The organism is Hydrogenophaga flava NBRC 102514 (assembly GCF_001571145.1).
Taxonomy (GTDB): domain Bacteria; phylum Pseudomonadota; class Gammaproteobacteria; order Burkholderiales; family Burkholderiaceae_C; genus Hydrogenophaga; species Hydrogenophaga flava.
The window spans coordinates 111690-168185 of record NZ_BCTF01000006.1 but is presented as its reverse complement, the minus strand read 5'-3'; the positions used below and the strand labels follow the sequence as shown (position 1 = coordinate 168185).

The window sequence follows — 56496 nt, the reverse complement described above, 5'->3', positions numbered from 1 at the left end:
GCCTGCAGGTAGGCCGCCGGGTCTTCCGCTTCGTAGAGCAGCTGGGCGGTGCAGCTGAGCCGGTCCACGCGCCCGCCGGTGTCCGGCAGCTTGGTGATGACCGTGCCGCCGTCGGCGGCCACCTCGGCCAGCGGAAAGCCCACGCGGTGCAGCTCGGGCACGTCCACCCTCCCCGGGTCGGCCAGGTAACCGCCGCTGACCTGGGCCGCGCATTCGAGCAGGTGGCCCACGGCAAGGCCCTTGCCCAGCAGTGCCCAGTCGTCGGTCGCCCAGCCGAAGTGCTGCATGAGCGGCGCGAGAAACAGCGAGGGATCGGCCACGCGGCCAGTGATGACGAGGTCGGCCTTCGACTGCAACGCAGGCAGCAGCGCGTCGGCGCCCAGGTAGGCGTTGGCCGAGATCAGCCGCCCGTCCAGCGAGCGCACCGTGTCGGCGCTGTCGAGCAGCGGCGCGTCGTTCTGCTGGACCCAGGTGAGCACGTCGTCGCCCAGCACCACGGCCACGCGCAACCGCGGCAGCTGCAGTTCGCGCGCCACAGCCAGCGCGGCGTGTCCGGCAGCCAGCGGGTTGGCCGCGCCCATGTTTGTGATGATGGTGGTGCCCTGCTGCAGGCAGGCGGCCAGCACGGCCCGCAGGCGCGCCGCCAGCAGCGGGTCGTAGCCCTGCGCCGGGTCGGCACGGCGGCGCAGCTGCGCCAGGGCAATCGTGCGCTCGGCCAGGCATTCGAACACCAGCGCGTCAAGCTGCCCGCGCCGGGCCAGATCAACAGCCGGGTCGATGCGGTCCCCGGCGTAGCCTGCGCCTGCGCCGATCCGGTAGGGCCTCATGTGCTGAGTCTCCTGCTCGGACCGGCGGCGCGGGTTTTACAGGACTTCGAAGATGCCGGCCGCGCCCATGCCGCCGCCGATGCACATGGTCACGCAGACGCGCTTGGCGCCGCGGCGCTTGCCTTCGATCAGCGCGTGGCCGGTCAGGCGCTGGCCCGACACGCCATAGGGGTGGCCGACGGCAATGGCGCCGCCGTTGACGTTCAGGCGGTCGGCCGGGATGCCCAGCTTGTCGCGGCAGTACAGCACCTGCACGGCGAAGGCTTCGTTGAGTTCCCACAGGTCGATGTCGCTGATCTTCAGGCCCAGGCGCGCGAGCACCTTGGGGATGGCGAACACCGGGCCGATGCCCATTTCGTCGGGTTCACAACCGGCGACGGCAAAGCCCAGGAAGCGGCCCAGCGGCTGCAGGCCGCGCTTCTCGGCCAGCGTCTCGTCCATGAGCACGCAGGCCCCCGCACCGTCGCTGAACTGGCTGGCGTTGCCCGCCGAAACGAGGCCACCCGGCAGCGCCGAGCGCAGGCCGTGGATGCTGTCAAAGGTGGTGCCGGGGCGGATGCCCTCGTCGTTCTCGACCGTGACCTGCTTGGTCATCAGGCCCATGACCTTGTCGGCCACACCGGCGGTCACGGTGATGGGGGCAATCTCGGCCTTGAACAGGCCGGCTTCCAGCGCAGCGGCGGCCTTTTGCTGGCTGGCGGCGCCGTACTCGTCCATGGCGTCGCGGCCGATGCCGTAGCGCTTGGCCACCTGTTCGGCGGTCTGCAGCATGTTCCAGTAGATCTCGGGTTTCTGCTTCTCCAGCGCCAGGTCCTTAAGCATGTGCTGGTTCATTTCCTGCTGCACGCAGGAAATGCTTTCCACACCACCGGCGACGTAGACCGAGCCTTCGCCCGCGATGATGCGCTGCGCGGCCAGGGCGATGGTCTGCAGGCCCGAGGAGCAGAAGCGGTTCACGGTCATGCCCGATACCGTGATGGGCAGGCCGGCCTTGAGCGCGATCTGGCGCGCGATGTTGGCGCCGGTGGCACCTTCGGGGTTGGCGCAGCCCATGATCACGTCTTCGACTTCAGCGGCGTCGATGCCGGCGCGCTGCACGGCGTGCTGTACGGCGTGGCCACCGAGCGTGGCGCCGTGGGTCATGTTGAAGGCGCCCTTCCAGCTCTTGGTCAGGGGCGTGCGGGCGGTGGAAACGATGACGGCGTTGGTCATGATGGGTTCCTCAAATCTTGATTCGTGCGGTCATCAGAAGGTCTTGCCTTCGGCGGCGAGCTTCGCGAGCAAGGGAGCCGGCTCCCAGAACTTCGCGTCGTCCAGCGGGTTCTTCGCAAAGCGCTTCATGGCCTGGACCACGTTGAACAGGCCGACTTCGTTGGCGTAGTTCAGCGGGCCGCCGCGGTGCACTGGGAAGCCGTAGCCGAAGATGTAGACCACGTCGATGTCGCTGGCCTTGTTGGCGATGCCTTCTTCCAGGATGTGCGCAGCTTCGTTGACCAGGCTGAACACCAGGCGCTGCACGATCTCTTCGTCGGAGATATTGCGCGGCGTGATGCCCAGCGCCTTGCGGTGCTCTTCAATCATGGCCACCACCTCGGCGTTCGGGATGGCGTCGCGCTTGCCGGGCACGTAGTCGTACCAGCCGGCGCCGGTCTTCTGGCCGAAGCGGCCCTTCTCGCACAGCAGGTCGGCCGTCTTGCTGTACTTCATGTCCGGCTTTTCCTGGTAGCGGCGCTTGCGGATCGCCCAGCCGATGTCGTTGCCGGCCAGGTCGCCCATGCGGAACGGGCCCATGGCCATGCCGAACTTTTCCATCGCCTTGTCGACCTGTTCGGGCGTGCAGCCTTCGTCCAGCAGGAAGCCGCCCTGGCGGCCGTACTGCTCGATCATGCGGTTGCCGATGAAGCCATCGCAGACGCCGGAGACCACCGCCGTCTTTTTGATCTTCTTGGAGATCGCCATCACGGTGGCCAGCACGTCCTTGGCGGTCGCGTCACCACGCACCACTTCCAGCAGCTTCATCACGTTGGCCGGGCTGAAGAAGTGCATGCCCACCACGTCCTGCGGGCGCTTCGTGAAATTGGCGATCTTGTTGACGTCCAGCGTGGAGGTGTTGGAGGCCAGGATGGCGCCCGGCTTCATCACGCGGTCGAGTTCCTTGAACACTGCTTCCTTGACGCCGATTTCCTCGAACACGGCCTCGATCACCAAGTCGGCCGAGCCGATCTCGTCGTAGCTCAGCGTAGTGCTCAGCAGGGCCATGCGCTGCTCGTACTTGTCTTGCTTGAGCTTGCCCTTCTTGACCTGGGCTTCGTAGTTCTTGCGGATGGTGGCGATGCCGCGGTCCAGCGCCTCCTGCTTCATTTCCAGGATCTTCACCGGGATGCCGGCGTTGAGGAAGTTCATGGAGATGCCGCCGCCCATGGTGCCGGCGCCGATGACGGCCACCGAGGCGATCTCGCGCTTGGGCGTGTCTTCCGGCACGTCGGGGATCTTGCTGGCGGCGCGCTCGGCGGTGAACAGGTGGCGCAGCGACTTGCACTCGGGCGTCCACATCAGATTGATGAAGATCTCGCGCTCGAACACCATGCCGTCGTTGAACTTCTTCTTGGTCGCGGCTTCGACGGCGTCCACGCACTTGGCGGGCGCCGGGAAGTTCTTGGCCATGCCCTTGACCATGTTGCGCGCGAACTGGAAGTAGGCGTCGCCGTCCTTGTGCTTGCAGGGCAGGTTGCGCACCAGCGGGAAGGCCGAACCATCGGCGTGTTTGGCAGCCATCTCGCGGGCGAAGGCCAGCGCTTCTTCGGCCAGCGATTCGGGCGACGCGGCCAGCTTGTCGAACAGCTTCTGCCCAGGCAGTTGCGCCAGCATCTCGCTCTTGACCGGTTCGCCGCTGACGATCATGTTCAGCGCGGCTTCCACGCCCAGCACGCGCGGCAGGCGCTGCGTGCCGCCGGCGCCGGGGATCAGGCCCAGCTTCACTTCCGGCAGGGCCACGTTGCAGCCGGGGGCGGCGATGCGGTAGTGGGCGCCGAGTGCGAGTTCGAGGCCACCTCCCATGCACACGCTGTGCACGGCCGCGATCACCGGCTTGGTGGTGTTCTCGACGCGGATGATCACGGACAGCAGGTTGGGTTCCTGGATCGCCTTGGGCGAGCCGAACTCGCGGATGTCGGCACCGCCCGAGAAGGCCTTGCCCGCACCGGTCAGCACGATGGCCTTGACGGCCGCGTCGTTTTCGGCCTTCTCCAGACCGTCGACGATGGCCTGGCGGGTGGACAGACCCAGACCGTTGACCGGCGGGTTGTTGAGCGAAATGACGGCGACGTCGCCGTGGACCTGGTATTCAGCGGTCATGGAGTCTCCTCTGGGGTGAAGCGGGGAAACAGTTCAAAAACGAACGGTCGTGCGATTCTAGGAAATTTGTGCAGCGCGGCAAGCACCGGCTGTCGCAAGAGAGTCAGACCTCAAGCCACTCTTTTCGGGTGTACGGATCGGCGCGCAGACTGTCGGGCGTGCCCTCGAACACGATGCTGCCATGGCCCATCACCAGCGCCCGGTCCGAGATCGCCATCGCGATGGTCAGCTTCTGCTCGATCAGCAGCACCGAGATGCCGCGCGCCTTGAGCTTCTGCAGGTACTCGCCCACCAGCTCGACGATTTTGGGCGCCAGACCCTCGGTCGGCTCGTCGATGATGATCAGGTCGGGGGCGCCCATCAGCGTGCGGCACAGGGTCAGCATCTGCTGCTCGCCGCCCGAGAGCACGCCGGCTTCGGTGTGCTGGCGTTCCTTCAGGCGCGGGAACATGGCGTACATGTCGTCGAAGCCCCAGCGCGAGCCCTTGCCGCTGCCCTTCTGGCCCAGCAGCAGGTTCTGGTGCACCGTGAGCTTGGGGAAGATGTCGCGGTTCTCGGGCACGTAGCCGATGCCGCGGTGGGCGATCTCGAAGGGCTTGTGGCCGCGGATGGCCTGGCCCTTCCAGTCGATGGTGCCCTCGCAGTCGACCAGGCCCATGATGGCCTTGGCGGTGGTGGATCGGCCCGAGCCGTTGCGGCCCAGCAATGCGACGATCTCGCCCTTCCCCACCTCGAAGCCCACGCCGTGCAGCACGTGGCTCTTGCCGTAGTAGGCGTGCAGGTTCTGGATCTTCAGCATGGTGTTGCCTCCTTCAGTGACCGACCGAGGCGGCCTGTTCGTCGGCCAGCACCGATCCCAGGTAGGCCTCCTGCACCTTCGGGTTCGCGCGCACCGCCTCGGGCGTGTCGAAGGCGATCACCTCGCCATAGACCACCACCGCGATCTTGTCGGCCAGGCCGAAGACCACGCCCATGTCGTGCTCCACGGTCAGCAGGGTCTTGCCCACCGTCACCTCGCGGATCAGCTCGATGAAGCGGCTGGTCTCGCTCTTGCTCATGCCGGCCGTGGGTTCGTCCAGCAGGATCACGTTGGCGCCACCGGCGATGGTGATGCCGATCTCCAGCGCGCGCTGCTCGGCATAGGTCAGGTTCATGGCCAGCGTGTCGCGCTTCCTGTCGAGCCGGATCATCTTCATCAGCTCCTCGGCCCGGTCGTTCGCATCGGTGAGGTCGGCCAGGAAGCGGAACAGCGTGTAGCGGTAGCCCAGGCTCCAAAGCACGCTGCAGCGCAGGTTCTCGAACACGCTGAGCTTGGGGAAGATGTTGGTGATCTGGAAGCTGCGCGAGAGACCGAGCCGGTTGATCTCGAAAGGCTTCTTGCCGTCGATGCGGGTGCCGTTGAGGACCACCTCGCCGCTGCTGGGGGCAAAGCGGCCGGAGATCAGGTTGAACAGCGTGGACTTGCCCGCGCCGTTGGGGCCGATGATGGCCACACGCTCACCCGCGCGCACCGCCAGATCGACGCCGCGGATGATGTCGGTCTTGCCGAAGCTCTTGCGCAGGCCTTTCAGCTCCAACGCGTAGCCACCCGAATGCACATGGCTCATGGCCTGCTCGTGCGGCCGCACGGGGGTGTTGCTCGCGGTGTTCATTCCGTCTCCCGGCGCTTGATTTCTTTCTCGATGTCGGTCTGGATCGCCGACCACTGGGCGGCGAACTGGCGCCGCGCGATCTCGAACACGCCCAGGCAGGTCAGCGTGACGAACACCGCGCCGAACCAGGTGGTGCCGGCGCGCGTGTTGAGTTCCACGCCGAGGTACTTCACCGTGTCGCCCATGGCTGCGTTCAGCTGCAGGTGGTAGATCATCTCGACCATCGAGCCGGCACCCAGCAGCACCAGCACCGCCGTCACGCCCAGCACCAGGTAGGACACCCAGATCTCGCGCAGCCGGCCGAACGCGGCCACGCGCAGGTTCATCATGATCAGGCTGGCGATGCCGCCCGGCGCGTACATCACCATGAACAGGAAGATCAGGCCCAGGTAGAGCAGCCAGGCCTTGGTCAGCTCCGACAGCAGCACCGCGGCCAGCACCATCAGCACGCCGCCGATGATGGGGCCGAAGAAGAACGTTGCGCCGCCCAGGAAGGTGAACAGCAGGTAGCCGCCGGAGCGCGCCGCGCCCACCACCTCGGCCGTCACAATCTCGAAGTTGATCGCGCCCAGGCCACCCGCGATGCCGGCGAAGAAGCCGGCGATCATGAAGGCCAGGTAGCGCACCTTCTGCGTGTTGTAGCCGATGAACTCGACACGCTCGGGGTTGTCGCGCACCGCGTTCAGGATGCGACCCAGCGGCGTGCGGGTGAAGGCGAACATGAGCGCCACGCAGACAAAGGTGTAGACCGCGATCAGGTAGTACACCTGCACCGGCGGGCCGAAGCTGATGCCCATGAAGGGCTGGCCCACCACGCGGTTGCCCGAGACGCCGGCCTCGCCGCCGAAGAAGTCCGAGAACATCAGCGACATCGCGAACACCAGCTCGGCCATGCCCAGCGTGATCATGGCGAACGGCGTGCCGGCCTTCTTGGTCGTCACGTAGCCAAACAGGATGGCAAAGAACAGGCCCGCGAAGCCCCCGACCACCGGGATCAGGCTGACCGGGATCGGCCACTGCCCGTCCGACACCGCGTTGAGCGCGTGAATCGCCACGTAGCTGCCCAGGCCGGTGTAGACCGCATGGCCGAAGCTGAGCATGCCACCCTGCCCCAGCAGGATGTTGTAGGACAGGCAGGCGATGATGGCGATGCCCATCTGCGTCAACATGGTGACCGAGAGGTTGCTGGTGAACAGCATCGGTGCCACGGCCAGCACGATGGCGAACAGCGACCAGACAATCCAGCGGCCAACGTTCCAGGGTTTGAATTCGTAGTGCGTCTTGCTCATGTCGGATCAGCCTTCTCGCGTACCCAGAAGACCCTTGGGCCGGAAGATCAGGATCAGCACCAGGAACAGGTAGGGCAGGATCGGCGCCACCTGCGACAGCGTGAGCTTGAGCACCGAGTTGTTCAGCGCCGCATCGGACAGCTGCATGCCCAGCTGCTGCGCGACGCTGACGAAGGAATGGTCCATGCCGACCGCGAAGGTCTGGATCACACCGATCAGCAGCGAGGCCAGGAAGGCACCCGAGAGCGAGCCCATGCCGCCGACCACCACCACCACGAAGATCACCGAGCCCACCGTAGCGGCCATGGCCGGCTCGGTCACGAAGGTGCTGCCGCCGATCACGCCCGCCAGCCCGGCCAGCCCGGTGCCCGCGCCAAAGACCAGCATGAACACACGCGGCACGTTGTGGCCGAGGGACTCGACCATTTCGGGGTGTGTCAGCGCCGCCTGGATCACCAGACCGATGCGCGTGCGCGTGAGCAGCAGCCACAGCGACACCAGCATCAGCACCGCGATGCCCATCATGAAGGCGCGCGTGGCGGGGAATGGTGTGCAGATCACGCCCTCGGCGCTGCAGACCGCCTGACCGGCGGCGCCGAGCACCAGGCCCAGGCTGTCGTTGGCGTGGTGCACCAGGGTGAAGGCTGGACCTCGCAGCAGATCGGGCGGCGAGAACTCGACCGCCGTGCGTCCCCAGACCAGTTGCACCAGCTCCAGCACGATGTAGGACAGACCGAAGGTGACGAGCAGCTCGGGCACGTGGCCGAACTTGTGCACCTTGCGCAGCGACAGACGCTCGAACAGCGCCCCCAGGGCGCCCACCACCAGCGGCGCCACCACCAGCGCCGGCCAGAAACCGATCAGCCCCGACAGCGTGTAGCCCACATAGGCGCCGACCATGTAGAAGCTGGCGTGCGCGAAATTGAGCACGCCCATCATGCTGAAGATGAGCGTCAGCCCCGAGCTCAACATGAACAGCAGCAAGCCGTAGCTCACGCCGTTGAGCATGGAGATGATGAAGAACTCCATGAAGCAGGCCTTTCGAGGGCGAAGGAGTTGGGAGAAGAGAAATGAAGCGAGCCAAGTATGGCTCGCTCAGGCACACATGATCGCGTCAACAAACAAGCAGCCGGCGCGAGGTGTCTGCATCGAGAGCGCGGCGGAACCGGCTTTGCCGGGCCGCTCGCGCTGCCCCCTGGAGGGGGTGACGCGAAGCGGCGCGGGGGTGGTTCAAAGCTTGCGCGGGGGGTGCTTCCTCAGCCTGGCCGCTTCATCTCGCAGCTCGTCGGCGTGCTCGACACATAGGCCGGGAACTCCTTCACCGGTGCCAGCGTCATGCCGGTGTTCTCCGGGCTGTACGGATACTTGGCGTCGGCCTTCTGCCAGACCGTCAGGAACAGCGGCTGCTGCAACTGGTGGTCCAGCTTGCGGATCTCGACCTCGCCACTGAAGCTGTTGAACTTCAGGCCTTCCATGGCGGCCGCCACCTTCACCGGGTCGGTCGACTTGGCCTTGGCCATGGCCGTGCTCAGCGCGTTGTAGATGTGGATCACCGAGCCGGTGTAGAAGTCGTCCTTGAACTTGGCCTTGAATTCGTCGGACCACTTGCCCACCTGTCCGCCCATGTTGTAGTGGTTGTAGGCGATCTGGAACACGCGACCTTCGGCGCCGGTGCCCAGCGCGGTCGGCGTGCCGGTGACGCCGGTGTAGTAGGTGTAGAACTTGCCGGTGTAGCCGCCCTCGTTGGCCGCCTTGACCAGCAGCGCCAGGTCGGAACCCCAGTTGCCGGTGATCACGGTGTCGGCGCCCGAGGCCTTGATCTTGGCGATGTAGGGAGCGAAATCGCGCACCTGCGCCAGCGGGTGCAGGTCCTCGCCGACGATCTGCACGTCGGGGCGCTTGCGGGCCAGCGTTTCCTTGGCGAACTTCGCCACCTGGTGGCCGTGCGAGTAGTTCTGGTTGAGCAGGTACACCTTCTTGACGTCGGGCTTGTCCTTCATGAAGGTGGTCAGCGCCTCCATCTTCATCGAGGTGTCGGCGTCGAAGCGGAAGTGCCAGTAGCTGCACTTGCTGTTGGTGAAGTCGGGGTCCACGGCCGAGTGGTTCAGGAAGATGACCTCCTTGCCCGGGTTGCGCTCGTTGTGCTTGTTCACCGCGTCGATCAGCGCGCCGGCCACCGACGAGCCGTTGCCCTGGGTGATGTAGCGCACGCCCTGGTCGAGCGCGGCCTTGAAGGCGTTCAGGCTCTCGGCCGGGCTGAGCTTGTTGTCGATGCCGATGACCTCGAACTTCACGCCCGCCGGGTTGTTGGCACTGAACTTCTCGGCGAAGAACTGGAAGCTCTTGAGCTGGTTCGAACCGACCGGCGCCATCAGGCCCGAGAGCGGGTCGATCCAGGCGATCTTGACGGTCTCGCCCTTCTGGGCGTGGGCGGCGCCGAAGGCCAGGACAAGGGCTGCGGCGGCGACAGACTGGTGTGCGAACTTCACGTGGCATCTCCTGGAGAAAGTGAAGCCCCCAGCGTAGCGTCGGACCTCCGCACGGCGCTCAGGGAATGCCCTAAACGCTATCGCACAGGCGACTCTGCTTGCACTTCCGTAGCGCCGCAGGTCGCCTGCGCGACGGGTTCAGAGCCCCGGCAACTTGTAACCGGCGAGCTGCTGGCGCAGCGTCATCTTCTGCATCTTGCCGGTCGCGCCCAGCGGGATCGCATCGACGAACACCACATCGTCGGGCACCTGCCACTTGGCGATCTTGCCCTCGTAGAAGGCCAGCAGCTGCTCGCGCGTGACCTCGGTGCCAGGCTTCTTCACCACCACCACGATGGGGCGCTCGTCCCACTTCGGGTGCTTCATGCCGATGCAGGCCGCCATGGCCACGGCCGGGTGCGCCATCGCAATGTTCTCCACATCGATCGAGCTGATCCATTCACCGCCGGACTTGATCACGTCCTTGCTGCGGTCGGTGATCTGCATGAAACCGTCGGCGTCGATGGTGGCCACGTCGCCAGTGGGGAACCAGCCCCGGCCGGCCGCGTCGTACTGCAGCGGGTCACCGCCCTCGCCCTTGAAGTAGCTGGCGATGATCCAGGGGCCGCGCACCAGCAGGTCGCCGTAGGCCTTGCCGTCCCAGGGCTGCTCTTCGCCCAGCTCGTTGACGATCTTCAAGTCGACGCCGAAGACGCGGCGGCCCTGCTTGAGGCGCACCTTCATCTTCTCGTCTTCCGGCAGCGCGACCTGCGCGTTCTTGAGCGTGCAGACCGTGCCCAGCGGGCTCATCTCGGTCATGCCCCAGGCGTGCAGCACCTCGACGCCGTACTGGTCGTTGAAGGCCGCGATCATGGCCGGCGGGCAGGCCGAGCCACCGATGACGGTGCGCTTGAGCGTGCTGAACTTCAGGCCACCGGCCTGCATGTGGCCCAACAGCATCTGCCACACCGTGGGCACGCCCGCGGCCATGGTGACCTGCTCGCCCTCGATCAGTTCGTAGACCGACTTGCCGTCGAGCGCGGGGCCGGGGAAGACCAGCTTGCAACCCACGGCCGCGGCCGAATACGGCAGGCCCCAGGCGTTGACGTGGAACATCGGCACCACGGGCAGGATGGCATCGCGCGCCGAGCAGCCCAGCGCATCGGGCAGCGCGGCGCCGTAGGCGTGCAGCAGCGTGGAACGGTGCGAGTACACGGCGCCCTTGGGGTTGCCGGTGGTGCCGCTGGTGTAGCACATGCTGGAGGCGCAGTTCTCGTCGAACTCGGGCCAGGTGTAGGTGTCGGCGGCACCGCCGATCCAGGCCTCGTAGCTCAGCAGACCGGGGATGCCGGTGTCGGCCGGCAGCTTGTCGGCGTCGCAAAGCGCGATCCAGTGCTTGACGCCCGGGCACTTGGCGTGCACGGCCTGCACCAGGGGCAGGAAGCTCATGTCGAAGCACAGCGCGCGGTCGTCGGCGTGGTTGACGATCCAGACCAGCTGTTCGGGGTGCAGGCGCGGGTTGAGCGTGTGCAGCACGCGACCCGAGCCGCTGACGCCGAAGTACAGCTCCAGGTGCCGGTAGCCGTTCCAGGCCAGGGTGCCCACGCGGTCACCGAACGACAGGTGCAGGCTGTCCAGCGCGTTGGCCACGCGGCGTGCGCGGGCGGCGATCTGACCCCAGGTGGTGCGGTGGATGTCGCCCTCGACCCGGCGCGAGACGATCTCGGTGCTGTGGTGGTGGCGGTCCGCGTGAACGATGAGGTTGGAAATCAGCAGCGGTTGGCTTTGCATCTGGCCCAGCATGGGGTATCTCCTGTGTGTGCCGCTCAAAAAAGAACGGTCGTTCGTTTTGAAACCCCACATCATGCCCGAAACCGGGCGGGCTTCCCAGCATGGGCGGGCGGTCTGTGCGTCTTCCGCGGGACTCCGCGGGGGCGCTTCTGCGTACTTCCACGTAGGCCCCGCGCCGCGTCCTGTGCCAGAGTCGAAGGCTGTCACTTTCTCCCGCCGCGCATGCCCGACTCTCCTCCCGACACCTCGCCGGTGGCACCGCTGAAGCACCTGGACTTCCGCATGCTGTGGATCGCCTGGCTGTTTGCCAACGTCTGCATGTGGATGAACGATGTGGCGGCCGCCTGGATGATGACCTCCCTGACCAGCAAGCCCATCTGGGTGGCCCTGGTCCAGACCGCGTCGACCCTGCCGGTCTTCCTGCTGGGCCTGCCCAGCGGCGCGCTGGCCGACGGGCTGGACCGCAAGCGCTACTTCCTCGTCACGCAGCTCTGGGTTGCGGCCATCGCCTCGGTGCTGAGCGTGCTCGTGTTCCTCGACATGGTCACCCCCGTGGTGCTGCTGGCCCTGACCTTCGCCAACGGCGTCGGTCTGGCCATGCGCTGGCCGATGTTCGCCGCCATCGTTCCAGAGCTCGTGCCGCGCCAGCAGCTGCCGGCGGCCCTGGCCCTGAACGGGGTGTCGATGAACGCGTCCCGCATCCTCGGACCGCTGCTGGCCGGCGCCCTGATCGCCAGTGCGGGCAGCGCCTGGGTCTTCCTGCTGAACGCCGTGCTGTCCCTCGGGGCAGCGGTGATCATCAGCCGCTGGCAGCGTGAGCACGTGCCCAACCCGCTGGGCCGCGAGCGCCTGCTGTCTGCCATGCGGGTGGGGCTGCAACACGTGCTGCAGTCGGAGACGCTCAAGGGCGCGCTGCTGCGCATCGCCATCTTTTTCTTCCATTCCACCGCGCTGATGGCCCTGCTGCCCCTGCTGGCCAGGGGCATGGACGGCGGTGGCGCCGGCATGTTCACCCTGCTGCTGGCCTCGATGGGCGCCGGCGCCATCGCCTCCACAGCGTTTCTGCCGCGGCTGCGCAAGCGCTACACCCGCGACGGCCTTGTCGTCCGAGGCGCCGCGCTGCAGGCCGCCTCGATGGCGGTGATGGCGGTGGTCGCCTCGCCCTGGCTCGCGGTACCGGCCATGTTCCTGGGCGGCGCGGCCTGGATCACCACCGCCAACACCCTGAGCGTGTCCATGCAGATGAACCTGCCGGACTGGGTCCGGGCGCGGGGCATGTCCATCTACCAGATGGCCATCATGGGCGCCAGCGCCGGGGGCGCTGCGCTGTGGGGCCAGATCGCCACGGCCACCGACGTGCGCACCTGCCTGGGTATCGCCGCGGTGTCCGGCCTTCTGGTCATGTGGGGCGTCAACCGGTTCCGGCCGGACACCAGCCAGCCGTCGGACCTCACGCCCCGAAGGGTCTTTACGCTGCCGACCAACGATGCGCCGCCCTCGGACGGGCGGGTGCTGATCACCATCGAGTACCAGATCGACCCGGCCCGGATCGCCGAATTCCGGGAGCTGATGCTCACCGAGGGCCGCAGCGGCCGGCTGCGCCACGGCGCGCTCTCCTGGGAGCTGCTGCACGACCTCAACGAACCCGGGCGTTTCGTCGAAATGATCGTGGACGAATCCTGGACCGACCACCTGCGGCGCTTCGAACGCGTCACCGCCGCCGACGAAGCGCTGCGGCTGCGCAAGCTGGCCTTCCACATCGGCGAGGCACCGCCGCTGGTGCGCCGCTGCCTGATGGAAACCACGGTGGACCAGGGCTGACGCGCAGCACGTTCGCCGCCCTGCAGGCACAATGCCCGCTCCACCCCGACCCGGGTGTTCCGGAGCACCGCCATGAGCAATTTCCCTATCCAGAAAACCGAGGCCGAGTGGCGCGAGCTGCTCGCCGAGAAAGGCGCCGAGCCTGCGGCCTTCCAGGTCACGCGGCACGCCTACACCGAGCGCCCGTTCACGGGCAAGTACGAGCAGATCTGGGCCGACGGCAGTTACCACTGCGTCTGCTGCGGCAACCACCTGTTCGACTCGGGCACCAAGTTCGACGCCGGCTGCGGCTGGCCCAGCTTCTGGAAGGCCATCCCCGGCGCCATCACCGAGATCACCGACCGCAGCCACGGCATGGTGCGCACCGAAACCGTGTGCAGCCAGTGCGGCGCCCACCTCGGTCACGTGTTCGAGGACGGTCCCGCGCCCACCGGCCTGCGCTACTGCATGAACTCCGCCTCCATCGACCTGCAAACCAAGGACCCCGAATGAAAGCCCAGAACATCCTCCAGACCATCGGCGGCACACCGCACATCCGCATCAACCGCCTGTTCGCCGGTGCCAGCCAGAGCGTGTGGATCAAGTCCGAGCGCAGCAACCCGGGGGGTTCGATCAAGGACCGCATCGCCCTGTCCATGGTGGAAGACGCCGAGGCCTCGGGCGCACTCAAGCCGGGCGGCACCATCGTCGAACCGACTTCGGGCAACACCGGCATCGGCCTGGCCATGGTGGCCGCTGTCAAGGGCTACAAGCTCATCCTCGTCATGCCCGACAGCATGAGCATCGAGCGCCGCCGCCTGATGCTGGCCTACGGCGCCAGCTTCGACCTGACGCCGCGCGAAAAGGGCATGAAGGGCGCCATCGCCCGCGCCGAAGAAATCGTCGCCAGCACGCCCGGCGCCTGGATGCCGCAGCAGTTCAACAACCCGGCCAACATCGCGGTGCATGTGAAGACCACGGCACAGGAAATCCTGGCCGACTTCCCCGACGGGCTGGACGTGCTGATCACCGGCGTCGGCACCGGCGGCCACCTCAGCGGCTGTGCCCAGGTGCTCAAGGCGGCGTGGCCCCAGCTCAAGGTGTTCGCGGTGGAGCCCGTGGCTTCGCCGGTGATCTCCGGCGGCAGCCCGGCGCCCCACCCCATCCAGGGCATCGGCGCCGGCTTCATCCCCGGCAACCTCAAGACCGAACTGCTCGACGGCGTGATCCAGGTCGACGCCGAACCGGCGCGCGAGATGGCGCGCCGCTGCGCGCGCGAGGAAGGCATGCTGGTCGGCATCTCCTCGGGCGCCACGCTCCAGGCGATCGCACAGAAGCTGCCCGAACTGCCGGCCAACGCCCGCGTGCTCGGCTTCAACTACGACACCGGCGAGCGCTACCTCTCGGTCGACGGTTTCCTGCCGGCATGAACACGGCCGACAGCGAGCGGCTGACGCAGCTGGAAATCAAGATCAGCTACCTGGACGATCTGGTGGAGACGCTCAACACCATGGTGGCGCGGCAGCACGACCAGATCGCGATGCTGATCCACGAGGTGGCGCAGCTGCGGCAGCGCAACGACGAGTCGCAGCCGGCGGGCTTCCGCAGCCTGCGCGACGAGCTGCCGCCGCATTACTGAGGCGGGGCTGCGCGCCCGGTGGCCGCGTAGTGGGCGGCCAGGGCTTCGTCGCGCGTCATCTCGCGCACGTTGCCGTGCTCCAGGCGGAAGAAGCGGTTGCAGTAGCGCTCGATCAGCTCATCGTTGTGGGTGGCGAAGACGAAGATGCCGACCTTCTCGATCAGGCTCTCCATGCGCCGTTTGGCGTTGACCTGAAACTCGGCATCGCCCATGCCGAAAATCTCGTCGACCAGCAGGATGTCAGGCTGCACTGTGGTCGCCACCGCAAACATCAGCCGGGTCGACATGCCCGACGAGTAGGTGCGCACCGGTAGGCGCAGGAAGTCACCGAGCTGGCAGAACTGCTCGATGTCCGGCACATGGGTCTCGATCTCCCTGAGGCTCATGCCCAGCAAAACGCCCATGCGGGTAATGTTCTCGTAGCCCGAGAGTTCGCCGTCGATGCCGGCGCCGAGCTCCAGCATGGTCGAGACGCGGCCTTCGCGCACGATCTGGCCCGAGATCGGGGTGTAGACCCCCGCCAGGGTGCGCAGCATGGTGCTCTTGCCGGCGCCGTTGTGCCCCATCAGCGCCACCGCGTCGCCGTCGCGCAGGTCGAAGGACACGTCCTTGAGCGCAGTCACCACACTCACCTGCCCGGCCTCGCTCTCGATGCGCCCACCGGTGCTCACCCGCATGATCTGGTTGCGCAGCGAGAAGCTGCGGCTGTTGTAGATCGGGTACTGGACCGTCACGTTCTTCAGGGTCAGCCGTGCCATGGTTCAGATCCAGAACGCGATGCGGTCGCGCTTGTTGTTGAACAGCCAGAGCGCCACGCACAGTCCGACGGCCAAGCCCCCCAGGTTGGACCAGATCACGAAGTCCGGCGGCGCGTGACCCAGCAGCGGCGAGCGCACCAGCTCAATGGCATGCGACAGCGGGTTGAACCAGAGGATCGTCTCGCTGAACGGCAGGTAGTTGGGCCGGTAGAACACCGGGCTGATGAACATCAGCAGGGGGAGCACCGCTCCGATGATGTATTCCAGATCGCGGAAGCGGGCACCCAGGATGCTGACCACCACGCAGACCCAGTAGAGGTTGAGCGTCAGCAGCAGCATCGCCGGCAGCACCAGCAGCGTCTGCCAGCTCACGGGCACGCCGTACACCAGCGCCACGATCAGGAAGATGGGCAGGTTGTGCACCAGGTTCACCAGGTGGCGCAGCACCAGCTGCGGCGGGTAGATCGACAGCGGCAGGCTGAGGTTGCGGATCACCGAGGCCTGGCGCGCGTAGACCGTGCTCGATTCACTCAGCACGCCGGCGATGAACTGCCACAGGATGAGGCCCGCGGTGAGCGTCGGCACGAACTGCGCCGCGGGCACCTTCATCAGCTCGCTCCAGAGCAGGCCCAGCCCCATGGAGCCGATGGCCGTTCCCAGCGTGAGCCACAGTGGCCCGAGCACGCTGCGCTTGTAGCGGGCGCGCACGTCGCTCAACGCCATGAAGCTGACGATGGGCCAGCTTTTGAGCCCGGCGGCAATGTCCCGCACCGCTGGCGCCTGGCGCCAGCCTCCGACTGAACCCATGGTGTCCTGATTCCTGCGCGGTATACCCGCGCTCTTCCTTGAGATGCCGGGCGCGAGGCTACCATGGGCGCCCCAGAACCGCCCGGCGCCGGTCAGAAGCCGAGACTGGAACCTGCGCCCAGCAGGGTCGCCACCCCCAGCACGGCGAAGATGCCCGCGGCGATCGAGTGCACCAGCTTCATCGGGATCCTGTTGGCCAGGCGGTCGCCGACAAACACCGCCGGCACGTCGGCGATCAGCATGCCCAGGGTGGTGCCGATCACCACCAGCAGCGGCGTCGCGTAGTGCGCGGCCATGGCCACCGTGGCGATCTGCGTCTTGTCGCCCATCTCGGCCAGGAAGAAGGTGATCAGCGTGGCGCCGAACACGCCCAGCTTCTGCGCCACCTGGGTTTCCTCTTCCTCGATCTTGTCGGGGATCAGGGTCCAGATCGCCATGCCAATGAACGAGGCACCCAGCACCCAGCGCAGGATTTCAGGACTCACCTGCGCCGTGATCCAGGCGCCCAGCGCACCGGCCAGGCCGTGGTTGACGATGGTCGCCAGCAGGATGCCGGCGATGATGGGCAGCGGCTTCTTGAAACGCGCGGCGAGGATGAAGGCCAGGAGTTGCGTCTTGTCGCCGATTTCAGCGAGCGCAACAACACCGGTGGAGACGAGCAGGGATTCCATGTGGGGAAACTTTCGCGGGCCGGCACAGAACGCGTTTGACCACGACGCACCCCGGCCTCACAGCGGAGCATCGTGGTCAAAGGTCTTGCCAGGTGCGGGACTGCCTGCGCCATGTCCGGGAACGGACAAGTGTGTTGACGCGGGCCTCTTCAAGGTGAAGAGCGGCTACTCCCCAATGACCACGCGATTGTAGCCGGCGCCGCTGGGAGCCCCGCTCAGAGCGCCTGCTGCGACGGGTCGTCCTCGCGCCAGGCCGGCCCGGCCTTGGCCAGCGCCATCCACACGTGGAAGGGCAGCCGCTCCACCGCACGCCGGGGCGCCTCGCGCGCCACCCGCAGCGCACCGCGCTCGACCAGCATCACGCCGCACTCGGCCGGGACATCCTCAGGCGCGCCGATCGGCCGACCCCTGGCGTCCTCCCCCAGCACGTACCAGCAGGCGCCGGCCATGCCCAGGTAGGCCGCGCGCTTGGCCGGCTTCTTGAGGTCGCCCAGCAGGTCCGAGCGGTGCACCTTGATCTCGTGCACCACCGGCTCCAGGTAGGCCTCCACCGAGGAGTGGCGGATTGAGAACACGTCGGGGCAGGCCATGCACCAGCCGTGCGCGGGCGGCGGCTCGGGTGCGGCCAGTTCGGTCCAGAGCCCCTGCGGCGCAGGCTCGGCGGCCACCAGCTCGGAAGACTCACCGGTCAGCAGCTCCATCGGCAGCGCGACCCGCAGCGCCAGCCCCCGCCAGGCCAGGCGCCCGGACCGGGCCATCGCGGTGGCCACCTGCTCGACTAGGGCCTCGTGGGCCGAGCGCGCCGCCTTGTTGCTGGCGAACACCCGCGCCAGCACCTGGATGCCCGCCTCGGTCACGCGCAGCGTCTCCCGCCCCTGGTCCAGCCGCCGCTCCAGCAGCCCCGCAGCCAGCAGCTCCACCTCGACCATGTCCTGGCAGGGCCAGCCGGCCGAGCGGTGGATCTCGCGCAGGCGCCGGTGGTGCAAGCGGGTGAGCACGGGGCCCGGACCGGGCGGGGAATCGGATGCGTCATCCATGATGGACTGACTATATATCCAAGTGTTTTACATGCCGTACCCAAAGTGGCGGAAGGATAGTAGGATGAAGGCTGAAAAATATTGGCCCATCGAAGAATTTGCAGGTTCAGTTCTTGGTGGGGCTAGCAAACACAAGGTGGTTGCTGTGCTTGTTGCTTACTTTGACGAGAGTGGCATATCCAGCCGGGACCACATGGTTCTTGTCGGCGGTGCTGTCGCTGACAGTTCTACTTGGTCGCGCATAGAGCGCCCTTGGAAGAAATGCCTAGAACCTGGGGAGATTTCCGACAACGGAGTCTCCTGCTTTCACGCGGTCGATTGCGACCATGGAGAGAGGGAGTTCGCATCTGTGCCAAGACCTTTGCGGGACGCTATGGCGTGGCGGCTGTCCGATGAGATCGGGAAGATAAAGCCCCATTGCTTTGCCGCTGGAGTGGTTCGCAAAGACTGGGATGGATTGCCGGGAGATATGAAAGATGCGCTTGGAGGTGACCCACTCCATCTGTCTGTTGCACTGTGCATCGAGCAGATATCAGACTGGGCAAAACGCGAGGTTGATGGAGAGCCGGTGGCGCTGGTGTTTGCGAAACAACATCAGTACAACAAAGCCACAGAGCACATCCATTCGGAATATTGCAGAGATTTCAGTGGCGTTGGTTCTGTGAGTTTTTCGGAGCCAAGACTAGTGATACCTCTCCAGGTCGCCGACTTCATCGCATACGAGAGCTATAGATGGATGCATGAGCGTGCATTAAAACCAGATGCTGAACCTCGCAGGCTATGGAAGAACCTAGAGAAGCACGAGGTCAAGATGACTTTCAACTTCTACGACAAAGACAGTCTGCACAAGCTGGGGAAAAGAGCTGCGCAGTAGCTTCCATGACCCATGCAGGGTTTGCTCACATGGGCGCAGAGACTGATCATGCGGGCATGACCAAATTCACCCCTGAAATTGAGGCTGTTGCTGATCGTCTTTTAGCGCTTGCTGGATTTCGATGTCAAAGCGAGCCCATGCCTGATGGAAGCAGTCAAGAACGTGTTCAGGGAGAGCCTTGTTTTCTAAGTGCGTCTGCTCCCGTTGACGATATGTCTCCATCATCTGAGAAAGAGCAGCCGGATTAGGATGCGTCCGTATGAGTGCGCCAAACGCAGCAAACATCGCAGCTTGAATACCAATCGAAAAATTTCTCAGTTGGTCAAGCTTTGCGTTCTCGTCTTCCATGGGTTCGTCCCTTTTCTGTTGCGGTGCGTGATGCCGCCATCGTACCTAGTTGGGCGACCGGAAAAGAATTTCTTGCCGCTATCTTGACTACGGCTTCCGAGTTCCAGAACTGTCCTTCTTCGGCATGATGGTTTGAACGACTTTCTCAAACTTATCCTGCCGCTCTTCTGCTTCTAGTTCGCGTGCCGTTTCCTCGAATCGCTTCGACTGTTCTGGGTCATCGGGGAGGTTTTGGCGACTTGGTTCGCCAGTGCCATGCGTCGGTTTCTTTTTCATTGCGCAATCGTTTCATAGGTAAGCCGCTTGCCCACCACGCCCTTAAGCAGGAGGTCGGCACGTTGCACGTCATCAACGCCCATTGACTTGCGGTTGGTAAAGCGGAAGTCGAACTCATCAACATAGCGTTGGAGGTGTTCTTCGCTGACGTGGTGATAGATGCCAGAAATGCCGCGCTTGAGGATGCCGAAGTAGGACTCAACGGTGTTGCTATGGGTGCGAACGCCCTTAACCTTGGAATCCTTCGCGTATTCCTTCTGAGTGTGGTTGGTGGACTCATGAAGGTCGAACTCTTGGCCGATCTTCTTGTAGTGGCCAGCGCCATCAGTCATAAGGTGGGTGTCCTTTGCGATATGGGCAAGCAGGATCGGCTTGAGGTTGTCTTTGTCCACGTTGGCGACGTGAAAAGAGCGGGTCCGGCCTTCGCGGGAAACGAGGGAAAGCACCTTACTACGGTGTCCGCCACCTTGAATAGCTTTCTCCCCGCGCTTTGACGCCATGTAGGTTTCGTCGGCCTCAACGATGGAGCCGCCACCGCCCAGCAGATCAGTTCTGTTGTCGCGCATGGCTTCACGGATGCGATGGCCCATGAACCACGCACTTTTCAGAGTGATACCAAGGGTGCGGTGCAACTGGTTTGCGCTGATGCCCTTCTTGCTGGCAGCAATCAGGTAGATGCCTTGAAGCCACAGGCGCAGAGGGATATGGCTGGACTCAAAGATGGTTCCAACCTTGACGGTGAAAGGCTTGCGGCAGTCATAGCACTTGTAGGTGCCGATGCGGGTAGAAGCGCCGCCCATCAGCTTGTTCCGCTCAGTGCCGCCACAGTGAGGACACACCGGGCCATTCGGCCACACACGGGACTCAACAAAAGCGTATGCGGCTTCTTCGTTGTGGAAGTGGGGTTGAGAGAGGTAGGACATGCTGGCTCCTGATTGGGTACGCAAAGTATCTTCCTTTTGAGTGGGTACGTCAAGTAAAACATGGGGCTATATATCCAGTACGATGGCCAGCTCCCTCTGGTGTTTCCCTTGGTTCATCCGCCCATGTTTCCGGCCGTCGACATCGCGGTGTCGGTGCGCACGCTGTGCCACTTCACCGCGCGCAGTGGCGACCTCGACCTGCGGTTCACGCCATCGCCGACCGGCGTCGAAGGCATCGCGGGCCACCAGACCGTGACCGCGCGGCGCGGCGCCGGCTACCAGCGCGAGCTGGCGCTGAGCGCCCGCTTCGGACCGCTGGTGGTGCAGGGCCGGGCCGACGGTTTCGACCCCGCCGCCCGGCGGGTCGAAGAGATCAAGACCCGCCGCGGCGACGCGGGCCACGTGCCAGCCAACCACCAGGCCCTGCACTGGGCGCAGGCCCGCGTCTACGGCTGGATGCTGTGCGAGCAGCTGTCGCTGGCGCAGATCGAGGTGGCCCTGGTCTATTTCGACATCGACAGCGGACAGGAAACGGTTCTGACCGAGACCTGCACCTCGGACGCGCTGCGAGGCTTCTTCGAGGACCTGTGCGAACGCTACCTGGCCTGGGCGCTGGCCGAACAGGCGCATCGGCAGACGCGGGACCACGCCCTGTCGGCGCTGACCTTTCCCTTCCCCTCGTTCCGCACCGGGCAACGCGAACTGGCGGCCGACGTGTACCGCGCCAACTCCCGCGCACGCCACCTGCTGGCCCAGGCCCCCACCGGCATCGGCAAGACCATGGCCACGGTGTTCGCCAGCCTGCGTGCGATGCCCGACCAGGGCACCGACCGCCTGCTGTTCCTCACCGCGCGCACCACCGGCCGGCAGCTGGCGCTGGACGCGCTGGCTCGACTGGGCGTTCCCACGCGCCTGCCGCTGCGGGTGCTCGAACGCCTGGCGCGCGACAAGGCCTGCGAGCACCCCGACAAGGCCTGCCACGGCGAGTCCTGCCCGCTGGCGCGCGGCTTCTACGACCGCCTGCCCGCTGCGCGCGAGGCAGCGGCACAGGCCGCCTGGCTGGACCGTGAACGCCTGCGCACGCTGGCGCTGGCACACGGCGTCTGCCCCTACTTCCTCGGCCAGGAGATGCAGCGCTGGTGCGACGTGCTGGTGGGCGACTACAACCACTGGTTCGACGTGGGCGCGCACTGGTTCGCACTGGCCGAGGACCAGGGCTGGCGCGCCGCGCTGCTGGTGGACGAGGCACACAACCTGATCGACCGCGCGCGCAGCATGTATAGCGCCACGCTGAATGCGCACGAGTTCCTGTGCCTGCGGCACGAGGCGAACCCGGACGTCCGCAAAGCCATGGACACCCTGCACCGGCGCTGGAGCGCCTTCGCCCGCGACCTGCCGCCGGCCGAGGGCACGCAGGCGCTGGCCGACGGCCTGCCGGACGACTGGGCCACCACCCTGCAGAACACCTGCAACACCCTGCTCGATCTGCTGGCCCCGCAGCCCGGCCCCACACCCGACCCTGCGCTGCAGAACTGGGTGTTCGAGGCGCTGCATTTCGTGCGCATCGCCGAGGGGTTTGGCGAACACTCGCTGTGCGAGGCGGGGCCATGGGCGTCACCGCCGGGCGGGCGTGGCCGGCGGCTGCCGACGCTGCGCCTCCGCAACGTGGTGCCCGCTCCCTGGCTCGAAGCGCGCTGGGCGGCGGCGCACAGCGCGACCCTGTTCTCCGCCACGCTGGCCCCGGTGGAGCATGTGACGGAGATGCTGGGTCTGCCGGCTGATGCCGCCCATGTCGACCTGCCTTCGCCGTTCGCTGCCGAGCAACTGCGGGTGCGGATCGCACCCTGGATCTCGACCCGCTACGCCGACCGGCTGCGCTCGCTGGACGCGCTGGTGGACGTGATCGGCGCCCAGTTCCACGAGCGCCCCGGCAACTACCTGGCTTTCTTCAGCAGCTTCGAGTACCTGGACCTGGCCCGCCAGCGGCTGGCGCAGCGCCACCCGGACCTGCCGCACTGGGCGCAGACGCGCGGCATGGAGGAACCCGCACGCGACGCCTTTGTCGCGCGCTTCGTCGAAGGCGGCCAGGGCGTGGGTTTTGCGGTGCTGGGCGGCGCCTTCGGCGAGGGCATCGACCTGCCGGGCGAGCGGCTGGTCGGCGCCTTCATCGCCACCCTGGGCCTGCCCCAGGTCAACCCCGAGAACGAGCGCATGCGCGAGCGCTTGCAGCAGCGCACCGGCCACGGCTACGACCACGCCTACCTGTTCCCGGGCCTGATGCGGGTGGTGCAGGCCGCCGGCCGGGTGATCCGTTCCGAACAGGACCGGGGCTGCGTCTGGCTGCTGGACGACCGCTTCGCCCGCACCGAGGTGCGGCGCCTGCTGCCGTCCTGGTGGCGGATCGAGGTGGCGCCCCGGCCTTGACAGCGTCTCAGTCGCGCCCGCCACGGCCCCGGCCGCGGCCACGGCCGGAGTCCCCACCGGAGTCGCCGCTGCCCGACGAGCTGCTGCCGGAGGAACCGCTCCCGGAAGACCCACTGCCGGAAGAACCGCTGCCCGAGGAACCACTCCCTGACGAACCGCTGCCGGACGAGCCGCCATCGCCGCCCCGCCCGCGCCCCCGGCCCCGCCCGCTGTCCCCACCGGAGTCTCCATCAGAACGGCTGCCGGATGAGTCACCGCTGCCCGAATCGCCGCCACCACCGTCTCGGCCCCCCCGGCCGCGCCCGCGTCCTCGGCCGCCGTCGTCCGAGCCGCTGCTGGTGGCGCGGTTGCTGCCAGAGGTGGCTGGCGTGGCGGCGGGAGTGGTGGCACCGACGGGAGACGCCTTGCGTTCGCTCTCCCCGCGCCGGCCCTCGCTGCGGAACTCCAGGCGCTCGACCCGCAGGCGCTGGCGCTCGTCCACGCGCCCCCGCACCTGCACCGGCTGGTCGACGCGCAGCGCCCCCAGGTCACCGCCGTCGATGCGGACCCCTTCGTCCAGCAGCAGGGTCTCGTATCCCAGCTTCAGCTCGCGACCACTGAGGCCATGCACGTAGCCCTGCAGCAGAACCTCCCGGCTGCCGGCCACGGCGGCCCGGGTGGGCTGCAACTGCACGGCCTGCACCTGCAGCCGCCCGCCGGTCCACTGGCCACGCACTCCGATCTCCTGCCCCTGCGACAGACCATCCGGCGCAGACGACCAGGTCAGCGGCGTGTCGCCAACGCGCGCACCGCGCTCGCCCGAGGACGCATACGGGCCGGTGACCTCCGCCTGTCCGGCGACCGCCCGCTGCACCCGGGTCGCGCGGATCTCGCCACTGGCGATCCGCTGGCCGCTGACCCGGACCCAGTCGCCCACGGCCAGCCCCTGCAGGTCGCTGCGCTCCAGCGCGGTGGCCACCTGGCCCATCACCTCGAAGCGGCCGGCCGCTGCGTCCAGCGCCGTCAGCGGACCGATGGCGGCGTCGATCACCGCGATCCGGGTGGCCCGCAGCTGGTCACCGGTGCCGCCAGCCTGCAGGGCCACCAGCTGTCCCACCGCCAGATCGCTGAGCGTGCTGGACCGCCCACCACGCTCCACCGGGGTCGACGGTTCGTACTCGACCTCGATCCCGTTGACGCAGATGCTCGCAAAGCCGGTGACCACGCCGACGATGCCGGTGCCGCCCAGACCATTGCCCGTGGCGACCTGGCCCGTGCCGCCAATGCCGCCCGGGTCCGGCCCGCGCACCGCGGGCGCGCCGGTGCCCCCGAGACCCGATGGGTCGGCGACCGGGTTGTGCAGCAAGGCCACACTGCAGGCCGCGGCCCCCGGCGTCTGTTGCTGCGCCACCATGCCGCCACAGCCGGACAGCACCAGCAGCAGCGGCAGCACCCACCGGTGCATCGGGCTGGAGCGCCGCTTCATTCGGGGCCCCTGCTCTCTGGCGAGCTGGCGGCCGGCGGCTGGGCACTGCGCTCGCTGAAAAAGTACATGCCGAAGGTGAAGCGCTGGTCGGGCGGCGGCAGCCCGTCCCGGGCGGCCGCCGCCTGGTCCTGGGCCTCCGCGTCCATGGCCGCCTTGTTGAGCGCCAGCAGGACCTTCATGCCCGACTGCTCGGACATCTTGTTCAGCCGCTCCACCGAGGCCGGTGTGAGCCCGCTGTAGTGCACGCTGCGCTCCATGAACGGAGGCTGGCCAGCCAGCAGGTTGTGCACCGCAGCCGCGGCATGGTCGTGCAGGTTGTGTCCGAGGTAGAAGGCCTTCTCGTCGGCGCCGCGCGAGGGCACGAAGGCCGCCGTGTTCAGACAGACCTGCCCGGCCTCGTCCAGGTGCACCACACCCAGGCTGAGCCATTCGTCGAGCACCACCCGCGAACGGATGTCGCTGTTGACGCTGGCGACCAGCGCCTCGAACGACAGGTCACCACCCTCGCTCACCAGGCGCGCCAGCGGCCGGGGGCTGCCATCTTCCAGCAGGTACTTGGGATGGCCCATCCAGTGCGCCACCAGCTGGGCGCCGCGCGGCACCACCGACGGCTCGATCACCTCGGCGCTGGCCAGCAGGCCGCGCAGGCGCGCCACGTCCTTGCGGTGCACGCCGCTGACCAGGCTGACCCGGCTGTCGGTCGGGGTTTTGCCATCGAGGCGGAAGTCCTGCTCCGCCACCTCGACGAACAGCCCCTTGAGCAGGTCGGCGAGGTAGGTGTAGGTGATGCCGTGCGCCAGCATGAGCCGGACCAGCGGCCGCAGCAGCTTGCGCAGCGCGCGCACCAAGGCGGGCGACGGCCCGCCTGGGGCGGCACCCCGCAGGGCCGGCGACGGTTCGCGCTTGGATTCGGGCATGGAAGAGGCGTGGGAAGGTTTCACGGGTCTGACACGAAGTTTAACACTTCACGTGGGAAAACTTCACACAAACCATTGACGTGTGAAAATTTCCCACACATACTGAAGTCCTGCGTGAGAGGCCTGCCCTCGGCGCATGACCCGGTTCCCCACCCGTTCACACACTTCAGGAGAAAGCCATGTTCACCTTCAGCAAATCCCAGATCGCCACCCTGGTCGCAGCCATCGCGCTCGGCCTGGCTTCCAGCGCCGCACTGGCCAAAGACGGCGACTCCGGTCGCGGCCGCGGCGGCGACTCCAAGGGCTCATCGGCCTCGTCCGGCTCGTCTGGCGGCGGTTCCAGCTCCGACGGCGGCCGGGGCCGCGGGCGCGGCAGTGACGACGGTGGTCGTGGCCGCGGGAGCGACGATGGCGGCCGCAGTTCGTCCTCGTCCAGTGGTTCGACAGGTGGCTCCTCCGCTTCGAACGGTGGCGGCAGCTCCGGCGACAGCGGCCGGGGACGTGGTCGCGGACGGGGTGGTGACGACGGGGGCTCGTCCTCGTCGTCCAGCAGCAGTTCGTCGTCTTCGTCGAGCAGCAGCTCGGACGGCGGCCGCCGCGGCCGCGGTGCCGACGACGGCCCGAACCACCACGCCGACGGCCATGTCAGCGGTCGTGACCGCCCCCGCGGCGTGGAAGACAACGGCGTGGATGCGCCGGACGACAGCGACGGTCGCGTGCGCGGCCGCGGCACCCTCACGGCGCCGGGACTGAACACCATCGGCACCGTCAACGCCCCCGGCCAGAACAAGCCCAAGCCGCGCGGACGCGGCCAGGATGACGCCCCGGGCCACATCCGTCATTCCGGCCTTGACGACCTGGCCGCCCAGGTGGGTTCCTGACCCGCTGCACAGGTCTCCACAGCCCGGCACCGGCCGGGCTTTTTCATGTTCAGCGGTAGGTGCTCAGCAGGATGCTGGTTTCGGTGCCGCGGATGCCGGACAGCAGGCGGATGCGCTCCAGCGCCTGCGACAGCTCGGCCATCGAGCCCACCGCCAGCTCGGCCAGCAGGTCCCAGCGGCCGTTGGTGTCGTGCAGGGCCGCCACCGACGGCTCGCCCAGCAGGCTGGCGATCACCTCGCGCGTGCGGTTGCCTTCGACCTGCACCCCCATCCAGGCGCGGATGCGCTCGGGCTGTGCCTCGGGTTTGAGGCGCACGGTGTAGCCCACGATCACCTGCGTGTCTTCCAGCTTGCGCAGCCGGTTGGTGACCGTGCCGCGCGAGACCTGCAGCTTGTGGGCCAGGTCGGCCACCGAGAGGCGCGCGTCCTGCCGCAGCAGGGCGATGAGGCGTTGGTCGAGGTCATCCATGATCAAAACGTCAGCAAAGTCTGTCGATATGACCGATTTTCTGCCGTTTCAATACATTTTTGGCGATTTTCATTGCCATTGCCCTCCGCCACACTGCCTGCTCCCCCTGTGCTGCCCGGAGACACGCCATGAAAACCACCGTCCAGAACCCCGATCTCGCCCGCTTCGTGGAAGCCGGCACGCTCTACCTGGGCGCCCCCGAAGCCGCCGAACTGGTGCGCCGCCACGGCCTAGCTACCTGCGTCGAAGCCATCGCCGCGAACATCCGCACCGATTTCCTGTGCTGGGGTGACTTCGACAAGACCGCCCGTGTGGCCGCGCATTCCGACGTCGGCGTGATCGAGCTGATGCCCGTGGCCGACGCGCACCGCTACAGCTTCAAGTACGTCAACGGACACCCGGGCAACACCCGCCTGGGCCTCTCCACCGTGATGGCGTTCGGCGTGCTGGCCGACGTGGCCACCGGCGCACCGCTGTTCCTGAGCGAACTCACGCTGACCACCGCGCTGCGCACCGCCGCCATGTCGGCCCTGGCCGCGAAGGTGCTGGCGCGGCCGGACAGCCGCGTGATGGCGCTGATCGGCAACGGCGCGCAGAGCGAGTTCCAGGCCCTGGCCTTCCAGCACCTGCTGGGCATCACCGAGCTGCGCGTGTACGACGTGGACCCGGCCGCCAGCGCCAAGCTGGTAGCCAACCTGCAGGGCAGCGGCCTGCGCGTCACCGTCTGCGCCAGCACGGCCGAGGCCGTGAAGGGTGCCGACATCGTCACCACCGTCACCGCCGACAAGCGCAACGCGCTCATCCTCACGCCCGAGATGATTCAACCCGGCATGCACCTGAACGCCGTGGGCGGCGACTGCCCGGGCAAGACCGAACTGCACGGCGACATCCTTCATGCGTCCAAGGTGTTCGTGGAGTACGAGCCGCAGTCGCGCATCGAGGGCGAGATCCAGCACCAGCCGGCGGACTTTGCCGTCACCGAGTTCTGGCAGGTGCTGCGCGGCGAACGCAGCGGCCGCGACAGCGCTGATCAGGTCACCGTGTTCGACTCGGTCGGATTTGCGCTGGAAGACTTCTCGGCCCTGCGCTTCATGCAGCAGACCGCCGAGCGTCTGGGCCTGGGCGAGCGCATCGCCCTGGTGCCGCCGCTGGCCGACCCCAAGAACCTGTTCGGTTCGCTGCGGGCCACGGCTGCTGTGCCGGCCTGAGCCCTGCCGCTCAGCGCGTCAGGCCGGCGTACAGCACCGGCAGCTTCTCGGGCAAGCGCTCCACCTTGTCCACCACCAGGTAGTGGCGCTCGCCGAAGATGCGGCGCACGTACTGGTCGGCGCGCGGGTCCAGGCTCATGCAGTAGGTCGTCACGCCGTAGCGGCCCGCCTCTTCCACCGCCTTTTTGGTGTCGTGCCGCAGGTACTGCGGGTCGCGCACGTCCACGTCGGCCGGCTCGCCGTCGGTGATGACCAGCAGCAGCTTCTTGCTGCTGCGCTGCGCCTTCAGCGCAGCGGTGGCGTGGCGGATGGCTGCACCCATGCGGGTGGACAGCTGGCCTTCCATGCCGGCCAGACGCACTTTCGCCACGTCGTCGTAAGGCTGGTCGAAGTCCTTGAAGCGCCAGTAGTTCACGTCGTGCCGGCCGTCGGAACAGAAGCCGTGGATGGCGAAGGGGTCGCCCACCTTCTGGATCGCATCTGCCAGCAGCGCGCAGGCCGAGCGCGTGAGGTCGAGCACGGTGTGGTCCTGTCCGGCCACCTTGTCATTTGTTGACTGAGAAAGATCGAGCAGCACCAGCACCGAGATGTCGCGCGTCTTGCGCACGCTGCGCATCATGATGCGCGGGTCGGGCTGGCGGCCCATGCGTTGGTCGATCACCGCGGCCAGCGCAGCATTCAGGTCGATCTCGTCGCCGTCTTCCAGCTTGCGGATGCGCTGCACACCCTGCGGCTGCATCGCGTCCAGGATGTATTTCATGCGGCCGATCAGTCGCCGGTGCTCGACCAGGATGCTGTCGATCACTGCCGCATCGCCGGCCTTGGGGCGGCGCTCCTGCACCGTGGCCCAGGCCGGGCGTTCGAGCTGGATCAGGTGGTCCCACTCACCGTAGTGCACCGGCGGCAGCACCGGCTCGCGGCCTTCGCTCTGATTGAAGGACACGCCGAGGTCTTCGTAGGGAAACAGCTCGGTGCCCAGCACCCAGACCTCCTGTGCGTCGTCGCCCGCGCCTTCCACTTCGAGTTCGTTGACGAACTCCATCAGGTTGACCTGCTTGCGCACCTGCTGCGGCGGCGCGTAGCCGGCGGCGATGGAGCGCTCGAAGTCGAAGCCGTCGAAGGCCCAGAAGTAGCGGTTGTCGTCGCGGTAGGCCGCGGTCTGCTCGTCGGAGCGCGACTGGTACGCCGGGCCATGCGTGACTTCTCGGTAGCTGTGCGCCAGCTGCACGCCGATGTCCCACGACACGGTGTTGTCGTGCGGGTAGGCCTGGATGCGCGGCAGGGCATCGGCCAGCAGCGCACGACCCTGGGCGATCCAGGGGTGTGTGTCCTCGTACGCCGGGTCCAGCAGCGCACGCGCGAGGCGGCCCAGCCAGTCGCCCGCCGTCCTGCCCTGTGAAGCCTGCGCGGTGTGCAACTGCGCCCAGAGCGCCCGCATGCCAGGGAACCTCGCCAGCGTCAGCGCCTCAATGCGCGCGTCTTCCACCAGCCCGATCACTGCCATCTGCCAAGGGTTCAGCGACTCGGCCGAGATGGGCTGGCGCGTGAACACCACGTGCGCCGCGGCGTGCGCGGCGGCGGCGCGGTACAGCTCGGTCGCGTCGACCATGCCGGCGTTGCCCTCGACCGCGTCGTAGGCGTCGGGCAGGTGGATGAAATAGTCCTCGACGAAGGGCCGGTAGCCCTCGCGGCTCTCATAGTCACCCGCCGTGGGCCGCATGAAAAAGTCGCGACCCCAGAGCGCGCGCAGGTACATGTTGATGCGCCGCTGCACGTCCACCAGCAGCGTGCCCTTGCGCTCTTTCTGCAGCATGGCCAGCGACTCTTTGGACTGCAGACCGAAGTAGGCGATCTGTTCCTCGTAGTTGGTGCGGTGAGCCTGCGCGCCCCAGGTGGCCCAGCGGCGCAGACCGCCCAGCGTGAGCTGGCCGAACAGCGCATCGAGCTGGCCCAGCATGGGCCGCAGGCCGCGCGGCGCCTGCGCCACCAGGGTATTGAGGAACTGCAGGTACTGCAGGAACAGCGCGCCGCCGGCCAGGCGGCACGCGGCGGTGGGCGCGGTGGCCAGCACCAGTTCGATCACCGCGCCCGAGGTCTTGGAGGCCAGCATGAGCGCGGTGGTGGCGAGTTCGCCCACCACGTCCTCGCCGATCTCTTGGGCCACCTGCGGTGCACCATCGATCCAGGCGTTCACGAGTTCATCGCCCCGGCCCAGCCCACGCAGCGCGGCCGCGCCTTTGACGTAGTTGTCCAGCCCGCGCGCGGAGAACACCTTGGTCGCGTCAGACCAGCTGCGCTCCAGCAGCTCGCGCGAGGTCGGCGCGAGCTGGTCGGTCCACTCGGCGTGGTCGTGCAGGTGGACGCTCATGGCTGGTCAGAAGAATGTCGAGACCGCGGCGTCGAGCGCATCGCGCATGTCGGGGTCGTCCGTGATCGGGCGCACCAGTGCCACCCGGCAGGCGGCCTGCGCAGCCACGCCCTTGGCGATCAGGCTGCCCGCATAGATCAGCATCCGGGTGGAGATACCTTCGTCCAGGCCATGGCCCTTGAGGTTGCGGGCGCGCTCGGCAATGCCGACCAGCTTGTGTGCCACGTCGGCGCTCACACCGGTTTCGTGCGCCACGATCTCGGCCTCGACAGCGTGTTCGGGGTAGTTGAAATCCAGCGCGCCGAAGCGCTGTTTGGTCGACTGCTTGAGGTCCTTCATCAGGCTCTGGTAGCCCGGGTTGTAGGAGATGACGATCTGGAAGTCCGGGTGCGCCTTGACCAGCTCGCCCTTCTTCTCCAGCGGCAGCACGCGGCGGTTGTCGGTCAGCGGGTGTATGACGACTGTAGTGTCCTGCCGCGCTTCGACCACTTCGTCGAGGTAGCAGATGGCGCCGTGGCGCGCGGCGGTGGCCAGCGGGCCGTCCTGCCATCGGGTGCCGTTGGCGTCGAGCAGGAAGCGGCCAACTAAGTCGCTGGCCGTCATGTCCTCGTTGCAGGCCACGGTGATGAGCGGCTTGTCCAGCTTCCAGGCCATGTGCTCGACGAAGCGGGTCTTGCCGCAGCCAGTGGGGCCCTTGAGCATCATGGGCATGCGCACCGAGTACGCGGCTTCGAACAGCTCGATCTCGTCGGCGACGGGTCGGTAGTAGGGTTGTGCGGCGACGCGGTAGGCGTCGAGTTGTTCGCTCATGCTCGTCTCCGTTGCTTCGTTGGCCTGCACCGCGTGGTGCGGCGCGGCCGACTACGTTCGTGTCCCCCGCCGGCCTGCGGCCGGCTCCTCCTTTACCTCACTGCGCCGGCCACCCCGCACCACGCTCACGAATGCTCGACGAAAAGTCCGCGCAGAGCATCCGGAGCGCGTGCAGTGTCCAGAGATGCCGTGGAACTGGCTTCGCCAGGCCACAGGCATCGCCCCCTGGGGGGTGACGCCGCAGGCGGCGCGGGGGGTTAGACAGTTTTTCCCCGATAGATCACCATCGATGCGCCCTGCGACTGCGAGAAGTTGTCGTAGCCGATCAGGCGCACGTGGTTGTCCGGGTTCGCCTTGTGGCAGGCCTCGGCCTCGGCCAGGATGCGGTCGATGTCGGTCTCGCCGAACATCGGCAGCTTCCACATGTACCAGTACGAGTCCATCAGGTACTGCGGCTCGGTGTGTTCGATGGCCGGGTTCCAGCCCTTGCCGACGATGTACGCCACCTGCTTGCGGATCTCGTCGTTGCTCATGGCGGGCAGGTACGAGAAGGTCTCGAACTTGCGGCTGGCGGGGTCGGAGAGGCGGCTGTGGTAGTCCTGCATGCTCATGGTGCTGTCCTTTGCGTTGATGGGGTGCGGGTTCACTTGTGGGCGATGTCGAGCTTGTCCACCGTGTCGAACTCGAACTTGATTTCTTTCCAGGTCTCCATGGCGATGCGCAGTTCGGGCGAGTGCTCGGCGGCCTCCAGCAGCACGGCCTTGCCCTCCTTCTCTACCGCCACGCCTTCGTTGCGCGCCTTCACGCAAGCTTCTAGCGCCACGCGGTTGGCGGCAGCGCCGGCCGCGTTGCCCCAGGGGTGGCCAAGGGTGCCGCCGCCGAACTGCAGCACCGAGTCGTCGCCGAAGATGTTGACCAGCGCCGGCATGTGCCAGACGTGGATGCCGCCCGAGGCCACCGGCATCACGCCGGGCATGGAGCCGAAGTCCTGGTCGAAGAAGATGCCGCGGCTGCGGTCTTCCTTGATGAAGCTGTCGCGCATGATGTCGATCCAGCCCAGGGTCGAGGCGCGGTCGCCTTCGAGCTTGCCCACCACGGTGCCCGAGTGCAGGTGGTCACCGCCGGAGAGGCGCAGCACCTTGGTCAGCACGCGGAAGTGGATGCCGTGGTGCGGGTTGCGGTCGAGCACGGCGTGCATGGCGCGGTGGATGTGCAGCAGCATGCCGTTGTCGCGGCACCAGTTGGCCAGACCCGTGTTGGCACACAGGCCACCGGTCAGGTAGTCGTGCATGATGATCGGCGCGCCCAGTTCCTTGGCGTACTCGGCGCGCTTGTACATCTCTTCGGGCGTCGGCGCGGTCACGTTCAGGTAGTGGCCCTTGCGCTCACCGGTTTCGCGCTGCGCCTTCTCGATGGCTTCCATCACGAAGTCGAACCGCTGGCGCCAGCGCATGAAGGGCTGGCTGTTGACGTTCTCGTCGTCCTTGGTGAAGTCCAGGCCACCGCGCAGGCACTCATAGACCGCGCGGCCGTAGTTCTTGCCCGACAGGCCCAGCTTGGGCTTGATGGTGCAGCCCAGCAGCGGACGGCCGTACTTGTTCATGATGTCGCGCTCGACCTGGATGCCATGGGGCGGTCCGCCGCAGGTCTTCACATAGGCAATCGGGAAGCGCACGTCTTCCAGGCGCAGGGCGCGCAGGGCCTTGAAGCCGAACACGTTGCCCACCAGCGAGGTCAGCACGTTGACCACCGAGCCCTCTTCGAACAGGTCGATCGGGTAGGCCACGAAGGCGTAAAAGCAGGTGTCGTCGCCGGGCACGTCTTCGATGCGGTAGGCGCGGCCCTTGTAGTAGTCCAGGTCGGTCAGCAGGTCGGTCCAGACCGTCGTCCAGGTGCCGGTGGACGACTCGGCGGCCACGGCGGCGGCCACTTCTTCGCGGTCCACGCCGGCCTGCGGCGTGATCTTGAAGCACGCCAGGATATCGGTGTCCTTAGGCGTGTAGTGGGGCTCCCAGTACGTGCTGCGGTACTCCTTGACGCCCGCGTTGTAGGTCTTCGTCGCCATCTGCTGTGCTCCTGGTTGGGTGTTGATGGAGCGGATTCTTGGCCTCCAGAACAATAAATAAAAGTAAAATGTTCTGACGATTACGTTCTGATTTTTAAAACATACTGGACACCCCGTGAGCCTGCGGCACGCCACCCTGCACCAGTTGCGCATCTTTCACGCCGTCGCACAGAACGGCAGCTTCGCTCGCGCCGCCGAGGCGCTGCACCTCTCGCCGCCCACGCTGTCGCTGCAGGTCAAGCAGCTGTCGGAATCGGTGGGGCAGCCGCTGTTCGAGCAGCTGGGCAAGAAGATCTACCTGACCGCCGCCGGCCGCACGCTGGCCGCGGCCTGCGAGGACATCGAGGCGCGCATGGAACAGCTGGGCGAGGACCTGGCGGCGCTGCAGGGGGTCGAGCGCGGCAGCGTCAAGCTGGCCATCCTGACCACGGTGAAGTACACCGTGCCCAAGCTGCTCGGCGGCTTCTGCGCGGCGCACCCGGGCATCGACGTGGCGATGGTGGTGGGCAACCGCGAGAAGCTGCTGCAGCGCCTGGCGGGCAACGAGGACGACCTCTACATCATGGGCCAGCCGCCAGAACAGATGGACGTGGTCAGCGAGGCCTTTGCCGACAATCCGCTGGTGCTGGTGGCGCCGCCCGACCACCCTCTCGTGGGCAAGAAGCGCATCGCCCCCGAACGGCTGAGAAGCGAGCCGTTCATCCTGCGCGAGCCGGGTTCGGGCACGCGCCTGACATCGGAGAAGTTCTTTGCCGACCACGGCATCGCGCTGAAGAACCGGCTGGAGGTGGGCAGCAACGAGGCGATCAAGCAGACCGTGGCCGGAGGCCTGGGGCTGGCCGTGCTGTCGGCACACACGGTGACGGCGGAGCTCGCGCTGGGCGAGCTGGTTCAGCTGGACGTGAAGGGATTCCCGCTCATCCGCCGCTGGCACGTGGTGGTGCCGCGCGGCAAGCGCCTGTCAGCCGCGGCGCAGGCTTTCAAGGACTGGCTGTTCACCCATCGGTGAGGGACTGGGCCAAGGGGCTGATGCGCACCTGGTCGATGCGCCGGCCTTCGAGCTTGATCACCTCGAAGTGCCACCCCGCGCAGTCGACGCCCTCGCCCTGCGCGAGCAACTGGCCCGCCTCGGCCTGCATCAGGCCCGCCACGGTGTTGTAGCGGCCCTTGTCCTCGTCCGGCAGTTCATCGATGCCCAGGCGGGCTTTGAGCTCGGCCACGGGCATGGCCCCGTCCACCCGCCAGGAGCCATCGACCTGGGGCGTGGCCCAGGCGTCTACCGGCCGCTCGGGCGACAGCTCGCCCGTGATCGCCTCCAGCAGGTCCAGGGGTGTCATCAGCCCCTGCACCACCCCGTACTCGTCCACCACGAAGGCCATGCGTGTCGCGCGCTCGCGGAACTGCTCCAGCAGCTCCATGCCGGTCAGGGTCTCGGGCACGAAGGTGGCGGGCTGGGCATGCTCGCCGATGGTCCCGGCCGTGCCTGCCTCCCGCAAGGCCAGCAGACGGGGCAGGTGGATCACGCCCACCACATCGTCCAGCCCGCCGCGGCACACCGGATACCACGAGTGCCCCACCGACCAGGCCTGCGCCGCGGCGCCCTCAATGCTGTCGGCGGCATCCAGCCAGTGGATGTCGGCGCGCGGCACCATGATGGAGATCAGCTGCCGGTCGTCCAGCAGGAACACGTTGCGCACCATCTGGTGCTCATGCGCCTCGATGATGCCGGCGTCCACCCCCTCTTCCAGGCTGGCGTTGATCTCCTCCTCGGTCACGAACTGCTGCGCGCTGGTGTCGATGCGCAGCAGTTTGAGCACCCACTGCGTGGTGTGCGTGAGCAGCCACACAAAGGGTTTGGCGGCCTTGGCCACATAGGCCATCGGGCGCGAGACCCAGCGGGCCACAGTCTCGGGATAGAGCTGGCCGATGCGTTTGGGCACCAGTTCGCCGAACACGATGGTCACGAAGGTGATGACCGCCACCACGATTGCAGTGGCCACACCCTGGGCGGTGCCGTCGGCCACACCGAAAGTGCGGATCCATGTCGACAGATCGTCGCTGAATGCCGCCTCGCCGACGATGCCGTTGAGCATGCCGATGGAGGTGATGCCCACCTGCACCGACGACAGGAACTGCGTCGGGTGCTCCAGCAGGTGCAGCGCTGTCTGCGCGCCCTTGTCGCCCACTTCTGCCATCGCCGCCAGGCGCGCCTTGCGGCTGGCCGCCAGGGACATCTCGGACATCGCGAACGCGCCGTTGAGCAGCGTGAGAAAGAGGATCAGCAGGGTATCCATAATTGGGCGATGGCACTTTACCTGATCGGCGATTTGCAGGGCTGCGACGACGCCCTGGCCCGCCTGCTCGACGAAATCGCGTTTTCTCCCAGCCGCGACACCCTGGTGCTGCTGGGCGACCTGGTCAACCGCGGACCGCAGTCGCTGGCGGTGCTGCGGCGCATGGTGGTGCTGGAGGGCAGCGCGCACTGCCTGCTGGGCAACCACGACCTGCACCTGCTGGCGGTCGCGCACGGCGTGCGCAAGCCGCACCGCAGCGACACGCTGGACGACATCCTGCAGGCCCCCGACCGGGCCACCCTGCTCGACTGGTTGCGCACACGCCCCCTGGCGCTGCAGATGCAGGGCTGGTTGATGGTGCACGCGGGCGTGCTGCCCCAGTGGGACGCGGCGCAGACGCTGGCCCTGGCCGCCGAACTCGAAAGCGAGCTGCGTGGCCCGGACTGGGGCGTGTTCCTGCACAACTTGTATGGCAATCGACCCGACCGGTGGAGCGAGCAGCTCCACGGGCTCGACCGGCTGCGGGTGATCGTGAATGCGCTCACGCGGCTGCGCTTCTGCAGCGTCGACGGTGTGATGGAGTTCGAGACCAAGGACAGCGCGGCATCAGCGCCTGCGGGCTTCATGCCGTGGTTCGAGGTGCCGCAGCGGCGCAGCGAGGGCACCCGCATCGCGTTCGGCCACTGGTCCACGCTCGGCAACGTGCAGCGCCACGATCTGCTGGCACTGGACACCGGGTGCGTGTGGGGAGGCTGCCTGACCGCGGCCCGCATCGGGCCCGGCGACGAAGCCGAGCTCATCAGCGTGCGCTGCGCACAGGCCCAGAAGCCGGGCGCCTGAACCGCCCGGCTCAGGCGTTTTCCGCCGGAGCCGAGGCCTTGAACAGCGCCGGAACCTTCTTGCGGGACTTGATATTGGGCGACAGGCGGCTGGTGGCCGCCGGTTTGGCCGAGGCCTCCCAGGACGGTTGTGCGTCTGCCGCCAGGGTGGGCTCGTAGGGCTTGTCGAACAGCGGGTCCGCGGGCGCACGCGCCGGGCGGGAGGCACGGCGGTCTTCGCGCGGTTCACGGGGCTCGCGCGCTTCGCGGGCCTGGCGAATCTCGCGGCGGCCTTCGTCGTCGCCCTCGCGCCAGGCGCGCTGGCCGTCGTTGAACCGGCCCGCCGGCTTGCGATCGGCCTCCAGTTCCAGCGCTTCGAGCTCGAGCTTCTTGCCGATCAGCTTCTCGATGTCCGCCAACAGGCGCGTGTCCTTGCCACTGACGAAGGACACGGCCAGGCCCGAGGCGCCAGCGCGGCCCGTGCGGCCGATGCGGTGCACATAGTCCTCGGCGTTGAACGGGATGTCGAAGTTGAACACCGCCGGCACATCCTTGATGTCCAGACCGCGCGCAGCCACATCGGTGCAGACCAGCAGGTCGACTTCGCCCTTTTTGAAAGCGTCCAGCGCCTTCAGACGCTCGTCCTGGCTCTTGTCGCCGTGAAGGGCCGTGGTCTTCAAGCCCTCGCGCTCCAGCGAACGGGCCAGGCGCGCGCAGCCGAGCTTGCTGTTGACGAAGACGAAGGCCTGCGTCACACCACGCTCCTTGACGATCTGCTTGAGCGTCTGGCGCTTGTCGTCGTCGTCCACGCGGTAGAAATGCTGCTCCACCGTGGACGCGGTGGCGTTGGAGCGGGCCACCTCGATGGTGATCGGGTCCTGCAGGTAGCTGCTGGCCAGGCGCTTGATCTCGGGCGAGAAGGTGGCCGAGAACAGCAGCGTGGTGCGCGTCTTGGGCAGGTAGCTCAGGATGCGCTGCAGGTCGGGCAGGAAGCCGATGTCCAGCATGCGGTCGGCCTCGTCCAGCACCACGTACTCGACCTGGTTGAGCACGCAGTTCTTGGCCTCGATGTGGTCCAGCAGACGGCCCGGCGTGGCCACCAGCACCTCGACGCCCTTTTTCAGTTCCAGCGTCTGCGGCTTCATGTCCATGCCGCCGAACACCACCGTGCTGCGCAGCTGGGTGTACTTGGCGTACTGCTTGACCTGGTCGGCCACCTGGTCGGCCAGCTCGCGCGTTGGCAGCAGCACCAGGGCACGCACCGGGTGGCGTGCCGGCGAGGTGGAGGCGTTCTCGTGCTTGAGCATTCGCTGCAGCAGTGGCAGCGAGAAGGCGGCCGTCTTGCCAGTGCCGGTCTGGGCAGCGCCCATCACGTCACGCCCTTGCAGCACGACCGGGATGGCCTGCGCCTGGATGGGCGTCATGCTCTCATAGCCCATTTCCGCGATGGCACGGGCGAGGTTAGGCGAGAGCTGGAGTTCGGAAAAGGATTGGGTCATGGACTTTCGGGTTAGCCCGCTATTGTCTCACTTTGACCCCCTGGCTGCCCAAAAGTTGGGCAACGGCGCTCAGAGGGCCCGGGTGTTGAAGGTGTCGCAGGCTTGCACGCTGCCGGTTTCGAGCCCCTTGTGGAACCAGCGCTGGCGCTGCTCGCTGGTGCCGTGGGTGAAGCTGTCAGGCACCACCATGCCCTGGCTCTTGCGCTGCAGGGCATCGTCGCCGATGGCGGCTGCTGCGTTCAGCGCCTCTTCGACGTCGCCGGGTTCGAGGATTGCCTTGCTCTTGTGGTTGTGGTGGGCCCAGATGCCCGCAAAGCAGTCGGCCTGCAGTTCCAGGCGCACCGACAGCGCGTTGTATTCGCGCTCGCTGACGCGGCGCCGGGCCTGCTCCATCTTTTCAGTCAGGCCCATCTGGTTCTGCACATGGTGCCCCACCTCGTGTGCGATCACATAGGCCTGGGCAAAGTCGCCCGGCGCACCCAGCTGGCGCCGCAGCGTATCGTAGAAGCTCAGGTCGATGTAGACCTTCTGGTCGCCCGGGCAGTAGAACGGTCCCATGGCGGACTGCCCCGTCCCGCAGGCCGTGGGTGTCGCACCCCGGAACAGCACCAGCCGGGGTTCCTGGTACTGGGCGCCCCCCTGCTGGAACACCGCCGCCCAGACGTCTTCGGTGCCGGCCAGCACGGAAGACACGAAGCGTCCCATTTCGTCTTCAGGCCTGTCGGTGCTGCCCGGCGATGCCGGCTCGGTCTGGGTGGTACCGGGCACCAGCTCGCCTCCTCCGCCCAGCGCCCCCAGGATGGTCATCGGGTTGATGCCGAAGATCCAGCCTGCGATCAGCGCGATCACGATGGTGCCGAACCCGATGCCGCGCCCACCCGCACGCCGCGGAGCACCGCTGCCGAACATGCCGCCGCCCGGCTGGTTGCGCCGGTCCTCGATGTTGTCCGACTGGCGGTTGTTTTCCCATTTCATGCACTGCTCCTCGGGCCGCCTGCGGCGGGGCCATCGCCACATTATGCAAACGAAAGCAGCAACAAAAAGCGCTGCCGAGGCAGCGCTTGAGAAAGTACCGGAGTTGAGGATTTCAGGCCACAGCCGGCTTGAAATCGCTGGTCGGACGACCCTGGAAATCGGTCCAGCAACGGCGGGTGAAGTCGTAGAGCTTGCACTTGCGCGCGGTCTCGAAGTACCAGCGCCAGGAGAAGCGCTGGATGATGATGCGGCCAGGCAGGGTGTCCTCCAGCAGTTTCTGGGCGTTCTTGAGTTTGTACAGCGGCACGCTCATGTCCACATGGTGCGCGGTGTGTTCCATGATGTGGTGCATCAGGGCACCGATCTTCATCGGGAAGGTCAGGTGCACGGTGGTCGACACGAAGGGCGCGGCCTTGGCCCATGCGTGCTTGTCGTCGTGCCACTGCACCGCCGTGTGGGTGTGGTGCACGTAAACCACGAAGCCGATCATCGCGTTCCAGAACAGGAACGGGATGACAAAACCGTAGCCCACCAGAGCCCAGGCGGACTGTTCGGTGGCATAGGCAGCACCGATCAGCGCAGCGATCCACAGCGCGGCGTAGACGGTCACGAACACGCCGTCGCGCGTGAATTCGGGGCGGCTGGTGCCCATGTAGGTCTTGCGCGGGAAATACATGCGGTTCCACCACATCTCGACCAGGTAGTACAGCGCGGGGCCCCAGCCGCTGCGGTAGATGCGCTCCATGAGGCGGCGGCCCGGGGTCAGCCCCTCGAATTCTTCCTTGGTCAACGGAGCCCAGACAAAGTCCACGCCCTTGAGGTTGGTGTAGCCGTGGTGCACCACGTTGTGGCCGACTTCCCACAGGCTGTAGGGCGTCAGCGAGGGCACCATGGCAATGCGGCCCAGGATGCGGTTCAGGCCCCGGTGCGGCGTGTAGCTCTGGTGGCAGGCGTCGTGGCCGATGATGAACAGGCGACCGATCACGAAGCCGGCGGCCAGGCCGCACAGCAACTTGGCCCACCAGGCGTCCAGCAGCACCGTGCCGACGATGAGCGCCAGGAAGACCGCCCAGTCGATGGCCAGCAGCACGATGCCTACGGCCGTCCGCTGCTCGGCGATCGGCGTCAGCCAGCCCCGGATCACCTTGCGGTGCGGCAGAGGTTGCCCGAGGGGAATCGGTTCGGGCGAAGAAGCGGCGGCGGTGGAGTCGGACATGCTGGTCAGAAAAAGCGAACACCCGGCAGGCGGGCACCATTTGGAGGGCAATTTCGCCCCGGTTTGGGGCTGGAATCGGACAAACCCCGCGATTTTATCGGGCAGCGATGAAACCTGCCTGACAAAAGTCAAGCCGAAAATATGGGTTTTTCCGTCTACGAAACGCCGGCTCAGGTCTTGGGCAGCGTGACGCCCACCTGCCCCTGGTACTTGCCACCCCGGTCCTTGTAGCTGGTTTCGCAGACCTCGTCGCTCTCAAAAAACAGCACCTGGGCACAACCTTCACCGGCGTAGATCTTGGCTGGCAGCGGCGTGGTGTTGGAAAACTCCAGCGTCACATATCCTTCCCATTCAGGCTCGAAGGGCGTGACGTTGACGATGATGCCGCAGCGGGCGTAGGTGCTCTTGCCCAGACAGATGGTCAGCACACTGCGCGGGATTCGGAAGTACTCGACCGTGCGCGCCAGCGCGAAGCTGTTGGGCGGGATGATGCAGACATCGGAGTTGATGTCGACGAAGCTCTTCTCGTCGAAGTTCTTCGGGTCCACCACCGTGCTGTGGATGTTGGTGAAGACCTTGAATTCGGGTGCGCAGCGGATGTCGTAGCCATAGCTGCTGGTCCCGTAGCTGACGATCTTCTGACCCGCGGCGTTCTGCCGGATCTGGCCCGGCTCGAAGGGCTCGATCATGCCGTGCTGCTCGGCCATGCGGCGGATCCATTTGTCGCTCTTGATGCTCATGTGTGTGCTCCGGTTGCCCGCGATTGTAGGCAGGGCCCCGGCGCCGCCCTTCGAAGCAGGTCAGGCGGTCACGGTCCTGGAGACCAACCGGTCATCGCCTAGCACGATCAGGGCAAACAGCAGTTCGTCCAGCGAATCGGCTTGCGCGGTCTTGCGCGCCAGAAGCGGTGTGGCCTTCGGATCCAGCACCACGAAATCGGCTTCGTGCCCCGGCGTGAGGTTGCCCACCACGCCCTCCAGGCCCAGCGCGCGCGCGGCACCGGCCGTGTGCTGCCACCAGAGCTGGCCAGGCGTGAGGCTCAGACCTGGCTTGGTGTGGCCCTCGCGCCCCACGCAGTAGGCCGCCAGCATGGTGTGGAAAGGCGAGAAGCTGGTGCCCCCGCCCACATCGCTGGCCAGGCCGTAGCGCATGCCGGCCTGGTCGGCCGCGGCGTAGTCGAAAAAACCACTGCCGAGGAAGAGGTTGCTGGTCGGGCTGACGGCCGCGGCGGCACCGGTCTCGCGCATCAGGATGCGGTCGTGCGCATCCAGGTGGATGCAGTGGGCATAAACCGCACGGTCGCGCAGCAGGCCGAAGTCGCCGTACACGCCCAGGTAGCTGCGCGCCTGCGGGTAGAGCTCGGCCACCCACTTCACCTCGTCGCGGTTCTCGGCCACGTGCGACTGGATCCACACGTCGCTGTACTTCGCGGCCAGCTCGCCGGCGCCGCGCAGCTGCGCGTCGGTGCTGGTGGGGGCGAAACGCGGGGTGATGGCGTAGCCCAGCCGGTCCACGCCGTGCCAGCGGCGGATGAGGTCTTCGGTGTCGATCAGGCTCTGCTCGGTCTGGTCGCGCACGCCGTCGGGGCTGTGGCGGTCCTGCAGCACCTTGCCCGTGATGAAGCGCAAGCCACGCGCCTGCGCGGCCTCGAAGGCGGCGTCCACCGACCCGGGGTGCGAGGTGGCGAAGGTCAGCGCCGTGGTCACACCATGGCGCGCCAGCTCGTCGAAGAAGAAATCGGCCACACCACGGGCATAGGCCTTGTCCGCGAAGCGGCTTTCGTGCGGGAAGGTGTAGTTTTCGAGCCAGGGCAGCAGGCCGGCGGCCGGCGCACCGATCACATCGGTCTGCGGGTAGTGCACGTGCAGATCGACGAAGCCGGGCGCGATCAGGTGACCGCGCAGGTCTTCGACGACGACGCCAGCGAAGCGGTCAATCAGCGCGTCGTGGCTGCCAGCGGCGCGCACCACCTTGCGACCAGAGGCATCGGGGCCGACGACCAGCAGACCGTCGCTGTCGTAGAGCGGCTGGCCATGGTCATCGAATCTCAGGAGGGCGGCGCGGTAGGCTTTCATGAAGCAGACAGCTTAGCCGCAAGCGCGCCCGGCGGCATACCGCGAAACGAATGCACGCCATGTGCCCAGACCAGGGTGTCGCCGATCAGCGGCGGGTCACCGTGGCAGTTTCGTGGCTACGCCCTCGACCAGCCAGTTCATGCCCAGGATGGCTCTGTCGTCCAGCGACTGGCCGGGGGCGATCGTGGTCTTGCCCTCGTTGTCCTTCACACCGGTTTTGCCGCCAGCGAACACGGTCAGCCGGCCGGCGGCCATGTCCTTCTGACGCGCCATCACCTCGGCCTGCACGGCGGTCGGCACCTTGCTGCCAAAACTGTCCACACGGATCATGCCTTCGCGCACGCCGCCCCAGACCTGTTCACTCTTCCAGCTGCCATCCAGCACGGCCTTGACGCGGCGGGTGTAGTAGTCGCCCCACTGGTGGGTGACCGCGGCCACCTGCGCGTCGGGCGCCACCTTGCGCATGTCGGAGTGATACGCCACGGCGAGCTTGCCGCGCTCCTGCGCAGCCACCATCACCGCGTTCGACCCGGTGTGGAAGGCCAGCACCTCGGCGCCCTGGTTCATCAGCGTCATGGCCGCATCGCGCTCGCGCGGCGGGTTGAACCACTCACCGAGGAACACGACGCGCACCGTGGCCTGGGGATTCACCGAACGCATGCCCAGGGTGAAGGCGTTGATGCCCTGCAGCACCTCGGGAATCGGGAAACCCGCGACGTAGCCGGCCTGCGTGGCCATGCGACCGGCGGCGATGCCGGCGAGGTAGCGGCCTTCGTAATAGCGTGCATTGGACGCCGCCACGTTGGGCGCTGTCTTGTAGCCGGTGACCGACTCGAATTTCACGTTCGGGAACTCGCGTGCGACCTTCAGCGTGGGCTCCATGTAGCCGAAGCTGGGGGTGAAGATGATCTGGTGGCCCTGCATGGCCAGGTCGCGAATCACGCGCTCGGCGTCGGGACCTTCGGCCACGTTCTCGACGTAGCTGGTCGTGACCTGGCCGGGCAGCGCGGCTTCGACCGCCAGGCGGCCCTGGTCGTGCTGGCGCACCCAGCCGGCATCGGTCAGCGGCGCAACATAGACGAAGGCTGCCTTGACCGGCGGCGTCGACTGGGCAAGAACGGGGGAGAAAAAACAGGCGGCCGCGAATGCGGCAGCGAGGTTTTTGTACATGGTGGTCCTCTACATGGCTTCCGGAACAGAAAAAAAGCGAGCCGGGGAAGCACCGGCTCGCAGGTGCACGATTTTAACGGTCTGCGGCCGATACGGCATCGGGCCGCGGCGGTCCCAGGTCGTACAGGTAGGCCGTGGTGCCGGGGCCATCCAGTTGTTCGATCAGTGTTCCCCGCCGGTCAGCGTGGTCGAGGATGAAGCGCTGCTCGTCGACCTTGACCTGTGGGCGGCAGCGGTTGCAGATGTGGCTGAAAACAAACCACGTACGGCCCACGCCCAGCGTGCGATCGATCTCGGTCAGGTAGAGGTCCGGCTGCAAGCGGTGAAATCCCCCTTCCACAAACTCGCCGGGGCCGAACCCATACTGCGCTGCGTAGAAGGAGAACGCAGGCACCGCGCCGTAGTACACATAGGTCTGGTCACCTGCACGCCGGTGGTCGGCCACGCCCTTCATCACCGGCTTGATCTCCTCCATCACCGGGTGGTCCAGCAGATGCTGTCGGTCAATGTCAACAGAATGAAACAGCAACAGACCGGCCAGCCCGAGGTACACGCCACCGGCCAGCCACGGGTTGCGGGGACGCAGCCACTGCCGGCATCGCTCGACCCCTTCCGCCAGGGCGAGGGCAGCCGCCGGTGTCAGAAACAGCAGAAACCGGCCGTAGAACGGATAGCGCGACAGTGCGGAAGCAACAAGCGTGACCAGGAGCATGAGCACCATGGCCACGGCGAGCGGCCGTCGGCGCTGCCAGAGGGATGCGATGCCCAGCAGCAGCAACGCCGACGGCAGGACACCAGCATGAAACGAAAAGAGAAAGTTCAGCACCCCCGGCAGGCTGACGCGGTACCAGTGCCAGTGGGACCAGGGCGGCAGTGGGGCAAAGTTGCGGCGCCAGAAGTCGACCAAGGCGGGATCGTCCGCCACGTGCCGGAGTTGCACCAGGTACAGCGCGGCAAAGCTGATCGCCCAGGCGGCGGCGACGCCCGCCCAGAACCGAAGAAATGCCGGGTCGCGCAGCTCGCGCCAGCGCAGCACCAGGACCGAACCGCCCAACCCCGCCAGCACAAACACAGAAGGATGTGAAAACCACACCGCCAGCGCGCCGGACAGGACCAGCCGCAAGCGCGACCGCGGGTCGTCTGGCTGCTTCACGGTCTCGCCGAAACACCACATCAGGTACGCGGCCACCAGTGCATCCAGTGAGTACTGCTTGAGTTCGCTGCTGTATCGCACCTGCTCGGGCGCCAGTGCCACCAGCGCCAGGGCCAACCAGGCCAAGGGCCTGCTGCCGTCCTGGCGCGCCAACAGGAAGACCATCGGCAGCAAGCCCAGACCGGCCACGAGAGGCCCCACCCGCAACAGGTCGTCAGAGCCGCCTAGCAGGTGGTGGATCAGCCACTGAAGCAGGAGGAACCCGAGCGGCGCGGCCTGGTCGTACAACAGCGGCTGCACCAGACCGAGCAGGCTCTGGCGCTGGATGTTCACCGCCAGCATCGCCTCGTCGAGCCAGAGGGAGCGCCCGGGCGCGAAGTAATCCAGCCTGAGGAACAGCGCCCAGACCAGCACAGCCAACACGGGCAGCCATTGCCACGGCAGCCCCGTCTTGCGAATCGTCACCGCCCCACTCCTTCGCCCAACGAATGGGCGAAATTGTGGGTTCCGACACTTTTTAAACGCTTAAGACCCGGTCACCGCCACACAGGGGAGCCCAGGCGAGAAGCGGCCTCAGCCCTCAGTGCACGCGGCGATGCGGTCGAACATCTCGCGCCGGCGCGGCTCGGACACAAAGCTGGCCTCCACGCTGTTGCGCGCCAGCTGGACCACGTCCTCGCGGCTGAGGTTCAGGGCCTGCACCGTCTGTTCGAAGTTGGCGTTCATGTAGCCACCGAAGTAGGCCGGATCGTCCGAGTTGACCGTCGCGCACAGACCGGCATCCAGCATCTTCTTCAGCGGGTGGTCGCGCAGGTCGTTCACCACGCAGAGCATGAGGTTGGACAGAGGACACACCGTCAGCGGCATCCGGGTGTGGGCCAGTTCGGCCATCAGCAGCGGGTCCTGCAGCGCGGCCACGCCGTGGTCGATGCGCTGCACCTTGAGCAGATCGATCGCCTGCCACATGTATTCGGGCGGGCCCTCCTCGCCCGCGTGGGCGACCAGCTTCAGCCCCAGCTCGCGGCAGCGCGCGAACACACGCTGAAACTTCTCGGGCGGGTGCCCGACTTCGCTCGAATCCAGCCCGACGCCGATGAAGTGCTCGCGGTACGGCAGCGCAGCCTCCAGCGTGGCGAAGGCGTCTTGCTCGCTGAGGTGGCGCAGGAAGCACAGGATCAGCGCCGAGCTGATGCCCAGCTCGGATTCCGCACGTTTGCAGGCACCAGACAGACCCTCGATCACCGACGCCATGGGTACGCCGCGCGCGGTGTGGGTCTGGGGGTCGAAGAACAGTTCGGTGTGGACGACGTTGTCGGCCTTGGCGCGTAGGAAGTAGGCCCAGGCCATGTCGTGGAAGTCCTGCGGCTTCAGCAGCACGCTGGCACCCGCGTAGTAGATGTCCAGGAAGCTCTGCAGGTCGGTGAAGGCATAGGCCGCGCGCAGCGCCTCCACGCTGGGGTAGGCCAGCGGCACGCCGTTGCGCTGCGCGAGGGCAAAGATCAGTTCGGGTTCGAGCGAACCTTCGATGTGGATGTGCAGTTCGGCCTTGGGGATGGCACGGGCGAGTTCGATGGCGTTCATGGGGTCCTTTCGGTTCAGCACACACCCAGCGAGACGCCGGTGCAGGCCAGGTAACGGCGGTAGGCACTGGACATGCGGTCGGCGGGGCCGTGCACTTCGGCAATGGCACCATCCTTGCCGATGGGCAGGCGCCGGGGCTGCTGCGATTCGACGATGGGTTTGTCCTGGGAGAACACCGCGTCCTGGAAGGCGCGCAGCTCTTCGTCGTCGCTCAGGTCGCCCAGCGTGGCCATGGCGAACCAGGCGGTGCAGGCTTCCGGGCCATCGGGGCGGATGAACAGTGCGATGGCGTTGCTGACCGGGTCGCCCTCGGTCGCGTCCTTGCGCAGGATGGCCGCGAAGGGGTGCGGCACTTCGTAGCGGTAGGCCACCCAGCCGCCCTCTTCCGCGCCCGCGTAGCCCTTGGGCTGCCAGGCCTTGCATTCGCGCGCGTGCACACCATCGGCCCCCTCTTCCACCCGGCCGGTGTCCACCTGCGCGTGGCTGCGCGCACCCAGCCAGCCTTCGTGCACAAAGCCGAAGTGGCTCAGATCCAGGAAGTTCTCCACCAGCCGCGGCGCGCTGGTGTCCACCGCGTAGGGTCCGCAGACCACCTGGCGCCACAGCGGATCGTCCCAGGGCTCAAACACCGGCGGCGACGACAGGGCGGCGGGGAGTTGAGACAGGTCGGGCCGCTCCAGCCGCACCCACACCAGACCATGGCGTTCCTGCGCCTCGAACACCTGGGCGCAATGCGCGGCAGGGGGCTCGAAGGCGGGGGCCGCCGGCACGTGCACGCAGCGCCCCACGGACGCCGGCGCACCGTGGTGACCTTGCACCGCGGCGCCGTCGCCCGCGAACTGCCAGCCGTGGTAGGGGCACTCCAGCCGCGCGCCGTGCAGGTGCGTGAGCACACGCCCCAGCGACAGCTTCGCACCGCGGTGCGGGCAGCGGTCGGCCCAGGCGTGCACCACGCCGGGCTGTCCCTCGTGGCTGTGCTCGCGCCACAGGACCACGTCATGCCCCAGCAGCGACACCGCCTGCGGCGCATCGCGCAGATGGATGCCCGCGATGACCGGGTGCCAGAGTTGTCGTTCGATCACATGACCTCCAAAGAAAAAAGCCGCTGTGGGTGCAGCGGCTTTGGGCCAGGGCACCGCAGGTCCGGCTTTGCCGGCCTGCAGGTGCCGCCCCCTTGAGGGGGTCGCGCCTTCGGCGCGGCAGGGGTGGGATCAGTTCGGGAGTTTCCCCTCAACGCCCTTGACGTAGAACTTGATGCCGCCGAGGAACTTGTCGTCGGCCACAGCGTCCTTGGCCAGCACTTCCTTGCCGTCCTGACCCATGATCGGGCCCTTCCAGATGGAGAAGGAACCGTCCTTCAGACCGGCCTTGATGGTGTCGATCTTGGCCTTGGTCTCGGCCGGCACGTCTTCGGCAATGGAGACCATGTCGATCGCGCCTTCCTTGTGGCCCCACCACACGCCACCGGTGGTCCAGGTGCCTTCCAGCGCGTCCTTGACGGACTTGATGTAGTACGGACCCCAGTTGATGACGGCCGAGCCCAGGTGGGCCTTGGGGCCGTAGGCGGTCATGTCGGAGTCCCAGCCGAAGGCACGCTTGCCCATCTTCTCGGCGGTCTGCAGCACGGCCGACGAGTCGGTGTTCTGCATCAGCACGTCGGCGCCGCCGTTGATCAGCGAGGTGGCGGCTTCGGTTTCCTTCGGCGGATCGAACCAGCCATTCACCCAGACCACCTTGGTCTTGACCTTGGGGTTCACCGACTGGGCGCCCAGGGTGAAGCTGTTGATGTTGCGGATCACTTCGGGAATTGGGATCGAGGCCACCACACCCAGGGTGTTGGACTTGGTCATGGAGCCGGCGATCACGCCGGCCATGTAGGCGCCTTCGTAAGTGCGGCTGTCGTAGGTGCGCATGTTCTCGGCCGTCTTGTAGCCGGTGGCGTGCTCGAACTTCACGTCCTTGAAGTCGGGCGCGACCTTGAGCATGGGCTCCATGTAGCCGAAGGTGGTGCCGAAGATCAGCTTGTTGCCCTGGCTGGCCAGGTCGCGCAGCACGCGCTCGGCGTCGGCGCTCTCGGGCACGTTCTCGACGAAGCTGGTCACGACCTTGTCACCGAACTCGGCCTCGACCGCCTTGCGGCCGTTGTCGTGGGCGAAGGTCCAGCCGCCGTCACCGACGGGGCCGACGTAGGCGAAGGCGACCTTCAGCGGCTCGGCCTTGGGCGCTTCGGCAGCGGCCGGGGCCGGTGCGGGCGCAGCCGCCGGCGCGGCCGCCTCTTCCTTCTTGCCGCAGCCGATCAGGGCCGCGCTGGCCACAGCCGTCAGGGCCGCCAGCTTGATCAGGGAACGCTTGTTCAGGTCGGTCATGGAAACCTCTTGGAGGGTTGGGAGTGGAGAAAGCGAAACAAAAAAAGATTATGAACCCGGGTAAAAGGGTTTTCCGATCGACGCCGGCATGTTCACGCGGATCCAGGTCGGGTTGCGCGAGATCAGCACCAGCACGACGATGGTGGCAAGGTACGGCATCATGGTCAGGAACTGGCTCGGCACGTTGACGCCCATGCCCTGCAGGTGGAACTGCAGCATGGTCACGCCACCGAACAGGTAGGCCCCGAGCAATACGCGTGCCGGGCGCCAGGTGGCGAAGGTCGTCAGGGCCAGCGCGATCCAGCCCTTGCCGGCGGTCATGCCCTCCACCCACAGCGGGGTGTAGACCGTGGACACATAGGCGCCGGCCAGACCGCACAGCGCGCCGCCGGCCATCACGGCCAGCAGGCGGATGCGGCGCACCGGGTAGCCCAGCGCGTGCGCCGACTCGGGGCTCTCGCCCACGCTGCGCAGCACAAGGCCGGCGCGCGTGCGGAACAGGAACCAGATCAGCCCGAACACCAGGCCCACGCAGACGTAGACCATGGGGTGGTGGCGGAACAGCGCATTGCCGATGAAGGGAATGTCGGCCAGCAGCGGAATGGCGAACTGGCCCTGCTCAGGCAGCTTGGCCTGCACATAGGATGTGCCGGCAAACGCGGAGAAGCCCCCGCCGAACAGCGACAGCGCGAGCCCGGTGGCGTACTGGTTGGTGTTGAGCCAGATCACCAGCCCGCCGAAGATGGCCGCCAGCAGCGCCCCGGCGGCCATGCCGGCGGCGAAGCCGGCCACGGTGCTGCCGGTATGCACCACGGTGGCAAAGCCGGCCAGGGCGGCGCAGAGCATCATGCCCTCGGCCCCCAGGTTGACGATGCCCGCTTTTTCGTTGATCAGCAGGCCCAGCGAAGCGATGGCCAGCACGGTGCCGGCGTTGAGCGAGGCGGCGATGAGGAGTGCGGTGGATTCCATGTCAGCGACTCCTTATTTCTTCCACACGACGCGGTAGGCGATGAGCGTGTCGCAGGCCAGCAGCGCAAACAGCAGCAGGCCCTGGAACACGCCGGTGATGGACTTGGGCAGGCCCAGGCGCGACTGCGCGAGTTCACCGCCGATGTAGAACATGCTCATCAGGATGGCCGAGAACACGATGCCCACCGGGTGCAGGCGGCCGACGAAGGCCACGATGATGGCCGCGAAACCGTAGCCCGCCGGCACATAGGGCGTGAGCTGGCCGATGGGGCCGGCCACCTCCAGCGCGCCCGCCAGGCCAGCGGCGCCGCCGGAGGTCAGCAGCGCAATCCACAGCGCCTTGCGCGAGGAGAAGCCCGCGTAGCGCGCCGCCGCCGGCGCCAGACCGCCCACCTGCTGGGCAAAGCCCGAGTAGGTGCGGAACAGGAACACCCAGACCGCCGCCACGCCGGCCAGCGCCAGCAGCAAGCCCACGTTCACCCGCGAGCCCTGCATGAGCTTGGGGATCTGCGTGACCGACTCGAAGGTCTTGGTCTGCGGGAAGTTGTAGCCCATGGGGTCTTTCCAGGGGCCGTAGACCAGGTAGTTGAGCACCTGGATGGCCACATAGACCAACATCAGGCTGACCAGGATCTCGTTGGCGTTGAAGCGGTCGCGCAGCAGGGCCGTGACGCCGGCCCAGAGCATGCCGCCCACGATGCCCGCCACGATGATGGCCGGGATGATCCAGCCGCCGGTGGTCTTGTCCGCCGTAAGCGCCACGCCAGCCGCGAAGATGGCCCCGATCAGGTACTGGCCCTCGGCCCCGATGTTCCAGACGTTGGAGCGGAAGCACACCGCCAGCCCCAGCGCGATGATCATGAGCGGCGTGGCCTTGACCATGAGTTCGGACAGCGCGTAGGTGCTCTTGACCGGCTCCCAGAAGAACACCTGCAAGCCGCGCACCGGGTCCTTGCCCAGCACCGCAAACAGGATCACACCGATGACCACGGTGATGGCCAGCGCCAGCAGCGGCGAGGCATAGCCCCAGCGCGCCGAGGGCTGGGGACGCACTTCAAGCCGCAGCATGGACGGACTCCTCGTTCTTGTTGGGGTGGTGCGCGGCGTCGTCCCACAGGCCCGACATCCATTCGCCGATGCGCTCGACCGTCGCGTCGGCGCGGTGAATGCTGGGCGACAGGCGCCCCTTGGCGATCACGTGCAGGCGGTCGCTGATCTCGAACAGCTCGTCCAGCTCCTCGCTGACCACCAGCACCGCGCAACCGGCGTCGCGCAGCCTGAGGATCTCGCCGCGGATCTGCGCCGACGCGCCCACGTCCACACCCCAGGTGGGCTGGCTGACGATGAGCAGCTTGGGTTTGGCTTCGATCTCGCGGCCGACGATGAACTTCTGCAAATTGCCGCCCGAGAGCGACTTGGCCGCCGCGCCCGGCCCGTTGGCCTTGACCTTGTAGCGGGCGATGATGTCCTCGGCCTGCGCCTTGAGCGCGCCCAGCTTGAGCCAGCCACCCGCGCCCACGGCGTCACGGCGCGAGAGCAGCAGGTTCTGCGCCAGCGACAGCGTGGGCACCGCGCCGCGACCCAGGCGCTCTTCGGGCACGAAGTGCAGGCCCAGCGCCCGCCGCCGGCCGGGCGCCATGCGCGAAGCATCCTGCCCCAGCACGCGGATGCTGCCGGCCGGCGCGCGCCGGTCCTCGCCCGAGAGCGCGTAGAGCAGCTCGCCCTGGCCGTTGCCCGACACGCCCGCGATGCCCACCACCTCACCGGCCCGCACCGTCAGCGCGATCTGGTGCAGATGGGTGCCGAAGGGGTCGTCGCTGGCCAGCGTCAGGTCGCGCACCTGCAGCACATCGGCACCGGCGTTGAGCGCGCGCGCTTGCAGCGCCGGCGGCTCGGCACCGATCATCAGGCGCGACAGGGACGCATTGCTTTCGTTCTGCGGGTTGCACACGCCCGTGACCTGGCCGCCGCGCAAAACCGTGCAGGCGGTGCAGAGCTCGCGGATCTCGTGCAGCTTGTGGCTGATGTAGAGGATGGAGCAGCCCTCGGACGCCAGCTTCTTGAGCACCACGAACAGCTTTTCCACCGCCTGCGGCGTCAGCACCGAGGTGGGCTCGTCCAGGATCAGCAGCTGCGGGCTGGTCAGCAGCGCGCGGATGATCTCGACCCGCTGCATCTCGCCCACGCTCAGGGTGTGCACCGGGCGCTTGGGGTCGATGTCCAGGCCGTATTCCGCCGCCGTGGCGTCGATGCTGGCGGTCACCTCGTTGAGCGTGAGCGACTTGTCCAGGCCGAGCCAGACGTTCTCGGCCACGGTGATGGTGTCGAACAGGCTGAAGTGCTGGAACACCATGCTGATGCCCAGCGCCCGCGCTTCCTGCGGGTTGCGGATGTGCACCGGCTTGCCGTTGAACATCACCGAGCCTTCGTCGGGTTTGACCGAGCCGTAGATGATCTTCATCAGCGTGGATTTGCCGGCACCGTTCTCGCCCAGCACGGCGTGCACCTCGCCGGGAGCGACAGAGAGCGACACATTGCTGTTGGCCACCACGCCGGGATAGCGCTTGGTGATGCCGGTCAGCTGCAGTCGGGGGGGTCGTCAAGGCGATCTCCTTCTCGTTTGTGGGTGGGGTCAGGCCGCAGCGGCCTCGGGTTCGGCGCGCCGCAGCGAGGCGGCCACGGTCTTGATCTGCTCGCGCAGCCAGCGGCCGGCGCTGGATGCGTGGGTGCGCTCGTGCCAGAGCTGGTAATACATCATTCGCGGGAACTCCACCGGGCACGGCAGCACCTTGACCGGCAATGCACCGACGTAGCGCTCGGCGTACTGGCGGCCGGTGGTCAGCACCAGCAAGGTGCCCGCCACCATGGCCGGGATCAGGCCGAAGTGCGGGCAGCGCGCGGTGATGTTGCGCACCAGGCCCTGGCTGGCCAGGTGTTCGTCGATGAAACCGCGGGCACCGGGGTGGGTGGGCGTCGGCGCGATGTGTTCCGCTGCCAGCCAGGCCTCGGTGTCCCAGCCGCGGTGCACGGCCGGGTGGTGGCTGGCCACCAGGCAGACCACCTCGTCGCCGAACAGCCGGCCCAGGTGCAGCTCCTGCGGCGGCTTGGGCCAGTTGCCGATCACCACGTCGTAGTGACCCTGCGCCAGGTGGGCGCGGTAGTCGGCGTCGGCCGAGAGGGGGTGGATGTCGATGCCGCAGTTCGGCGCCGTGGTCTTGACCTGCGTCACCAGTTGCGGCAGGAACAGCGGGTCCAGGTAGTCGCTGGCGGCCAGGCTGAAGGTCTGGCGCGCGGTGGCCGGGTCGAAGGCGCGGGCGTCGGAGAACAGCATCTCAGCGCTGCGCAGGATCTCGGCCGCCGGTTCGATCATGCGCAGCCCCGCCACCGTGGGCACCATGCTGGCGCCCGAACGCACCAGAAGCGGATCCCCCGCCAGTTCCCGCAGGCGCTTGAGCGAGGCGCTGACCGCTGGCTGGTACATGCCCAGCCGCAAGGCTGCCCGCGACACGCTGCGTTCCGTCAGGACGGTGTGCAGCACGCGGATCAGGTGCAGGTCAATCTTGTCGAACATGGAGACGTATTTCATACCCGGAGCTCATGCGCGCGGATGGAGGTTCCGGCATTCTCGCCATACGCCTGAGCATATGTTGTGCCACGCCCCCCGGCGCTATGCTGAGCCGCATGAATGCAAAAAAACCCGGGCAAACCCTGAGATTCCTGCGCCGCGGCGAAGCCGTGACGGTCCACGATGTGGCGCCCGACCGCACCCTGCTGGACCTGCTGCGCGAAGACCTGCATCTGAGCGCCACCAAAGAGGGCTGTGGCGAAGGCGACTGCGGCGCCTGCACCGTGGTGCTGGGCGAGGCAGTGGGCGGCCAGCTTCAGTACAAGGCCATCAACAGCTGCATCCGCCTGGCGCACTCGGTGGATGGCATGGCGGTGTACACGGCCGAAGACATCACTTCGCCGTCGGGCGAGCTGCATCCCGCGCAGGAAGCCATGGTGCGCTGCCACGGCAGCCAGTGCGGCTTCTGCACGCCGGGCTTCGTGATGAGCCTGTTCGGCATGTACCAGAACACGAAGGGTGGAGTGGGGATTTCCCGCGAGCAGGCGCAGGCCGACCTCTCGGGCAACCTGTGCCGCTGCACCGGCTACCGGCCCATCCTGGACGCGGCGCAGCAGATGGGCCAGCTCCCCCTGCCCGCCGGCTGCACGGTGGACGAAGCGGCGACGGTGGCCGCTCTGCGTGAACTGAAGAAAAAGAAGCCCGCGGCGGACACGCCCTACCTGCGCCCCACCACGCTGACCGACCTGCTGCAGGCCCGCGCCGCGCACCCGCAGGCCCAGGTGGTGGCCGGCACCACCGATGTAGGGCTGTGGGTCACCAAGATGCACAAGCGCTTCCCGCAGGTGCTGGACATGACCGCCGCGCGCGAGCTGCAGCGCGTGGAAACCTATTCGCACCACATCGCCATCGGCGCGGCCGTGACCCTGACCGACGCTTTCGCCGCGCTGGTCAAGGAGTGACCCCAGCTGCTGAGCTTCAGCCAGCGCTTCGCCGGCCTGCCGGTGCGCAACTCGGGCACCCTGGGCGGCAACGTGGCCAACGGCTCTCCCATCGGCGACTCCATGCCGCTGCTGATCGCGCTGGGGGCCAGCGTGGTGCTGATGCGCTGGAAGAAGACGAAGACCGGCGGCGAGATCACCCACCGCGAGCTGCGGCTGGAAGACCTCTACACCGGCTACCGGACAAACGTGATGCGGCCCGATGAGCTGCTGTGCTGGATCAAGGTGCCGCGGCCGACCGGGCACGCGCTGGAAAAGGTCTACAAGATCAGCAAGCGCTTCGACGACGACATCTCTGCCGTGTGTCTCGCCATCCAGATGACGGTGAAGGCCGGTGTGGTGCAGCAGGTGTCCATCGGCGCCGGCGGCGTGGCCGCCACGCCTGCCCGCGCGCGCCAGACCGAAGCCGCCCTGCTCGGCCAGGCCTGGAACGAGGACACGGTGATGGCCGCCACCGCCGCCCTGCGCGCCGAGTTCCAGCCCATCAGCGACATGCGCGCCAGCGCCGCCTACCGCCAGACGGTGCTGGGCAATCTGCTGCGCCGCTTCTGGCTGGAGAGCCAGGGGCAGCAGGCCATCAACCTCGAAAGCCTCAAGACCCTGGAGGCCCTGTCATGAACGCACCGGATCTCAAGCTTGTGGTGGACAACACGCCCGCCACCACCGCGGCCGGCGTCTCGCGCTTCCATGAGAGTGCGAAGGCCCAGGTGGCCGGCGCCGCCACCTACATCGACGACATCCCCGAGGTGCGCGGCACCCTGCACGCGGCGCCGGTGTGCTCGCCGGTGGCGCACGGGGTGCTCAAGGGCATCGATGCCAGCGCCGCGCTGGCCCTGCCGGGCGTGCACGCCTTCATCGGCGCGGGCGACATCCCGGGCGACAAAATGCTGGCGGCCTTCGCGCACGACGAGCAAGTCTTCGCCCAGGGCACGGTGCAGTTCCTCGGCCAGGTCGGCGGCCTGATCGTGGCCGACGACGTGATGACCGCGCGCCGCGCGGCCCGGCTGGTGAAGTGGGACATCGAAGCGCTGGAACCGGTGCTCACGCCGCAACAGGCGCACGCGAAGCAGAGCTACGTGCTGCCGCCGGTGCACGTGACCCGGGGCGACGCCGCCGCGGCGCTGCAGCGCGCGCCGCACCAGCTAGAAGGCGCGTTCGAGGTCGGCGGACAGGAGCACTTCTACCTCGAAGGCCAGATCGCCTACGTGCTGCCGCTGGAGCAGCAGCAGTGGTGGGTCTACAGCAGCACACAGCACCCTGGCGAGGTGCAGCACTGGGTGTCGCACGCGCTGGGCCTGTCCAACCATTCGGTGACGGTGGAATGCCGGCGCATGGGCGGCGGCTTCGGCGGCAAGGAGACGCAGGCCGGGCACCTGGCGGTCTGGGCCGCCATCGCCGCGAACAAGCTGCGCCGGCCGGTCAAGCTGCGCCTGGACCGCGACGACGACTTCATGATCACCGGCAAGCGCCACCCGTTCGCCTACCAGTACAAAGTCGGCTTCGACGACCGTGGCCGCCTGTGCGGGCTGGAACTGGACATGCTGGCCAACTGCGGCTTCAGCGCCGACCTTTCGGGCCCGGTGGCCGACCGCGCCATCTTCCACGCCGACAACGCCTACTTCCTCGAAGACGTTGCCATCCACTCCTACCGCTGCAAGACCAACACCCAAAGCCACACCGCCTACCGCGGCTTCGGCGGCCCGCAGGGCGTGATCGTCATCGAACGCATCATGGGCGACATCGCGCGCCACCTGGGTGTGGACGCGCTGGACGTTAGGCTGGCCAACCTGTACGGCATCGAAGAACGCAACGTCACCCACTACCAGATGACGGTGGAGGACAACATCCTCGAACCGCTCATGACGCAGCTGGCGCTCACCAGCGGCTACCGCGAGCGCGCCGAACAGATCGCGCAGTGGAACGCGAGCAGCCCGGTCATCAAGCGCGGCATCGCGCTCACGCCGGTCAAGTTCGGCATCAGCTTCACCGCCACGCTGTTCAACCAGGCCGGCGCGCTGGTGCATGTCTACACCGACGGCAGCGTGCAGGTGAACCACGGCGGGACCGAGATGGGCCAGGGCCTGAACACCAAGGTCGCGGCCATCGTGGCCGACGAGCTGGGCGTGCCCTTCGAGCGCGTGCTCAGCACCGCCAGCGACACCAGCAAGGTGCCCAACGCCAGCGCCACCGCGGCCAGCAGCGGCACCGACCTGAACGGCCGCGCGGCCCAGTTCGCCGCGCGCCAGGTGCGCCAGAACCTCGCGGCCTTCGTGGCCGGGCTGGACGGCGTGGGGGCGGGTGCGGTGCGTTTCGAGAACGGGCAGGTCATCACCGAGAAGCAGACCCGAAGCTGGGAATCGGTGGTGGGCTCGGCCTACGCCAACCGCATCCAGCTCTGGAGCGACGGTTTCTACCGCACGCCCAAGATCCACTACGACAAGGTCACCATGCTGGGCCGGCCGTTCTACTACTTCGCCTACGGCGCGGCGGTGACCGAAGTGGCCATCGACACGCTGACCGGCGAGAGCCGCGTCCTGGCTGTGGACATCCTGCATGACGTGGGCCGCAGCATCAACCCGGCCATCGACATTGGCCAGATCGAGGGCGGCTTCGTGCAGGGCATGGGCTGGCTGACGACCGAACAGCTGGTGTGGAACGGCAAGGGTTACCTGCAGACCCACGCGCCGAGCACC

49 protein-coding genes, 1 pseudogene and 1 riboswitch (2 of these 51 running past the window's edge) are annotated in these 56496 nt (G+C 67.0%); of the genes and pseudogenes, 12 read left to right on the top strand and 38 right to left on the bottom strand.

Annotated features, from left to right (window positions below):
• From HFL01S_RS07755 to HFL01S_RS07715, 9 genes are all read right to left on the bottom strand, one after another.
• On the bottom strand, positions 1-827 hold the 5' portion of the coding sequence (locus HFL01S_RS07755; RefSeq protein ID WP_066256964.1) for an acyclic terpene utilization AtuA family protein. Its footprint begins 529 nt before the window's first position; 827 of the gene's 1356 nt are visible here — the first part of the coding sequence; its start codon is at positions 825-827; its stop codon lies beyond the left edge, outside the window.
• A gap of 36 nt (positions 828-863) precedes the next feature.
• Complete coding sequence (locus HFL01S_RS07750) at positions 864-2039, bottom strand: acetyl-CoA C-acyltransferase (protein WP_066256961.1); 1176 nt, start codon at positions 2037-2039, stop codon at positions 864-866.
• 33 nt (positions 2040-2072) lie between these two features.
• Entirely contained in the window at positions 2073-4181 is a 2109-nt protein-coding gene (locus HFL01S_RS07745) for a 3-hydroxyacyl-CoA dehydrogenase NAD-binding domain-containing protein (protein ID WP_066256958.1), read from the bottom strand.
• A 103-nt stretch (positions 4182-4284) separates the two neighbouring features.
• Complete coding sequence (locus HFL01S_RS07740) at positions 4285-4980, bottom strand: ABC transporter ATP-binding protein (protein WP_066256956.1); 696 nt, start codon at positions 4978-4980, stop codon at positions 4285-4287.
• A 13-nt stretch (positions 4981-4993) separates the two neighbouring features.
• The gene (locus HFL01S_RS07735; protein WP_066257052.1) at positions 4994-5788 is read right to left on the bottom strand and encodes an ABC transporter ATP-binding protein; all 795 of its coding nucleotides are present in this window, start codon (positions 5786-5788) and stop codon (positions 4994-4996) included.
• 41 nt (positions 5789-5829) lie between these two features.
• Positions 5830-7122: a branched-chain amino acid ABC transporter permease gene (locus HFL01S_RS07730; protein WP_066256953.1), complete on the bottom strand. Its 1293-nt coding sequence runs from the start codon at positions 7120-7122 to the stop codon at positions 5830-5832.
• Between the two features lie 6 nt (positions 7123-7128).
• Positions 7129-8151: a branched-chain amino acid ABC transporter permease gene (locus HFL01S_RS07725; RefSeq protein ID WP_066256949.1), complete on the bottom strand. Its 1023-nt coding sequence runs from the start codon at positions 8149-8151 to the stop codon at positions 7129-7131.
• Between the two features lie 227 nt (positions 8152-8378).
• Complete coding sequence (locus HFL01S_RS07720) at positions 8379-9611, bottom strand: branched-chain amino acid ABC transporter substrate-binding protein (protein WP_066256946.1); 1233 nt, start codon at positions 9609-9611, stop codon at positions 8379-8381.
• A 138-nt stretch (positions 9612-9749) separates the two neighbouring features.
• A complete protein-coding gene (locus HFL01S_RS07715; RefSeq protein ID WP_066256943.1) occupies positions 9750-11393 on the bottom strand; it encodes a 3-(methylthio)propionyl-CoA ligase in 1644 nt (547 codons plus the stop codon).
• 210 nt (positions 11394-11603) lie between these two features.
• Between HFL01S_RS07715 and HFL01S_RS07710 the strand changes: the two genes are divergently transcribed.
• The 4 genes from HFL01S_RS07710 to HFL01S_RS07695 all read left to right on the top strand — a co-directional run bounded on the left by HFL01S_RS07710 (position 11604) and on the right by HFL01S_RS07695 (position 14820).
• The gene (locus HFL01S_RS07710; RefSeq protein WP_066256940.1) at positions 11604-13202 is read left to right on the top strand and encodes an MFS transporter; all 1599 of its coding nucleotides are present in this window, start codon (positions 11604-11606) and stop codon (positions 13200-13202) included.
• Between the two features lie 72 nt (positions 13203-13274).
• Positions 13275-13694, top strand: a complete 420-nt coding sequence (gene msrB / locus HFL01S_RS07705; protein ID WP_066256937.1) for a peptide-methionine (R)-S-oxide reductase MsrB — start codon at positions 13275-13277, stop codon at positions 13692-13694.
• Positions 13691-14611: a cysteine synthase A gene (gene cysK, locus HFL01S_RS07700; protein ID WP_066256933.1), complete on the top strand. Its 921-nt coding sequence runs from the start codon at positions 13691-13693 to the stop codon at positions 14609-14611. The genes msrB and cysK overlap by 4 nt, the downstream gene beginning before the upstream one ends.
• Positions 14608-14820: a SlyX family protein gene (locus tag HFL01S_RS07695; RefSeq protein WP_066156450.1), complete on the top strand. Its 213-nt coding sequence runs from the start codon at positions 14608-14610 to the stop codon at positions 14818-14820. The genes cysK and HFL01S_RS07695 overlap by 4 nt, the downstream gene beginning before the upstream one ends.
• Here HFL01S_RS07695 and HFL01S_RS07690 read toward each other — a convergent pair.
• From HFL01S_RS07690 to HFL01S_RS07675, 4 genes are all read right to left on the bottom strand, one after another.
• On the bottom strand, positions 14814-15578 hold the full coding sequence (locus HFL01S_RS07690; RefSeq protein WP_066256931.1) for an ABC transporter ATP-binding protein: 765 nt from the start codon (positions 15576-15578) through the stop codon (positions 14814-14816). The genes HFL01S_RS07695 and HFL01S_RS07690 overlap by 7 nt on opposite strands.
• Before the next feature lie 3 nt (positions 15579-15581).
• Positions 15582-16385, bottom strand: a complete 804-nt coding sequence (locus HFL01S_RS07685; RefSeq protein ID WP_066256928.1) for an ABC transporter permease — start codon at positions 16383-16385, stop codon at positions 15582-15584.
• A gap of 92 nt (positions 16386-16477) precedes the next feature.
• On the bottom strand, positions 16478-17056 hold the full coding sequence (locus HFL01S_RS07680; RefSeq protein WP_066256926.1) for a TMEM165/GDT1 family protein: 579 nt from the start codon (positions 17054-17056) through the stop codon (positions 16478-16480).
• 16 nt (positions 17057-17072) lie between these two features.
• Positions 17073-17242, bottom strand: a riboswitch (yybP-ykoY riboswitch).
• 29 nt (positions 17243-17271) lie between these two features.
• Positions 17272-18093 (bottom strand): hypothetical protein, encoded by an 822-nt coding sequence (locus tag HFL01S_RS07675; RefSeq protein WP_066256923.1) that lies wholly within the window; start codon positions 18091-18093, stop codon positions 17272-17274.
• Positions 18094-18157: 64 nt separating this feature from the next.
• On the opposite strand from HFL01S_RS07675, the gene HFL01S_RS25025 reads away from it, so the two are divergent.
• The gene (locus tag HFL01S_RS25025; protein ID WP_157538802.1) at positions 18158-18967 is read left to right on the top strand and encodes a DUF3800 domain-containing protein; all 810 of its coding nucleotides are present in this window, start codon (positions 18158-18160) and stop codon (positions 18965-18967) included.
• Between the two features lie 66 nt (positions 18968-19033).
• Here the strand turns inward: HFL01S_RS25025 and HFL01S_RS24600 are convergent, their stop codons facing one another.
• The 3 genes from HFL01S_RS24600 to HFL01S_RS07670 form a co-directional block, all read right to left on the bottom strand.
• Positions 19034-19315 carry a hypothetical protein gene (locus tag HFL01S_RS24600; protein WP_084383148.1) on the bottom strand — a complete coding sequence of 94 codons (282 nt, stop codon included), beginning with the start codon at positions 19313-19315 and terminating at the stop codon, positions 19034-19036.
• 87 nt (positions 19316-19402) lie between these two features.
• The gene (locus HFL01S_RS25020) at positions 19403-19591 is read right to left on the bottom strand and encodes a hypothetical protein (RefSeq protein WP_157538801.1); all 189 of its coding nucleotides are present in this window, start codon (positions 19589-19591) and stop codon (positions 19403-19405) included.
• Positions 19588-20514: an IS1595 family transposase gene (locus HFL01S_RS07670; protein WP_066256920.1), complete on the bottom strand. Its 927-nt coding sequence runs from the start codon at positions 20512-20514 to the stop codon at positions 19588-19590. The genes HFL01S_RS25020 and HFL01S_RS07670 overlap by 4 nt, the downstream gene beginning before the upstream one ends.
• A gap of 123 nt (positions 20515-20637) precedes the next feature.
• Between HFL01S_RS07670 and HFL01S_RS07665 the strand changes: the two genes are divergently transcribed.
• Complete coding sequence (locus tag HFL01S_RS07665; protein WP_066256918.1) at positions 20638-22938, top strand: ATP-dependent DNA helicase; 2301 nt, start codon at positions 20638-20640, stop codon at positions 22936-22938.
• A 7-nt stretch (positions 22939-22945) separates the two neighbouring features.
• On the opposite strand, the gene HFL01S_RS07660 is transcribed toward HFL01S_RS07665, so the two are convergent.
• Together HFL01S_RS07660 and HFL01S_RS07655 are read right to left on the bottom strand one after the other, a co-directional pair.
• The gene (locus HFL01S_RS07660; protein WP_157538800.1) at positions 22946-24403 is read right to left on the bottom strand and encodes a DUF5666 domain-containing protein; all 1458 of its coding nucleotides are present in this window, start codon (positions 24401-24403) and stop codon (positions 22946-22948) included.
• Entirely contained in the window at positions 24400-25344 is a 945-nt protein-coding gene (locus HFL01S_RS07655; RefSeq protein ID WP_218008611.1) for a DUF6502 family protein, read from the bottom strand. Before HFL01S_RS07655 ends, HFL01S_RS07660 begins: the two co-directional genes overlap by 4 nt.
• A 155-nt stretch (positions 25345-25499) precedes the next feature.
• Here HFL01S_RS07655 and HFL01S_RS07650 point away from each other — a divergent pair, with 155 nt between their 5' ends.
• On the top strand, positions 25500-26201 hold the full coding sequence (locus HFL01S_RS07650; RefSeq protein ID WP_066256912.1) for a hypothetical protein: 702 nt from the start codon (positions 25500-25502) through the stop codon (positions 26199-26201).
• 49 nt (positions 26202-26250) lie between these two features.
• On the opposite strand, the gene HFL01S_RS07645 is transcribed toward HFL01S_RS07650, so the two are convergent.
• Positions 26251-26670, bottom strand: a complete 420-nt coding sequence (locus HFL01S_RS07645) for an Lrp/AsnC family transcriptional regulator (protein ID WP_066257044.1) — start codon at positions 26668-26670, stop codon at positions 26251-26253.
• A gap of 128 nt (positions 26671-26798) precedes the next feature.
• Between HFL01S_RS07645 and ocd the strand changes: the two genes are divergently transcribed.
• Positions 26799-27878, top strand: a complete 1080-nt coding sequence (gene ocd, locus HFL01S_RS07640; RefSeq protein WP_066256909.1) for an ornithine cyclodeaminase — start codon at positions 26799-26801, stop codon at positions 27876-27878.
• A 10-nt stretch (positions 27879-27888) separates the two neighbouring features.
• Here the strand turns inward: ocd and HFL01S_RS07635 are convergent, their stop codons facing one another.
• The 4 genes from HFL01S_RS07635 to HFL01S_RS07620 form a co-directional block, all read right to left on the bottom strand.
• Positions 27889-30246 carry a nitric oxide reductase activation protein NorD gene (locus HFL01S_RS07635; protein WP_066256902.1) on the bottom strand — a complete coding sequence of 786 codons (2358 nt, stop codon included), beginning with the start codon at positions 30244-30246 and terminating at the stop codon, positions 27889-27891.
• Between the two features lie 6 nt (positions 30247-30252).
• Entirely contained in the window at positions 30253-31056 is an 804-nt protein-coding gene (locus HFL01S_RS07630; RefSeq protein WP_066256898.1) for a CbbQ/NirQ/NorQ/GpvN family protein, read from the bottom strand.
• A 257-nt stretch (positions 31057-31313) separates the two neighbouring features.
• A complete protein-coding gene (locus HFL01S_RS07625; RefSeq protein WP_066156649.1) occupies positions 31314-31667 on the bottom strand; it encodes a ribulose bisphosphate carboxylase small subunit in 354 nt (117 codons plus the stop codon).
• A gap of 32 nt (positions 31668-31699) precedes the next feature.
• Positions 31700-33121 carry a form I ribulose bisphosphate carboxylase large subunit gene (locus HFL01S_RS07620; protein ID WP_066256896.1) on the bottom strand — a complete coding sequence of 474 codons (1422 nt, stop codon included), beginning with the start codon at positions 33119-33121 and terminating at the stop codon, positions 31700-31702.
• A 115-nt stretch (positions 33122-33236) separates the two neighbouring features.
• Between HFL01S_RS07620 and HFL01S_RS07615 the strand changes: the two genes are divergently transcribed.
• Complete coding sequence (locus HFL01S_RS07615; RefSeq protein ID WP_066256891.1) at positions 33237-34130, top strand: LysR family transcriptional regulator; 894 nt, start codon at positions 33237-33239, stop codon at positions 34128-34130.
• On the opposite strand, the gene HFL01S_RS07610 is transcribed toward HFL01S_RS07615, so the two are convergent.
• Complete coding sequence (locus HFL01S_RS07610; protein ID WP_066256888.1) at positions 34117-35415, bottom strand: hemolysin family protein; 1299 nt, start codon at positions 35413-35415, stop codon at positions 34117-34119. The two genes, HFL01S_RS07615 and HFL01S_RS07610, sit on opposite strands and share 14 nt — an antisense overlap.
• 9 nt (positions 35416-35424) lie before the next feature.
• Here HFL01S_RS07610 and HFL01S_RS07605 point away from each other — a divergent pair, with 9 nt between their 5' ends.
• Complete coding sequence (locus tag HFL01S_RS07605; RefSeq protein WP_066256885.1) at positions 35425-36255, top strand: symmetrical bis(5'-nucleosyl)-tetraphosphatase; 831 nt, start codon at positions 35425-35427, stop codon at positions 36253-36255.
• A gap of 10 nt (positions 36256-36265) precedes the next feature.
• On the opposite strand, the gene HFL01S_RS07600 is transcribed toward HFL01S_RS07605, so the two are convergent.
• The 14 genes from HFL01S_RS07600 to HFL01S_RS07535 all read right to left on the bottom strand — a co-directional run bounded on the left by HFL01S_RS07600 (position 36266) and on the right by HFL01S_RS07535 (position 52823).
• Positions 36266-37732, bottom strand: coding sequence for a DEAD/DEAH box helicase (locus HFL01S_RS07600; RefSeq protein ID WP_066256880.1), 1467 nt, complete (start codon positions 37730-37732; stop codon positions 36266-36268).
• Positions 37733-37801: 69 nt separating this feature from the next.
• The gene (gene ypfJ, locus HFL01S_RS07595; protein WP_066256877.1) at positions 37802-38707 is read right to left on the bottom strand and encodes a KPN_02809 family neutral zinc metallopeptidase; all 906 of its coding nucleotides are present in this window, start codon (positions 38705-38707) and stop codon (positions 37802-37804) included.
• 112 nt (positions 38708-38819) lie between these two features.
• Entirely contained in the window at positions 38820-39923 is a 1104-nt protein-coding gene (locus tag HFL01S_RS07590) for a fatty acid desaturase (RefSeq protein ID WP_066256874.1), read from the bottom strand.
• 170 nt (positions 39924-40093) lie between these two features.
• Positions 40094-40663, bottom strand: coding sequence for a dCTP deaminase (dcd, locus tag HFL01S_RS07585; RefSeq protein WP_066156404.1), 570 nt, complete (start codon positions 40661-40663; stop codon positions 40094-40096).
• A gap of 60 nt (positions 40664-40723) precedes the next feature.
• Complete coding sequence (gene guaD / locus HFL01S_RS07580; protein ID WP_066256871.1) at positions 40724-41998, bottom strand: guanine deaminase; 1275 nt, start codon at positions 41996-41998, stop codon at positions 40724-40726.
• 96 nt (positions 41999-42094) lie between these two features.
• The gene (locus HFL01S_RS07575) at positions 42095-43168 is read right to left on the bottom strand and encodes a BMP family ABC transporter substrate-binding protein (RefSeq protein ID WP_066256868.1); all 1074 of its coding nucleotides are present in this window, start codon (positions 43166-43168) and stop codon (positions 42095-42097) included.
• A 73-nt stretch (positions 43169-43241) separates the two neighbouring features.
• Entirely contained in the window at positions 43242-44786 is a 1545-nt protein-coding gene (locus HFL01S_RS07570; RefSeq protein ID WP_066256865.1) for a glycosyltransferase family 39 protein, read from the bottom strand.
• A 108-nt stretch (positions 44787-44894) separates the two neighbouring features.
• Positions 44895-45902, bottom strand: coding sequence for an adenosine deaminase (locus HFL01S_RS07565; RefSeq protein WP_084383147.1), 1008 nt, complete (start codon positions 45900-45902; stop codon positions 44895-44897).
• 14 nt (positions 45903-45916) lie between these two features.
• Positions 45917-46984, bottom strand: a complete 1068-nt coding sequence (locus tag HFL01S_RS24595) for a Rieske 2Fe-2S domain-containing protein (protein ID WP_084383146.1) — start codon at positions 46982-46984, stop codon at positions 45917-45919.
• Between the two features lie 129 nt (positions 46985-47113).
• The gene (locus tag HFL01S_RS07555; RefSeq protein WP_066256861.1) at positions 47114-48268 is read right to left on the bottom strand and encodes a BMP family ABC transporter substrate-binding protein; all 1155 of its coding nucleotides are present in this window, start codon (positions 48266-48268) and stop codon (positions 47114-47116) included.
• Between the two features lie 48 nt (positions 48269-48316).
• On the bottom strand, positions 48317-49237 hold the full coding sequence (locus HFL01S_RS07550; protein WP_066256859.1) for an ABC transporter permease: 921 nt from the start codon (positions 49235-49237) through the stop codon (positions 48317-48319).
• A gap of 12 nt (positions 49238-49249) precedes the next feature.
• Positions 49250-50305: an ABC transporter permease gene (locus HFL01S_RS07545; RefSeq protein WP_066256857.1), complete on the bottom strand. Its 1056-nt coding sequence runs from the start codon at positions 50303-50305 to the stop codon at positions 49250-49252.
• Positions 50292-51824, bottom strand: a complete 1533-nt coding sequence (locus tag HFL01S_RS07540; protein WP_066256856.1) for an ABC transporter ATP-binding protein — start codon at positions 51822-51824, stop codon at positions 50292-50294. The genes HFL01S_RS07545 and HFL01S_RS07540 overlap by 14 nt, the downstream gene beginning before the upstream one ends.
• Positions 51825-51869: 45 nt before the next feature.
• Entirely contained in the window at positions 51870-52823 is a 954-nt protein-coding gene (locus HFL01S_RS07535; protein ID WP_066256855.1) for a LysR family transcriptional regulator, read from the bottom strand.
• 95 nt (positions 52824-52918) lie between these two features.
• On the opposite strand from HFL01S_RS07535, the pseudogene xdhA reads away from it, so the two are divergent.
• Positions 52919-54421: pseudogene (xdhA, locus tag HFL01S_RS07530) on the top strand (xanthine dehydrogenase small subunit).
• On the top strand, positions 54418-56496 hold the 5' portion of the coding sequence (gene xdhB / locus HFL01S_RS07525) for a xanthine dehydrogenase molybdopterin binding subunit (RefSeq protein ID WP_066256853.1). The gene runs 234 nt beyond the window's last position; only the first 2079 of its 2313 coding nucleotides appear in the window; the start codon lies at positions 54418-54420; its stop codon lies beyond the right edge, outside the window. Before xdhA ends, xdhB begins: the two are co-directional and overlap by 4 nt.

Excerpts from the sequence above, each read along its gene's own strand:
- HFL01S_RS07750 (WP_066256961.1), bottom strand. The coding sequence starts at position 2,039 with ATGACCAACGCCGTCATCGTTTCCACCGCCCGCACGCCCCTGACCAAG.
- HFL01S_RS07745 (WP_066256958.1), bottom strand. The coding sequence starts at position 4,181 with ATGACCGCTGAATACCAGGTCCACGGCGACGTCGCCGTCATTTCGCTC.
- HFL01S_RS07740 (WP_066256956.1), bottom strand. The coding sequence starts at position 4,980 with ATGCTGAAGATCCAGAACCTGCACGCCTACTACGGCAAGAGCCACGTG.
- HFL01S_RS07735 (WP_066257052.1), bottom strand. The coding sequence starts at position 5,788 with ATGAGCCATGTGCATTCGGGTGGCTACGCGTTGGAGCTGAAAGGCCTG.
- HFL01S_RS07730 (WP_066256953.1), bottom strand. The coding sequence starts at position 7,122 with ATGAGCAAGACGCACTACGAATTCAAACCCTGGAACGTTGGCCGCTGG.
- HFL01S_RS07725 (WP_066256949.1), bottom strand. The coding sequence starts at position 8,151 with ATGGAGTTCTTCATCATCTCCATGCTCAACGGCGTGAGCTACGGCTTG.
- HFL01S_RS07715 (WP_066256943.1), bottom strand. The coding sequence starts at position 11,393 with ATGCTGGGCCAGATGCAAAGCCAACCGCTGCTGATTTCCAACCTCATC.
- HFL01S_RS07710 (WP_066256940.1), top strand. The coding sequence starts at position 11,604 with ATGCCCGACTCTCCTCCCGACACCTCGCCGGTGGCACCGCTGAAGCAC.
- msrB (WP_066256937.1), top strand. The coding sequence starts at position 13,275 with ATGAGCAATTTCCCTATCCAGAAAACCGAGGCCGAGTGGCGCGAGCTG.
- cysK (WP_066256933.1), top strand. The coding sequence starts at position 13,691 with ATGAAAGCCCAGAACATCCTCCAGACCATCGGCGGCACACCGCACATC.
- HFL01S_RS07695 (WP_066156450.1), top strand. The coding sequence starts at position 14,608 with ATGAACACGGCCGACAGCGAGCGGCTGACGCAGCTGGAAATCAAGATC.
- HFL01S_RS07690 (WP_066256931.1), bottom strand. The coding sequence starts at position 15,578 with ATGGCACGGCTGACCCTGAAGAACGTGACGGTCCAGTACCCGATCTAC.
- HFL01S_RS07685 (WP_066256928.1), bottom strand. The coding sequence starts at position 16,385 with ATGGGTTCAGTCGGAGGCTGGCGCCAGGCGCCAGCGGTGCGGGACATT.
- HFL01S_RS07680 (WP_066256926.1), bottom strand. The coding sequence starts at position 17,056 with ATGGAATCCCTGCTCGTCTCCACCGGTGTTGTTGCGCTCGCTGAAATC.
- HFL01S_RS07675 (WP_066256923.1), bottom strand. The coding sequence starts at position 18,093 with ATGGATGACGCATCCGATTCCCCGCCCGGTCCGGGCCCCGTGCTCACC.
- HFL01S_RS25025 (WP_157538802.1), top strand. The coding sequence starts at position 18,158 with ATGAAGGCTGAAAAATATTGGCCCATCGAAGAATTTGCAGGTTCAGTT.
- HFL01S_RS24600 (WP_084383148.1), bottom strand. The coding sequence starts at position 19,315 with ATGGAAGACGAGAACGCAAAGCTTGACCAACTGAGAAATTTTTCGATT.
- HFL01S_RS25020 (WP_157538801.1), bottom strand. The coding sequence starts at position 19,591 with ATGAAAAAGAAACCGACGCATGGCACTGGCGAACCAAGTCGCCAAAAC.
- HFL01S_RS07670 (WP_066256920.1), bottom strand. The coding sequence starts at position 20,514 with ATGTCCTACCTCTCTCAACCCCACTTCCACAACGAAGAAGCCGCATAC.
- HFL01S_RS07665 (WP_066256918.1), top strand. The coding sequence starts at position 20,638 with ATGTTTCCGGCCGTCGACATCGCGGTGTCGGTGCGCACGCTGTGCCAC.
- HFL01S_RS07660 (WP_157538800.1), bottom strand. The coding sequence starts at position 24,403 with ATGAAGCGGCGCTCCAGCCCGATGCACCGGTGGGTGCTGCCGCTGCTG.
- HFL01S_RS07650 (WP_066256912.1), top strand. The coding sequence starts at position 25,500 with ATGTTCACCTTCAGCAAATCCCAGATCGCCACCCTGGTCGCAGCCATC.
- HFL01S_RS07645 (WP_066257044.1), bottom strand. The coding sequence starts at position 26,670 with ATGGATGACCTCGACCAACGCCTCATCGCCCTGCTGCGGCAGGACGCG.
- ocd (WP_066256909.1), top strand. The coding sequence starts at position 26,799 with ATGAAAACCACCGTCCAGAACCCCGATCTCGCCCGCTTCGTGGAAGCC.
- HFL01S_RS07635 (WP_066256902.1), bottom strand. The coding sequence starts at position 30,246 with ATGAGCGTCCACCTGCACGACCACGCCGAGTGGACCGACCAGCTCGCG.
- HFL01S_RS07630 (WP_066256898.1), bottom strand. The coding sequence starts at position 31,056 with ATGAGCGAACAACTCGACGCCTACCGCGTCGCCGCACAACCCTACTAC.
- HFL01S_RS07625 (WP_066156649.1), bottom strand. The coding sequence starts at position 31,667 with ATGAGCATGCAGGACTACCACAGCCGCCTCTCCGACCCCGCCAGCCGC.
- HFL01S_RS07620 (WP_066256896.1), bottom strand. The coding sequence starts at position 33,121 with ATGGCGACGAAGACCTACAACGCGGGCGTCAAGGAGTACCGCAGCACG.
- HFL01S_RS07610 (WP_066256888.1), bottom strand. The coding sequence starts at position 35,415 with ATGGATACCCTGCTGATCCTCTTTCTCACGCTGCTCAACGGCGCGTTC.
- HFL01S_RS07605 (WP_066256885.1), top strand. The coding sequence starts at position 35,425 with ATGGCACTTTACCTGATCGGCGATTTGCAGGGCTGCGACGACGCCCTG.
- HFL01S_RS07600 (WP_066256880.1), bottom strand. The coding sequence starts at position 37,732 with ATGACCCAATCCTTTTCCGAACTCCAGCTCTCGCCTAACCTCGCCCGT.
- ypfJ (WP_066256877.1), bottom strand. The coding sequence starts at position 38,707 with ATGAAATGGGAAAACAACCGCCAGTCGGACAACATCGAGGACCGGCGC.
- HFL01S_RS07590 (WP_066256874.1), bottom strand. The coding sequence starts at position 39,923 with ATGTCCGACTCCACCGCCGCCGCTTCTTCGCCCGAACCGATTCCCCTC.
- dcd (WP_066156404.1), bottom strand. The coding sequence starts at position 40,663 with ATGAGCATCAAGAGCGACAAATGGATCCGCCGCATGGCCGAGCAGCAC.
- guaD (WP_066256871.1), bottom strand. The coding sequence starts at position 41,998 with ATGAAAGCCTACCGCGCCGCCCTCCTGAGATTCGATGACCATGGCCAG.
- HFL01S_RS07575 (WP_066256868.1), bottom strand. The coding sequence starts at position 43,168 with ATGTACAAAAACCTCGCTGCCGCATTCGCGGCCGCCTGTTTTTTCTCC.
- HFL01S_RS07565 (WP_084383147.1), bottom strand. The coding sequence starts at position 45,902 with ATGAACGCCATCGAACTCGCCCGTGCCATCCCCAAGGCCGAACTGCAC.
- HFL01S_RS07555 (WP_066256861.1), bottom strand. The coding sequence starts at position 48,268 with ATGACCGACCTGAACAAGCGTTCCCTGATCAAGCTGGCGGCCCTGACG.
- HFL01S_RS07550 (WP_066256859.1), bottom strand. The coding sequence starts at position 49,237 with ATGGAATCCACCGCACTCCTCATCGCCGCCTCGCTCAACGCCGGCACC.
- HFL01S_RS07545 (WP_066256857.1), bottom strand. The coding sequence starts at position 50,305 with ATGCTGCGGCTTGAAGTGCGTCCCCAGCCCTCGGCGCGCTGGGGCTAT.
- HFL01S_RS07535 (WP_066256855.1), bottom strand. The coding sequence starts at position 52,823 with ATGAAATACGTCTCCATGTTCGACAAGATTGACCTGCACCTGATCCGC.